55 protein-coding genes (2 of these 55 cut by a window edge) are annotated in these 57,671 nt (G+C 35.0%); 28 read left to right on the forward strand and 27 right to left on the reverse strand.

Features of this window, described 5'->3' with window-relative positions; all coding sequences use genetic code 11:
* A protein-coding gene (locus tag KORDIASMS9_RS20695; protein ID WP_114904685.1) for a tRNA-(ms[2]io[6]A)-hydroxylase crosses the window boundary here: on the forward strand, positions 1–220 show its 3' portion. It extends 362 nt beyond the left edge of the window; only the last 220 of its 582 coding nucleotides appear in the window; the start codon falls outside the window, past its left edge; it ends in the stop codon at positions 218–220.
* Positions 221–1,615: 1,395 nt separating this feature from the next.
* Complete coding sequence (locus tag KORDIASMS9_RS20700) at positions 1,616–2,326, forward strand: T9SS type A sorting domain-containing protein (RefSeq protein ID WP_114904686.1); 711 nt, start codon at positions 1,616–1,618, stop codon at positions 2,324–2,326.
* Between the two features lie 375 nt (positions 2,327–2,701).
* On the opposite strand, the gene KORDIASMS9_RS20705 is transcribed toward KORDIASMS9_RS20700, so the two are convergent.
* The 12 genes from KORDIASMS9_RS20705 to pyrR all read right to left on the reverse strand — a co-directional run bounded on the left by KORDIASMS9_RS20705 (position 2,702) and on the right by pyrR (position 13,011).
* Positions 2,702–3,298: a porin family protein gene (locus tag KORDIASMS9_RS20705; RefSeq protein WP_114904687.1), complete on the reverse strand. Its 597-nt coding sequence runs from the start codon at positions 3,296–3,298 to the stop codon at positions 2,702–2,704.
* Positions 3,299–3,386: 88 nt separating this feature from the next.
* Positions 3,387–4,313: a Ppx/GppA phosphatase family protein gene (locus KORDIASMS9_RS20710; protein WP_114904688.1), complete on the reverse strand. Its 927-nt coding sequence runs from the start codon at positions 4,311–4,313 to the stop codon at positions 3,387–3,389.
* Positions 4,314–4,328: 15 nt separating this feature from the next.
* Positions 4,329–6,431, reverse strand: coding sequence for a polyphosphate kinase 1 (ppk1, locus tag KORDIASMS9_RS20715; protein ID WP_114905310.1), 2,103 nt, complete (start codon positions 6,429–6,431; stop codon positions 4,329–4,331).
* A complete protein-coding gene (locus tag KORDIASMS9_RS20720) occupies positions 6,431–6,916 on the reverse strand; it encodes a histidine phosphatase family protein (RefSeq protein ID WP_114904689.1) in 486 nt (161 codons plus the stop codon). The genes ppk1 and KORDIASMS9_RS20720 overlap by 1 nt, the downstream gene beginning before the upstream one ends.
* 16 nt (positions 6,917–6,932) lie before the next feature.
* The gene (pdxH, locus tag KORDIASMS9_RS20725; protein WP_114904690.1) at positions 6,933–7,580 is read right to left on the reverse strand and encodes a pyridoxamine 5'-phosphate oxidase; all 648 of its coding nucleotides are present in this window, start codon (positions 7,578–7,580) and stop codon (positions 6,933–6,935) included.
* A gap of 183 nt (positions 7,581–7,763) precedes the next feature.
* A complete protein-coding gene (locus tag KORDIASMS9_RS20730) occupies positions 7,764–7,976 on the reverse strand; it encodes a hypothetical protein (protein ID WP_114904691.1) in 213 nt (70 codons plus the stop codon).
* A 147-nt stretch (positions 7,977–8,123) separates the two neighbouring features.
* Positions 8,124–8,297 (reverse strand): hypothetical protein, encoded by a 174-nt coding sequence (locus KORDIASMS9_RS23500; protein ID WP_162820087.1) that lies wholly within the window; start codon positions 8,295–8,297, stop codon positions 8,124–8,126.
* A 122-nt stretch (positions 8,298–8,419) separates the two neighbouring features.
* Positions 8,420–10,120, reverse strand: a complete 1,701-nt coding sequence (locus KORDIASMS9_RS20735) for a helix-turn-helix domain-containing protein (RefSeq protein ID WP_114904692.1) — start codon at positions 10,118–10,120, stop codon at positions 8,420–8,422.
* Between the two features lie 3 nt (positions 10,121–10,123).
* The gene (locus KORDIASMS9_RS20740; RefSeq protein ID WP_114904693.1) at positions 10,124–11,032 is read right to left on the reverse strand and encodes a ribonuclease Z; all 909 of its coding nucleotides are present in this window, start codon (positions 11,030–11,032) and stop codon (positions 10,124–10,126) included.
* Between the two features lie 28 nt (positions 11,033–11,060).
* Positions 11,061–11,393: a ribonuclease Z gene (locus KORDIASMS9_RS20745; RefSeq protein WP_114904694.1), complete on the reverse strand. Its 333-nt coding sequence runs from the start codon at positions 11,391–11,393 to the stop codon at positions 11,061–11,063.
* Between the two features lie 134 nt (positions 11,394–11,527).
* Positions 11,528–12,457, reverse strand: a complete 930-nt coding sequence (locus tag KORDIASMS9_RS20750) for an aspartate carbamoyltransferase catalytic subunit (RefSeq protein WP_114904695.1) — start codon at positions 12,455–12,457, stop codon at positions 11,528–11,530.
* A 2-nt stretch (positions 12,458–12,459) separates the two neighbouring features.
* Positions 12,460–13,011 (reverse strand): bifunctional pyr operon transcriptional regulator/uracil phosphoribosyltransferase PyrR, encoded by a 552-nt coding sequence (pyrR, locus tag KORDIASMS9_RS20755; RefSeq protein WP_114904696.1) that lies wholly within the window; start codon positions 13,009–13,011, stop codon positions 12,460–12,462.
* 154 nt (positions 13,012–13,165) lie between these two features.
* On the opposite strand from pyrR, the gene KORDIASMS9_RS20760 reads away from it, so the two are divergent.
* Together KORDIASMS9_RS20760 and KORDIASMS9_RS20765 are read left to right on the forward strand one after the other, a co-directional pair.
* On the forward strand, positions 13,166–13,714 hold the full coding sequence (locus KORDIASMS9_RS20760) for an RNA polymerase sigma factor (protein ID WP_114904697.1): 549 nt from the start codon (positions 13,166–13,168) through the stop codon (positions 13,712–13,714).
* Positions 13,711–16,416: a hypothetical protein gene (locus tag KORDIASMS9_RS20765; protein WP_114904698.1), complete on the forward strand. Its 2,706-nt coding sequence runs from the start codon at positions 13,711–13,713 to the stop codon at positions 16,414–16,416. Before KORDIASMS9_RS20760 ends, KORDIASMS9_RS20765 begins: the two co-directional genes overlap by 4 nt.
* 86 nt (positions 16,417–16,502) lie before the next feature.
* On the opposite strand, the gene rpsA is transcribed toward KORDIASMS9_RS20765, so the two are convergent.
* Complete coding sequence (rpsA, locus tag KORDIASMS9_RS20770; RefSeq protein WP_114905311.1) at positions 16,503–18,290, reverse strand: 30S ribosomal protein S1; 1,788 nt, start codon at positions 18,288–18,290, stop codon at positions 16,503–16,505.
* A 301-nt stretch (positions 18,291–18,591) separates the two neighbouring features.
* On the opposite strand from rpsA, the gene KORDIASMS9_RS20775 reads away from it, so the two are divergent.
* Positions 18,592–18,975 (forward strand): LysM peptidoglycan-binding domain-containing protein, encoded by a 384-nt coding sequence (locus KORDIASMS9_RS20775; RefSeq protein WP_114904699.1) that lies wholly within the window; start codon positions 18,592–18,594, stop codon positions 18,973–18,975.
* Between the two features lie 58 nt (positions 18,976–19,033).
* Here KORDIASMS9_RS20775 and KORDIASMS9_RS20780 read toward each other — a convergent pair whose 3' ends face one another.
* From KORDIASMS9_RS20780 to porQ, 3 genes are all read right to left on the reverse strand, one after another.
* Positions 19,034–20,044 (reverse strand): hypothetical protein, encoded by a 1,011-nt coding sequence (locus KORDIASMS9_RS20780; RefSeq protein WP_114904700.1) that lies wholly within the window; start codon positions 20,042–20,044, stop codon positions 19,034–19,036.
* Positions 20,045–20,145: 101 nt separating this feature from the next.
* On the reverse strand, positions 20,146–20,835 hold the full coding sequence (gene cmk / locus KORDIASMS9_RS20785) for a (d)CMP kinase (RefSeq protein WP_114904701.1): 690 nt from the start codon (positions 20,833–20,835) through the stop codon (positions 20,146–20,148).
* Between the two features lie 31 nt (positions 20,836–20,866).
* Positions 20,867–21,886, reverse strand: coding sequence for a type IX secretion system protein PorQ (gene porQ, locus KORDIASMS9_RS20790; RefSeq protein ID WP_114904702.1), 1,020 nt, complete (start codon positions 21,884–21,886; stop codon positions 20,867–20,869).
* Between the two features lie 312 nt (positions 21,887–22,198).
* On the opposite strand from porQ, the gene KORDIASMS9_RS20795 reads away from it, so the two are divergent.
* The gene (locus KORDIASMS9_RS20795) at positions 22,199–22,447 is read left to right on the forward strand and encodes a hypothetical protein (protein ID WP_114904703.1); all 249 of its coding nucleotides are present in this window, start codon (positions 22,199–22,201) and stop codon (positions 22,445–22,447) included.
* Between the two features lie 121 nt (positions 22,448–22,568).
* Positions 22,569–23,780 (forward strand): radical SAM protein, encoded by a 1,212-nt coding sequence (locus KORDIASMS9_RS20800; protein WP_114904704.1) that lies wholly within the window; start codon positions 22,569–22,571, stop codon positions 23,778–23,780.
* Between the two features lie 279 nt (positions 23,781–24,059).
* Here the strand turns inward: KORDIASMS9_RS20800 and lon are convergent, their stop codons facing one another.
* A complete protein-coding gene (lon, locus tag KORDIASMS9_RS20805) occupies positions 24,060–26,522 on the reverse strand; it encodes an endopeptidase La (protein ID WP_114904705.1) in 2,463 nt (820 codons plus the stop codon).
* A 249-nt stretch (positions 26,523–26,771) separates the two neighbouring features.
* On the opposite strand from lon, the gene KORDIASMS9_RS20810 reads away from it, so the two are divergent.
* The 4 genes from KORDIASMS9_RS20810 to KORDIASMS9_RS20825 are packed head-to-tail and all read left to right on the forward strand — an operon-like array spanning position 26,772 to position 29,740.
* Positions 26,772–27,326, forward strand: coding sequence for an RNA polymerase sigma factor (locus KORDIASMS9_RS20810; RefSeq protein WP_205318014.1), 555 nt, complete (start codon positions 26,772–26,774; stop codon positions 27,324–27,326).
* Entirely contained in the window at positions 27,323–27,892 is a 570-nt protein-coding gene (locus KORDIASMS9_RS20815; RefSeq protein ID WP_114904706.1) for a hypothetical protein, read from the forward strand. Before KORDIASMS9_RS20810 ends, KORDIASMS9_RS20815 begins: the two co-directional genes overlap by 4 nt.
* The gene (locus KORDIASMS9_RS20820) at positions 27,873–28,964 is read left to right on the forward strand and encodes a hypothetical protein (RefSeq protein ID WP_114905313.1); all 1,092 of its coding nucleotides are present in this window, start codon (positions 27,873–27,875) and stop codon (positions 28,962–28,964) included. The genes KORDIASMS9_RS20815 and KORDIASMS9_RS20820 overlap by 20 nt, the downstream gene beginning before the upstream one ends.
* A gap of 47 nt (positions 28,965–29,011) precedes the next feature.
* Complete coding sequence (locus KORDIASMS9_RS20825) at positions 29,012–29,740, forward strand: head GIN domain-containing protein (protein WP_114904707.1); 729 nt, start codon at positions 29,012–29,014, stop codon at positions 29,738–29,740.
* A gap of 81 nt (positions 29,741–29,821) precedes the next feature.
* Here the strand turns inward: KORDIASMS9_RS20825 and KORDIASMS9_RS20830 are convergent, their stop codons facing one another.
* The 4 genes from KORDIASMS9_RS20830 to KORDIASMS9_RS20845 all read right to left on the reverse strand — a co-directional run bounded on the left by KORDIASMS9_RS20830 (position 29,822) and on the right by KORDIASMS9_RS20845 (position 33,477).
* A complete protein-coding gene (locus KORDIASMS9_RS20830; RefSeq protein WP_114904708.1) occupies positions 29,822–30,421 on the reverse strand; it encodes a hypothetical protein in 600 nt (199 codons plus the stop codon).
* An 80-nt stretch (positions 30,422–30,501) separates the two neighbouring features.
* Positions 30,502–31,206 (reverse strand): hypothetical protein, encoded by a 705-nt coding sequence (locus KORDIASMS9_RS20835; RefSeq protein ID WP_114904709.1) that lies wholly within the window; start codon positions 31,204–31,206, stop codon positions 30,502–30,504.
* Positions 31,207–31,239: 33 nt separating this feature from the next.
* On the reverse strand, positions 31,240–32,574 hold the full coding sequence (locus KORDIASMS9_RS20840; protein WP_114904710.1) for an MFS transporter: 1,335 nt from the start codon (positions 32,572–32,574) through the stop codon (positions 31,240–31,242).
* Positions 32,575–32,655: 81 nt separating this feature from the next.
* Complete coding sequence (locus tag KORDIASMS9_RS20845) at positions 32,656–33,477, reverse strand: M48 family metallopeptidase (RefSeq protein WP_114904711.1); 822 nt, start codon at positions 33,475–33,477, stop codon at positions 32,656–32,658.
* 154 nt (positions 33,478–33,631) lie between these two features.
* Here KORDIASMS9_RS20845 and KORDIASMS9_RS20850 point away from each other — a divergent pair, with 154 nt between their 5' ends.
* Positions 33,632–34,498 (forward strand): alpha/beta fold hydrolase, encoded by an 867-nt coding sequence (locus KORDIASMS9_RS20850; protein WP_114904712.1) that lies wholly within the window; start codon positions 33,632–33,634, stop codon positions 34,496–34,498.
* A gap of 90 nt (positions 34,499–34,588) precedes the next feature.
* Here the strand turns inward: KORDIASMS9_RS20850 and KORDIASMS9_RS20855 are convergent, their stop codons facing one another.
* Both KORDIASMS9_RS20855 and KORDIASMS9_RS20860 read right to left on the reverse strand, forming a co-directional pair.
* Entirely contained in the window at positions 34,589–35,404 is an 816-nt protein-coding gene (locus KORDIASMS9_RS20855; protein ID WP_114904713.1) for a BatD family protein, read from the reverse strand.
* 264 nt (positions 35,405–35,668) lie between these two features.
* Complete coding sequence (locus KORDIASMS9_RS20860) at positions 35,669–38,071, reverse strand: glycoside hydrolase family 31 protein (RefSeq protein WP_114904714.1); 2,403 nt, start codon at positions 38,069–38,071, stop codon at positions 35,669–35,671.
* 259 nt (positions 38,072–38,330) lie between these two features.
* Between KORDIASMS9_RS20860 and KORDIASMS9_RS23505 the strand changes: the two genes are divergently transcribed.
* The 3 genes from KORDIASMS9_RS23505 (at position 38,331) to KORDIASMS9_RS23515 (ending at position 38,951) form a co-directional block, all read left to right on the forward strand.
* Entirely contained in the window at positions 38,331–38,489 is a 159-nt protein-coding gene (locus KORDIASMS9_RS23505) for a hypothetical protein (RefSeq protein ID WP_162820088.1), read from the forward strand.
* A 19-nt stretch (positions 38,490–38,508) separates the two neighbouring features.
* Entirely contained in the window at positions 38,509–38,682 is a 174-nt protein-coding gene (locus KORDIASMS9_RS23510; RefSeq protein ID WP_162820089.1) for a hypothetical protein, read from the forward strand.
* Between the two features lie 110 nt (positions 38,683–38,792).
* Positions 38,793–38,951, forward strand: a complete 159-nt coding sequence (locus tag KORDIASMS9_RS23515) for a hypothetical protein (RefSeq protein WP_162820090.1) — start codon at positions 38,793–38,795, stop codon at positions 38,949–38,951.
* Positions 38,952–39,331: 380 nt separating this feature from the next.
* On the opposite strand, the gene glgB is transcribed toward KORDIASMS9_RS23515, so the two are convergent.
* From glgB to KORDIASMS9_RS20875, 3 genes are read right to left on the reverse strand one after another with little or no spacing between them, the layout of a single operon-like run.
* Complete coding sequence (gene glgB / locus KORDIASMS9_RS20865) at positions 39,332–41,245, reverse strand: 1,4-alpha-glucan branching protein GlgB (protein ID WP_114904715.1); 1,914 nt, start codon at positions 41,243–41,245, stop codon at positions 39,332–39,334.
* A gap of 3 nt (positions 41,246–41,248) precedes the next feature.
* A complete protein-coding gene (locus tag KORDIASMS9_RS20870) occupies positions 41,249–42,871 on the reverse strand; it encodes a trehalose synthase (protein ID WP_114904716.1) in 1,623 nt (540 codons plus the stop codon).
* 14 nt (positions 42,872–42,885) lie between these two features.
* The gene (locus tag KORDIASMS9_RS20875) at positions 42,886–44,823 is read right to left on the reverse strand and encodes an alpha-1,4-glucan--maltose-1-phosphate maltosyltransferase (RefSeq protein WP_114904717.1); all 1,938 of its coding nucleotides are present in this window, start codon (positions 44,821–44,823) and stop codon (positions 42,886–42,888) included.
* A 225-nt stretch (positions 44,824–45,048) separates the two neighbouring features.
* Here KORDIASMS9_RS20875 and KORDIASMS9_RS20880 point away from each other — a divergent pair, with 225 nt between their 5' ends.
* The 13 genes from KORDIASMS9_RS20880 to KORDIASMS9_RS20935 all read left to right on the forward strand — a co-directional run bounded on the left by KORDIASMS9_RS20880 (position 45,049) and on the right by KORDIASMS9_RS20935 (position 57,488).
* Complete coding sequence (locus KORDIASMS9_RS20880; protein WP_162820091.1) at positions 45,049–45,984, forward strand: hypothetical protein; 936 nt, start codon at positions 45,049–45,051, stop codon at positions 45,982–45,984.
* Between the two features lie 6 nt (positions 45,985–45,990).
* A complete protein-coding gene (locus KORDIASMS9_RS20885) occupies positions 45,991–46,887 on the forward strand; it encodes a hypothetical protein (protein ID WP_114904719.1) in 897 nt (298 codons plus the stop codon).
* Positions 46,888–47,263: 376 nt separating this feature from the next.
* Positions 47,264–47,824, forward strand: a complete 561-nt coding sequence (locus KORDIASMS9_RS20890; protein WP_114904720.1) for a hypothetical protein — start codon at positions 47,264–47,266, stop codon at positions 47,822–47,824.
* Positions 47,825–47,924: 100 nt separating this feature from the next.
* Positions 47,925–48,809 (forward strand): mechanosensitive ion channel family protein, encoded by an 885-nt coding sequence (locus KORDIASMS9_RS20895; RefSeq protein ID WP_114904721.1) that lies wholly within the window; start codon positions 47,925–47,927, stop codon positions 48,807–48,809.
* Between the two features lie 141 nt (positions 48,810–48,950).
* Positions 48,951–49,706, forward strand: a complete 756-nt coding sequence (locus KORDIASMS9_RS20900; protein WP_114904722.1) for an isocitrate lyase/phosphoenolpyruvate mutase family protein — start codon at positions 48,951–48,953, stop codon at positions 49,704–49,706.
* Between the two features lies 1 nt (position 49,707).
* Complete coding sequence (locus tag KORDIASMS9_RS20905) at positions 49,708–50,769, forward strand: bifunctional transcriptional activator/DNA repair enzyme AdaA (RefSeq protein ID WP_114904723.1); 1,062 nt, start codon at positions 49,708–49,710, stop codon at positions 50,767–50,769.
* A gap of 153 nt (positions 50,770–50,922) precedes the next feature.
* Complete coding sequence (locus KORDIASMS9_RS23520) at positions 50,923–51,120, forward strand: hypothetical protein (protein WP_162820092.1); 198 nt, start codon at positions 50,923–50,925, stop codon at positions 51,118–51,120.
* Between the two features lie 385 nt (positions 51,121–51,505).
* A complete protein-coding gene (locus KORDIASMS9_RS20910; RefSeq protein WP_114904724.1) occupies positions 51,506–53,032 on the forward strand; it encodes a P-loop ATPase, Sll1717 family in 1,527 nt (508 codons plus the stop codon).
* Between the two features lie 363 nt (positions 53,033–53,395).
* Complete coding sequence (locus KORDIASMS9_RS20915) at positions 53,396–54,007, forward strand: hypothetical protein (protein ID WP_114904725.1); 612 nt, start codon at positions 53,396–53,398, stop codon at positions 54,005–54,007.
* Between the two features lie 311 nt (positions 54,008–54,318).
* The gene (locus KORDIASMS9_RS20920) at positions 54,319–55,512 is read left to right on the forward strand and encodes a PQQ-binding-like beta-propeller repeat protein (protein WP_114904726.1); all 1,194 of its coding nucleotides are present in this window, start codon (positions 54,319–54,321) and stop codon (positions 55,510–55,512) included.
* A 95-nt stretch (positions 55,513–55,607) separates the two neighbouring features.
* The gene (locus KORDIASMS9_RS20925; RefSeq protein ID WP_114904727.1) at positions 55,608–56,420 is read left to right on the forward strand and encodes a metallophosphoesterase; all 813 of its coding nucleotides are present in this window, start codon (positions 55,608–55,610) and stop codon (positions 56,418–56,420) included.
* A gap of 40 nt (positions 56,421–56,460) precedes the next feature.
* On the forward strand, positions 56,461–56,925 hold the full coding sequence (locus tag KORDIASMS9_RS20930) for a hypothetical protein (protein WP_114904728.1): 465 nt from the start codon (positions 56,461–56,463) through the stop codon (positions 56,923–56,925).
* An 86-nt stretch (positions 56,926–57,011) separates the two neighbouring features.
* Positions 57,012–57,488 (forward strand): hypothetical protein, encoded by a 477-nt coding sequence (locus KORDIASMS9_RS20935; protein WP_114904729.1) that lies wholly within the window; start codon positions 57,012–57,014, stop codon positions 57,486–57,488.
* An 80-nt stretch (positions 57,489–57,568) separates the two neighbouring features.
* Here the strand turns inward: KORDIASMS9_RS20935 and KORDIASMS9_RS23955 are convergent, their stop codons facing one another.
* Positions 57,569–57,671, reverse strand: partial view of a hypothetical protein gene (locus tag KORDIASMS9_RS23955; RefSeq protein WP_256387002.1) — the 3' portion only. 29 nt of this gene lie beyond the right edge of the window; only the last 103 of its 132 coding nucleotides appear in the window; its start codon lies beyond the right edge, outside the window; it ends in the stop codon at positions 57,569–57,571.

Consider the following 57,671-nt stretch of genomic DNA (forward strand, 5'->3'; position numbering starts at 1 on the left):
CGAACGTTTTAAGTTATTGTCTGAACATATCAACGATCCTGAATTGGCAACTTTTTATAAGAACTTAATGGTTAGTGAAGCCAATCATTATACGATGTTTTTAGGTTTTGCTAGAGAATATGGTGATCGTACAGAAGTGGATACAAAATGGCAAGCGTTGCTTGATTTTGAAGCAGAAATTATGCGCGATTTGGGAACGAAAGAAACAATGCATGGCTGATTAGACTCGCTTTGCTATTAGATTTTTAGATCGCTATCGCTATTAGATTTTAAGACCGCTATCGCTATTAGATATTAGACCGCTCCGCTGATAGATATTAGATTCTTTCATACAATGTTCGCGTTTTCTTTGAAACTTCATTTTCAAATTAAAGAATTTTCAAATTGACACATTGAATAAGACTCGCTTCGCCTGTTAGATTGTTAGACTCTTTCATACAATCTTTGAGTTTTCTTTGAAACTTCATTTTCAAATTGAAGAATTTTCAAATTGACACATTGAATAAGACTCGCTTCACCTGTTAGATAATAGATTCTTTCATACAATGTTCGCGTTTTCTTTGAAACTTTATTTTCAAATTAAAGAATTTTCAAATGGACACATTGAATAAGACTCGCTTCGCTGATAGATGTTAGACTCTTTCATACAATGTTCGCGTTTTCTTTGAAACTTCATTTTCAAATTAAAGAATTTTCAAATTGACACATTGAATAAGACTCGCTCCGCTGATAGATATTAGATTCTTTCATACAATGTTCGCGTTTTCTTTGAAACTTCATTTTCAAATTGAAGAATTTTCAAATGGACACATTGAATAAGACTCGCTCCGCTAATAGATATTAGATTCTTTCATACAATGTTCGCGTTTTCTTTGAAACTTTATTTTCAAATTAAAGAATTTTCAAATGGACACATTGAATAAAACTCGCTTCGCTGATAGATGTTAGACTCTTTCATACAATGTTCGCGTTTTCTTTGAAACTTCATTTTCAAATTGAAGAATTTTCAAATGGACACATTGAATAAGACTCGCTTCGCTGATAGATGTTAGACTCTTTCTTACAATCTTTGGATTTTCTTTGAAACTTCATTTTCAAATTGAAGAATTTTCAAATGGACACATTGAATAAGACTCGCTCCGCTGATAGATATTAGATTCTTTCATACAATGTTCGCGTTTTCTTTGAAACTTCATTTTCAAATTAAAGAATTTTCAAATGGACACATTGAATAAGACTCGTTTCGCTGATAGATATTAGACTCTTTCATACAATGTTTGAGTTTTCTTTGAAACTTTATTTTCAAATTAAAGAATTTTCAAATTGACACATTGAATAAGACTCGCTTCACCTGTTAGATAATAGATTCTTTCATACAATGTTCGCGTTTTCTTTGAAACTTTATTTTCAAATTAAAGAATTTTCAAATGGACACATTGGGTTAGATTCGCTTTGCGTTTTACATTTCTACCAAAAATGCTATATATTGATTGTATGTAGCGTGTTTTTTGTTCGTGATTTATAAATTCTGACTAGTAATTTGGGAATAATAGGTTAGAATTTTTCATGGATAATAACCTTTGTTGTAGTTTTATCGTAATTAAAACTACTTACTATGAAAAAACTTTACATTTTACTTTTAGCCGTATTTGCTAGTCATACTACACAAGCACAAGACGATCCAAACCTTTTAGGACAATGGTTTTTACATTATATAGAATCTAATGGAACTATTATGTATCCACCTAGTGATGGTGCAAATCCTTCTATTATTTTTTCTAACCTTACTCCAAACCCGTTTGATTTTAATGGTGATGGTAGTGGAGTCTGCAACTCTTTCTTTTTGCATTATGAATTACCTAATAGTACAACAATAACCATAAGTGAATTTTCGTCTACACTCGTTTTTTGTAATACTAATGCTCAAGATGCATATGAATTTATGTATTTCAGCATTTTGAATAATAACCCTACAAGTACATTTGACTACACTATTGATCTTCCAAATGAAACCTTGACCATGATCGATTTACTAGGAGAAAAACTAGTATATGGAAGACAAATTTTATCCACTAAAGACAATGAAGTATTTTCAAATAATATAAAAGTGTATCCGAATCCTGCGCAAAAAGAGATATTCATGACAGGAATTGCTGCGAATTCTAAAACGAGTTATTCAATTTATAACCTTGTTGGAAATGTCGCTGTTTCTGAACGTTCTATGACGCAAGCATCTTTGGATGTTTCGCAATTAAAAGCCGGCGTATATTTTATAAAGATTCAACAGCAAGGAAAAACAGCAGTGAAGAAGTTTGTGAAGATTTAGATTTTTAGAAACGGCTTTGCCTTTAGATTCTTAGACTTGTTCCTGCGAGGCAGGAATCTCTTAGATCGCTGATGTTCTTAGTATGTTGGTATTATACCAATACACATACGTCAATTCGAGTGATTTTCTGAATAGAATGAAGAAAATTGTATCGAGAATAGTTTGAATCGCTTCACTTCGGCAAGCACAGTGTAAGCGCTCTTAGAAAATAAAAAAGGTCAAATTGAGCAATTCAGTTTAACCTTTTGTATGTTGTATGATGTGAAACTGAATCAAGTTTAACTTGATGTATTTTTAAATTATAATTCTAATAGTCTATAAGCGAAGCGTGTCTAAAAATCTAACAGCAATAACGATCTAGCAGCGTTAGCGAGTCTAGAGTCTATACGTTAACCCAATTTGAATGACTGCATTTTTCCCTTCAAAGTTTGGCGCTCGATCTTCGTCAAACATGTCTGCCAAACCTAAATTATAACGTGCTTCAATAGCTACATTTTCTAAAATAGTAACTCCGATTCCACCATTGACTCCAAAGTCAAAGTTTTTAAAACTATCTTCAAATTCGTGAATTTTCACTCCAATTTGAGGTCCAACTTGAATGTTTAAGAAATTTGTTAATTCATATTTTAGCATTAATGGCACTTGCAAATAATCGGCGCGTAATGCTTCTTCTTTTGCTCCTTGCGAAGAATACAACAATTCTGGCTGAAAGCGTAATTTTCCAGCAACGTGCATATCTAAAAAGAATCCGGCAACAAATCCAATTCTTGAATCGTTCAAACCTTCTTGAATGTCTTCTAAATTGGTTCCACTATAGTTAGAAAGATTGATTCCCGCTTTGAATCCATAACGTGTTTCGGTATCGCCACTTACGTATGTTGATTCGTCCATTTCTTCTTCAACTTTTTCTGTTTCTTGTGAAAAAGCCATAAATGAACCTAGTAAGAACGAAAGAAGTATGATTTTTTTCATTAGTGCGTATTTTATTTAGTTGTATAGATTCTTTTTTGGCAAGAATCTGTTGGTTTTGAGTTATTTGCTAAATGTAGGTATCACTTTTTCAAAAACTCAAAATATTCGTTCCGTTTTTCTGTTTTTTCGATGTTTCGAAGAATAATGTCTTTATAATACCATCTGCAAGTCCAATTTTAGGCACATATATTTTTTGTGCGCCACTCCATTTGCAAGCAGAGAGATAAATTTGAGTCGCAGGAATAATGACATCGGCTCTATCCGGATTCAATCCTAATTCAGAAATACGTTGCTCATACGTAAGACTTTGCAAGAATTGATATTGCGCATTCAAATAGATATACGACAACGGTTCACCAATTGGCGTTCCTGACATTTTGTAGAGCTTGTTGATATTTCCCCCTGAACCAATGAGTGACAAGCGTTTTAACCCTTTTGTATTGCGCTTGATCCATTTTTCAACAGCATTCCAATTGTCATCTGTAATCATTTCGTTCAACAAACGTACGGTTCCGATTTTGAAAGAACGCGAGGTTTTTATTTTTCCATTTGAGAAAATCGTCAACTCAGTACTTCCGCCACCAACATCTACATAGAGATAGTCTTTTTCTTTGGCAATAACATCGTGAAGATCGGTGGACGCGATGATTTCCGCTTCGCGTTTTCCATCAATAATCTCAATATTAATATTCGCTTTTTTCTTGATTTTTTCTACAACTGCTGCACCATTTTTAGCATCACGCATTGCGGAAGTCGCACATGCCATATACATTTCCACGCCATGAACATCCATCAACAAACGATAGGATTTCATCGCATTGGTCATACGATCTATGTTCGTTTTTGATATTTCTCCGTTCGTAAATACGTCTTGTCCCAAACGAATTGGCACACGCACCAACGAACTTTTTTTGAATTTCGGTTCTTTATTTTCCTCTTCAATCACATTTGCAACTAACAACCGTATAGCATTCGATCCAATATCAATGGCAGCAAATTTTCTAATTCTCAAAATGGATTCTTTTTTGTATTAATTTGACATTTTTTCTAAATAGTAATCATACGTAGCAAATTGTGAACGTACTTTGATCAATTGATTGGTACGATAGGCATTGTCTTGTTTTTCAGAGAATACACGTGCTTTTACATTATCGCTCCAGCCAATATTGAACGTATCTAGCAATTCTTTTTTGATATCTTCATCGTATATCGGGCAGGTTACTTCTACCCTTTTGTCTATATTTCGCGTCATCCAATCGGCAGAAGAAATATAAATTTTCGGATCACCATTATTCCCAAAGATAAACATTCTTGGGTGTTCTAAAAACTTGTCTACAATACTTATGCCTTCAATATTTTCACTCATCCCAGCAACTCCAGGAATTAAACAGCAAATTCCACGCACAATGAGCTGAATTTTTACACCTGCTCTACTGGCATCATACAATTTGTCTATCATCTTGTAATCTGACAAACTGTTGACTTTTATTTTGATGTACGCTTCTTTTCCTTCTTTCGCATTTTTTATTTCTGTATTGATCAGTTTGTTGAATGCATTTCTGGTGTAATGTGGCGATACGATTAAGTGTCTATATTTGGCTACTTTGTAATTTGTTTCAAAGAAATCGAATACTTTAGAAACTTCTTTCAATACATTTTGATCGGATGTAAAGAGTGTGTAATCTGTGTAAATTTTCGCAGTGGATTCGTTTACATTTCCAGTACTAACAAAACCATACCGAACGATTTTATTCTGTTCTCTTCGCTCAATAACACAGGTTTTGCTATGCACTTTTAAACCTTGCACACCAAAGATTAAATGAACGCCTTCACTCTGCATTTGTTCTGCATATTTAATATTGGCAGCTTCATCAAAACGTGCTTGCAATTCAATTTGGACCGTCACTTTTTTACCATTTTTTACGGCGTTTACTAACGAACTCGCTACATGTGAAATTTTTGCCAAACGGTATACGGTAATTTTTATATTTTCTACTTTCGGATCTAACGCAGCTTCCCGCAAAAACCGCACAACATACGCAAACGTATGATATGGTGCGTATTGTAGGTAATCTTTTTCAGCAATTTTCTCAAAGAGACTTCCTTCCATACTCAAGCCTTTTACAGGCAATGGCGGATAGGGTTTGTAGAGTAAATCTTGGCGTCCTAAACTTGGAAACGACATGTAATCTTTACGATTGTGATAGCGTCCACCAGGAATTAAACTGTCTATATCGTCAATGCCCATTTTTTCAATGAGATACTCAAACGTGTCTTTTTCAATCGTTTTATCGTACACAAATCGCACAGGCGTTCCACTTTTTCTGCCTTTTACACTGGTAGATATTTTTTGGATGAAACTTTTTGTCAAATCGTTGTCAATGTCCAATTCTGCATCACGTGTAATTTTAATCATATGTGCAGATAAACTTTCGTATTCAAAAATCGTAAAAATATTACTCAACGAATGTCGAATAAGATCGTCTAAAATGATGATGAATTTTTTTTCACCTTCACTTGGCAATACGATAAAACGATCAATCATTTTCGGAATTTCAATCAGTGCATATTTGATCTTATTTACTTTCGGCTTGAAAAAACGCGTTACTTTTTTGGTGTTTTTGGTTTGTTCTTTCATCACCATGCGAATTGCCAAATACGCTGCTTTGTCTTTCAACGCTGGCATTTCATCAATATCGTCTAAAATGATCGTTACTAATGCAGGACTTACTTTTTCAATGAAATATTTTTCAATGTACGCACTTTGACTTGGCGACACTTTTTGTTCGTTGATGATGAATATGTTTTCTTTTTCCAAGGCTTTTTGCACTTCGTTTAGAATGCGCAAACTTTCCGTCTGCTGCTTGATCACGATTTTGGTGATTTGCTCCAACAAATCTTTCGCCTTGGTTCCACCTAATACACTTCTTCCTCCTTTTCCAGCTTGCGCGATCCGTTTTACCGTTGCATAGCGCACTTTGAAAAATTCATCCAAGTTATTAGAGAAGATTCCGATGAAACGCAAACGTTCAATTAATGGAACCGTTTTATCAGCAGCTTCCTGCAACACACGTCCGTTGAACTGAAGCCAACTTATTTCTCTATTGATGTATTTGTTTTTAGTACGCTGCATCATTTTAAGTCTTTAGGAAATACGTTTAATATCGTTTTACCTTCATTGATATCATGCCAAGAATCCGTATCAAATTGAATTACTACGGCGCCACTTGTCGGTACATTGTCAAAATATTGGCTTCCATAGGTGTTTACAACTGCTGTAATTGCGTGATTGTGCCCAAAAACCATCAATGTATCTACTTCATCATCACAAGATTTTATGGTTGCCAACAATCCTGAGCCGCCAAAATCATACATATTTTCTTTGATGCTAATTTTGTTAAACGGATATTCCAAACAGCGTGTAAATATGGCACAAGTATGCAACGCACGATTGGCGATACTAGAAAATATAATATCAGGAGTGTCAATTTTGTCTGAAATATAATTTGCCACCAAATGTGCATCTTTGATGCCGCGTAATTTGAGCGGACGATCTTTATCATCTACAGGATATTCCCAAGATGATTTTGCGTGTCGGACGATGAGTAACGTTTTCAATGTGTTTGTTTTTTGATTAAGGCGCCAAACGATCCAGTTTCCAAGAATAGTCGGTTTGCAATTGGTAGCGCATTCGATCATGCAAACGGTTGGCTCTTCCTTGCCAAAATTCTATTTCTTGAGGTTTTACCATATATCCGCCCCAATGTGATGGACGTTCAATTTCTTTGCCTTCGTAGGCGTTTTCTAAATCTTTTAATTTTTGTTCTAAATACGCACGTGATGGAATTACAGTACTTTGATCAGATACCAAAGCTCCTAATTGACTTCCGCGTGGGCGCGATTCAAAGTAGCCATCCGAGAGATTTTCTGCAATTTTTTCTACGTTTCCTTTGATGATAATTTGTCGCTCCATCGCAGGCCAAAAAAACGAAAGACATACATTTGGATTTGCTGCCATTGCCAACCCTTTTTCACTTTCGTAATTGGAATAAAATATAAATCCTTCAAAGGTGTATTGTTTTAGTAAAACCACTCTACTTTTTGGAAAGCCGTCCTTGCCAATGGTGCTTAATGTCACCGCATTGACTTCTGCGACTGTTTCCGATCGTTCTACTTCTAAAAACCAATTGCGAAACATCTCTATCGGATTTTCCACGCAGTTTTCTTCTAACAGTTCACTTTTTTCGTAGGATTTTCTGTAATCACTTAAATCTTGTTTCATGCGTTTGCGTTCACTTCTTTTTCTTCAATTCTTTATACTGCAATTTACAGCTTTTCATCCGTTTGGAGAAGTAAAAAGTAAATGCTTTTGTATTAAGTTTTCATCAATTTACTTAACAAGTTTGAAGCATAAAAAAAGGGACAACCGAAGTCATCCCCTTTCTTTTCAACAATACTTGTTGTTTTACTTTTCTTGCTCAAATGTACATCCACCGGCGCCAAATTCGCTTGGCCCATCGTTACAACCTAATATAGTTCCTGGCAATGTAGATGTACAAACTTGCCCAATTGTGTGTGGGCAAGGATACGTTTCACCTCCACCAACAATCTGGTTTAATCTGAAAGAAGAAATATTCTTTTTATTCAATACTAGTCTTACTTTTTGTGCTTTTTTCATGATTTAAAATTTTAAAATGCCTCCATTTTTATAGGTTTTCGGCAATACCTTTTCAATCGATTGAGCAACAAATTTAGAAAGGATGGCATTCAGATTCAACTCATGATTCCCTAAATTAGATAATTTATGCTAGTAAAATATACATCACTATTGTATTGCATAACACACTGTTTGCTCGTCTGGCATTTGAGTCATCTGCATAGGCGGATTGAGCTCTGAAACGGGTTCTGTACCTCCATTTATGGCTTTCTTTTTTAATTCTTGAATATTAGCAATAGAAAATTTTGTAAATCGTAAACTGCGTGGTTTGTGTTTTTTCATACTTGTAAATGTTAATTATTAATTCTTTTTAAAGCTATTGATTCTTATTTGTTTACTGATTTCTACACACCTTAAATCATCTAATTTAAGGCAGTATAAAAAGAAAAAAATGCTTTAAAAATCTAGGTTTGAAGATGCTTTTCTAATTCTTTGATGTAATATGACGGATTGATCCCTGTCGCCTTTTTAAAGTGTTTAGCAAACGACTCTGGACTTTTATAACCAACTTCCAATGCAATGTGTTTGATGGCGTATTTTCGAAATTGACTGTCAGTTTTGAGTCGTGATAAAGCATACTTAATTCGAAGCTCATTGAGATATTGATAGAACGTTTTTCCTTTTTCTTCTTTTAAAATTTTGGTGAGATACGTCGGATTTGTTTTCACTTTTTTTGCCAAATTTGCCAACGAACAATTGACATCCGTGTAATAGGTTTGCGCTTCTACTTTGTCCAAATATTTGAGCACTAACGCTACTTTTTCATCAGTAATCGTGATTTTTTTCGGTGTTGGAAGTTCCTTTTCTTGTTGCGTGATGAGTTTTTCAAAGTTTTCACGATTGGTTTTCGCTTTTCTTCGGTAATACATCACCAAGAAAATACTCGCTACACATACAACGCCCGCAAATATGAGAAATAGTTTATACCGATTGGTTGTTTTGTGAATGTTGGCAATAACTGTATCGCGAATGCGCAATTCATTTTTGAGTAATTTGGTATTGATGCGATTGTTTTCTTTGTCCGTAATTTGCTCCATGTCATTCCGAGCTGTTTCGTAGAAGCGAGATTCTTCTGCATCGCCCAAAGCAATGTAACTTTTCGATAAAAAATCGTATGTATTAATGAGTTGCAACGGTTTGAATTCCGTATTCCCAACTTTTTCAGACTGATTTGCCACCAAAATAACGTCTTTGAAATATGCTATTGCAGTTTCGTAATTTTTCAAACGATATTGACACGCGCCCATATAAAAGAGTGTTTCTGCCAATCTTTTCTGATTTTCTATACTTTCAATATAATTTTTTGCTTTGTTGAGATACGACAACGATTTTTTGTAATTGTCTTTTAAATAATAGGCAATTCCAAAGTCCACATCAAAATAACTCATGCCAACTTTATCGTCAATTTCTCCACTTATTTTATACCCTTTTTGTCCGTAATATAAGGCAGAATCTGGCTGTTGTAAGGTTAAATAGCTGCCACAAATTCCCATTAAACTTCTAGCAATGACGGTTTTTTTTTCATTTAATCTTACTGCTTGTTTGTATAGTAATTTGTAACTTTCTAATGCTTCTTCATGATTTCCTGCATTGCGCTTGATTTTAGCAATATTGATCGTTGCCTTGAGCAAATCCTTTTTTTTATTGTTTAAAAGTGCATCTTCGTACACGCGCGAATAATATGTCAAAGCAACTTCATCTTTTTCGTCTAAAACGTATGCATTTCCGATACGTAATAGGAACAGATTCTTCTCAGGAACTTCTTTGTTTTCTATGAATGTTGCTCCTTTTTTCAAGGTATCAATGGCCGTTTGATAATTTCCTTTTTTAGTGAGAATGATTCCTTTTTGCAAGTACGCTTTTGCAATGGTAAGGCTATCTTTCTGCGCCAAGGCATAGCTAATTAATTGATTGGAATATAGCGTTGCTTTTTCAAAATCTTTGTTAATATTATCTTCAATTATTTTGATCAACACCTTTACAGTAAGTGCTTCTTTCGGTTTTTCTTCTTGGGTACAATTGACAAAAAACACACAGATAAGTGACAGGAATACAATAGCTTTGATTGCTGGAAAATTCGTTTTGGTTTGGTGCATTGTTTTCATGAATTAATCTAACTCAAAAACCTTACCATCATCTGCCAACACCACATTTTCAAACACTGCTTTGGCTTCTTCTTTAAATTCGTCAAAACCATCATATCGTGTGGAAAAATGACCTAATATTAATTGTTTAACTTCAGCAGCTTTGGCAATCATGGCGGCTTGTTTTGCGGTTGTATGCTTGGTTTTTTCGGCTAAATTTTCATGTTTATCTAAAAAAGTAGCTTCGTGGTATAAAACTGTGACGTTTTTGATTTGATGTACGATTTGTGGAAAATACACCGTGTCACTACAAAATGCATATCCTTTTGGTTTTGGCGGATCAAACGTTAGTTTTTCGTTAGGGATAACTTCGCCAGAATCTAACGTAATGTCTCTCCCTTTTTTGATATTTTGATAGTAACATTTGTCAATTTCATAGTTTAAAACCGCATTGATATTGAGCTTGCGCTCTTTTTCTTTTTCCATGAATAGAAAACCGTTCGCGTATACACGATGACTTAATGGAATCGTTGTTACCGTAACTTTGTCGTCTTCAAATAACACTTCAGGTTGGTCGCTTTCCAATTCGTGAAAACACAGTTTGTAACTCGTCCACGATTTTGTCAATTTGAGTTGTAAAAGCGTTAGTTCTTTTAAACCTTTTGGACCGTAAATATGTAAGTCTGCATTTCTGCCCAACAACATGAAGGTTGAAATTAATCCGATCAATCCATAAAAATGATCGCCATGTAAGTGCGAGATAAAAATGTGCTTGACTCGTGCAAATTTCACTTTGCTGCGGCGTAATTGTACTTGTGTTCCTTCGCCACAATCAATCAAAAAGATATGATTTCTGATTTCTAATATTTGTGCTGTTGGATTGGTATTTTTGGTTGGTGTAGCGGCGTAACAGCCGAGTATGGTTAATTTCACACGTATACGTTTTATTTTTTATTGAAAGCTAGAAGCCTAAATCGCGTTCTATTTCTTCCATTTCTATAATATCAAATGCTTCTTGGAGTGTTGGTACCGTCATGATGCCTTCTGGCAGTTCGTCGGTACTTATTTTATTCGTGACAATAACAAATGAATGTTTTGCAGCACGATGTGTTTTGGAAAGTTTTAAAAATTCTCCTAGATTGGTTTTGGTTAAATTTCCAAACGAGAATAGATTGACAATGATGTTATCGTGTTGCACTTCGTCATAACGTGCTTCAATTTTTTGCACAAGTTCAATTATATTGGATGATTCCTGTGTGATGATGAGAATATTCTCTTGTTTATCTAAAATCATAGGTTAAAAGTTTAGAGGGTTTTTAGGCTGAATTCTAAAAGATGTATATACAAGTTACAAAATTTAGTGCAGAATTGTATTTTTAAAATACGTTAAAATTTATTTTAAAAAAGTAAACCAAAATTGAAGTTGGTCTATTGCTTTATTTTTGACGCCAGAAGATAAATGACCGCCATACGCACTGCCACACCGTTTTCCACCTGATTTAAGATGATGGATTGTTTGGAATCGGCAACATCACTGGTAATTTCTACACCACGATTGATCGGTCCTGGGTGCATGATTACAATTTCTTTGTCGAGCGAATCTAGCAACGCTTTGGTAACTCCGTATTGCTGCGCATATTCTCGCGTAGACGGAAAATAACTGATGTCCATACGTTCGTTTTGTACACGTAACATGTTGGCAACATCGCACCATTCGAGTGCTTTTCGTAAGTTGGTTTCTACTTCAACGCCTAAACTTTCAATATACGTTGGCAATAAGGTTTTTGGTCCGCAAACTTTGACATTGGCGCCTTGTAATTTGAGTGCAAATATGTTGGACAGCGCCACTCTACTGTGTAAAATATCGCCGACTATTACCACATTTTTTCCTGCGACATCGCCTAATTTTTCACGAATGGAGTATGAATCTAACAAAGCTTGTGTTGGATGTTCGTGTGCGCCATCGCCAGCATTTATAATACTTGCGCTTACATTTTTAGAGAGAAAAACACCTGCACCTGGATTGGGATGTCGCATAACGACCATATCCACTTTCATGGACAAAATATTGTTTACTGTATCAATCAGCGTTTCTCCTTTTTTTACGGATGATTGTGATGCCGAAAAGTTGATAACATCCGCAGATAGACGCTTTTCCGCCAATTCGAACGAAAGTTTTGTGCGTGTACTATTTTCAAAAAATAAATTTGCAATCGTAATGTCGCGCAAAGAAGGTACTTTTTTTATAGGACGGTTGATCACTTCTTTAAATTGATCTGCCGTTTCAAAAATGAGTTGTATATCTTCTTCGTTGAGATATTTGATTCCTAGCAAGTGGTTGACACTTAATTCACTCATTTCTACTTGTCTTTTTCTTGATTAATTAGATATATCATGTCTTCCCCATCATTTTCTTTCCAATTTACTTTTACTTTTTCTTCATTGATGGCGTCTACTTGGCGTCCGCGATAGTTAGGCTGAATTGGCAAATGTCTGCTAAAACGTCTGTCGATCAACACCAATAATTCAATTTCTTCTGGACGACCAAACGACTGAATTGCCGTCAGTGCTGCACGAATGCTTCTGCCTGTGTACAACACATCGTCAATGAAAACGACTTTTTTGTTTTCTACGACAAAGTTGATATTTGTTTTATTGGCTTCTAGAATTTTCTCGCTGCGGCGGAAATCGTCACGAAAAAAAGTAATGTCCAAATATCCTAGTTGAATGTCGCTTACCTCGTATTCATCACGTAAAATTCGCGCTAAGCGTTCTGCTAGATAAATTCCTCTTGGCTGAATTCCTACCAATACTGTATTTGAAAAATCGAGGTGGTTTTCGATAAGCTGACATGCCAATCGATGCAGAATAATTCCGATCTCTTTTGAGTTCAATAAGATTTTTTGACTCATAGTGTTTGTCCAAATGGTATTTGGAATACAAAAGTACAGATTTATTTTGTATTACGCCTATTTTTAAATTTCATGTATTTCGAAAAAAATTATTTTTTGATAAAGAATGGTTACCTTTTTGCAGTTATACCATTAAGTATATAAAGAATTATTTATGCAAGACCAAAAACTGTTACAATTGCTGACTTCTGATCAAAAAGAGAAAGCTTTTGTGAAAATTTACAGGTATTTTCCAAAGGTATCGCGCTTTATATGCAAACATGGTGGCACCAAAGAAGAAGCACAAGACGTGTTTCAAGAAGCATTGCTTATTTTCTACCGAAAAGTAAAAACACCCGATTTTAAATTAACTGCACGTGTGGAAACCTACGTTTTCAGTATTTGCAAGTATTTATGGAAAGATCAATTACACCGAAAAAATAAACAAACCAATGCTTTTGAACAAGCGTTTTTAAAAGACGACACAATTCCTGTGGAAATTCATCTGCAAGAAGAAGCAACCTATCAATTGGCTGAAAAAGCCTTGCGATCTATTGGAGATAAGTGTCTAAAACTACTCTCGCTATTTTATGTTGATAAGAAGAAAATGCGGGAGATTGCCAAATTGCTCGGTTTTACTTCAGAATCATCAGCCAAAACACAGAAATACAAGTGTTTGGAGCGCGCTAAGAACGAATTACGAACTTTAAAGGCGAACCGATGAGACCAGAATTAGAAACGATTGCCACGATAGAAAAGTACTTCTTAGGCGTACTTTCTGAAGGAGAAATACTAGTATTTGAAATGCGTATGGAAGCTGATCCGAATTTTAAGAATGACGTTGAGTTACAAACACAGTTAGTACAAAGTTTGGAACGTATTTCATTGCAACAAAGTATTCAAAATGCGCAGAAAACGTATCAGTTTTGGAAGTTTATGAAAACGATTGGACTAATTGTAATTCCTGTCATAATCGCACTTTCTGTTTGGTATTTTATAAACGCTTCCGCAGAAAGTACTATTGAAGCTGAGAGAATTCCAACGAAAGTGGAACAAGCAACACCACCAAAATTAAACGTTGTTGCCAAGAAAGAAGTCGTCATTGATCCTGACACCATTCCTAGAATAAAAACAAAGGAAAGTATCCAAAAATCTACGACTTCACTTTTAGCAGAAAGCATCTCAACAAAACCTTTAGAACAGATTCCATCTGAGTTTTTCACGATTTCCGCTGATAAAGATACGATTGTAGAAACGCAAAGCGGCATTGTATTTTTAATTCCTAGAAATGCTTTTGTAGACGCGAATCAAAATTTTATCAATGATCCTATTACGCTAGAAATTACAGAAGCTGTACATGCAGAAACGATTATGACAGCAGGATTATCAACACTTCACAACGGAAAGCCTTTAGAAACTGGCGGCATGTTTTTGATAGAAGCCACCAAAAATGGACAAAAACTAGAGATTCATCCTAAAAAAGAAATTACCGCAGACATTCCAACGCTGCATTATAAAAATGACATGCACTTGTTTGATGGCGAAGTTGCCGCAGATGGAACCATCAATTGGGTGAATCCGAAACCACTGAGCAAAGCATTAATTCCGCAAGATATTTTGAGTTTGAATTTTTATCCGCCAAATTATTTGGAAACATTGGCTAAAAAAGGATATGATGCTACCCACAAACAATTTACGGATAGTTTGTATTACAGTTTTTCAAATGTTCTGGAAACTAAAGACAAAACCCTAAAAGATTGGGGTGTAAATGATGCGTTGAACGTAGGTTTTACTAGTGACAATTTACCATTAGATGTTGTTCGTACTAGAGACACTGTGAAATCAAAAACTAGAGTACAAAAAACGATTTTAGGTTTAAATCCGTTGAAAGTAAATGCCATTTGGGATGAACGTTATCAACAAACATTTATTGCGACCAAAGCTTTTGAAGCGCGCTTGCAAGTGATTCATGAGAATTGCAGGGAAGCGAATTATATGTTAGACGTGTATTTACAAAATTTAGATAAAGATTTGTATGTTTCCGACTCTATTATTGCTTATACTACAGCTGGAGAAGCAATTCACACGAAGTTTTGGGAGTTTTCAAAACAACGATTGACAAACGTGGCAACTATTTCCAAAGAAGTTTCAAAATTGAATGATTTTTATGTTTCACAACAAAAAGTGTATCGTTTGGCGTTGGCAAAAACCCAACAAAAAATAGATTCAATGTTGAGCGCAGAAGAAAAGTATCAAGCGTTTTCAAAACAACAAGTTCAAAATTTGTATTTGAATGAATTGGCACTGACTACTCAAAAAGTAGCGAAAGAATTGAACGTTAAATTGCCGCGAGTCCTAAATCGTCAAAATAGTTTGCAACAAAGCGATACTATTTCCTTTGCAAACATCATTCAAAAAGAGAAAAGAAAACGTCGTTACAGAGCTTCTATACAAACAACTGGCTGGAAAAATATTGATCGAATTATTAATGAAGAAGTTGTAGCTAGTCTTCAAAATAGAGAAAACACAACTATTCAAAATGATACCAAAACGACGGCAATTACGTATTCTGATTATGAGCTTACCATTAAAAACACGGAAGATTTTGATCAATTATTTGTGTATTTGGTTCCGAAAGAATTCAACAGTTTTATACGATTGAAGTCTGAAAATGGTCGTTTTACATACCGATTAAATGACCTACTGAAGTATCAACTATATTGTATTGGGTATGTGAATAAGACGCCTTTTTATTTTGAAAAACCCATTCGAAATGTTGCTAATAAAGTACAATTGCGTCAAATATCAACAAAAAAATTACGTGAAAAGCTAGCTAAACTCAATACTAAGAATAGCATGCTTGAAACTGAGATTTCATATCATTTTTTGAATCAGAAGAACGCAAAAACGGTAAAGAAACATTTCAAAATTGTAAGACTTAAAAAAGAGTTGCAGCCTGTGGTTTTTCCGTGTACGATAGCGAATAAGAATGATACAGTCGATAAAATTTTTACGGATGTATTTACGGTTCAAGTTGGAATTGTAGAAGATTTTACTAAAAAAAATATAATCTCTTTTGATCGTGTAGAAATACTTCCTGTTTTTCCAGGCTGTGAAACATTTGAAATGAAAGAAGAGCGAAAACAGTGCTTTACAGATAAGGTGTTAGCGTTTTTATATAGAGAAATTGATCTGGGAATTATTCATAAAAATCAGCCTGTAAATTCTAAACAAATCATTGATGTTTATTTTGAAATTGACTATTTAGGCGTTGTGAAAAATGTAAAAATTCGCGGAAATCATCCTGTGTCAGAAGCAGAAGTAAAACGGGTGATACCATTGTTACCCAAAATGACACCAGCAATGCAAGGAGGCAAATATGTAAGTGTAAAGTATACAATACCTTTACATTTCAGTACAAAGTAAGATTTTGTAAAGTTAATTTAGATACTAAAAAAGCCGTTTCTAGTTAGTTAGAAACGGCTTTCTCGTATGTGAAAAAATGTTCGGAATTATTTTCCTTCCATTTTGTTCTTTAATTTCTGTAAAGATTCGTTGATGTCTCCCAACGTAGTTGTATTAGCATCTTTAGATTGCTGTGCTTTCTTCGCCGCAGCTTGAACATTCTTTTGCTCTTCTGCTCTGAAGATTGCTGTATGAGAAGCAACGACTCTTTTGAATTCTTTGTTAAATTCAATAACTCTGAATTCAGCAGTTTCGCCTTTCTTCAATTTCTTTCCGTCTTCTTTTTCTAAGTGACGAGAAGGAATGAACGCTACTACATCTTCGTTTAAGGCAACTGTAGCACCTTTGTCATTTGTATCAGTAATCTCAGCAGTGTGCGTAGTTCCTACACCAAACTCACCTTCATACTTGTCCCAAGGATTTTCTGTAGTTTGTTTGTGACCTAAACTTAATTTACGTCCATCTACGTCTAATTCTAATACCAATACTTCTAATTGATCTCCAACCGTAACAAACTCAGATGGATGCTTCACTTTCTTAGTCCAAGATAAATCTGAGATGTAAATTAATCCATCAATACCTTCTTCTAATTCTACGAATACACCAAAGTTAGTGAAGTTACGTACCGTTCCTGTGTGTTTAGAACCTACAGGATATTTTGTTGTAATATCAGTCCATGGATCTGGCGTCATTTGCTTGATACCAAGTGACATTTTACGATCTTCTCTATCTAACGTTAAGATTTTAGCTTCTACTTCATCTCCAACTTTTACGAAATCTTGAGCCGAACGTAAGTGTGTAGACCAAGACATTTCAGAAACGTGAATTAATCCTTCAACACCTTCTGCAACTTCGATAAATGCACCGTAATCAGCAATAACTACCACTTTTCCTTTTACTTGATCTCCGATTTTTAATTCAGAATCTAAAGCTTCCCAAGGATGCGCGCTTAATTGCTTTAATCCTAATTGGATTCTTGATTTGTTATCATCAAAGTCAAGGATTACAACGTTTAATTTCTGATCTAACTCAACAACCTCATTTGGATGGTTGATACGAGACCAAGAAAGATCTGTAATGTGGATCAATCCGTCAACACCTCCAAGATCAATAAATACACCGTAAGAAGTAATGTTTTTCACAACTCCTTCTAATACTTGACCTTTTTCTAATTGACCGATAATTTCTTTCTTCTGCTCTTCGATATCTGCTTCGATAAGCGCTTTATGAGAAACTACCACGTTTTTGAATTCATGGTTAATTTTAACCACTTTGAATTCCATTGTTTTATTTACATACTGATCGTAATCTCTAATTGGCTTCACGTCAATTTGAGATCCTGGCAAGAACGCTTCAATTCCGAATACGTCTACAATCATACCACCTTTAGTTCTGCATTTTACAAAACCGTTTACGATTTCACCTTTGTCATGAGCACTATTTACACGCTCCCATGCTTTGATGGTTCTCGCTTTTCTGTGAGATAATACTAATTGTCCTGTTCTGTCTTCACGAACGTCAATTAATACTTCTACTTTGTCTCCTACTTTTAAGTCTGGATTGTAACGAAATTCGTTTAAAGAAATGACACCTTCAGATTTTGCGTTTATGTCAATAATCGCTTCTCTGTCTGTCATTCTTACTACAGTTCCATCTACGACAGCATCATCATCTGTATCAACGAAATTTTCTGCTACTAATTTTTCGAATTCTTCTAACTTTTCGTCTTCTACTTGGTCAATTCCTTCTTCGTAATTGTGCCAGTTGAAATTTGCTAAGAATTCTTCAGGGTTTTTAACGTCCTGAACGTCTGTGTTTGTGTTTTCTTCAGCCATTTGCTGATGTAAAATTTGTATACTGCTCATTTAGAGAATTTTTGCATGTAAAAGCAGTAGAATGTTATATTTATAAAAATTTCCTTTGTCCCTTTAGAATTCTCTGTCATGCCAAAAGGAGTGCAAAAGTATGATTATTATTTTGATTTACAAACTTATAGTTCTGCAAACACAGTGTATTGAATACATTTTAGCTGCAAAATATGATTTTCATCGAAAAAAAAGATTGTAACACTTACATAACACGAAATTTATTTTTTTGAACTATATTTATGTTATTAATAATTAAAATAACAAAAGAATGAGTGTAAAAGCTAAATATCAAGGTGTTTTGGACCTTGGACAAGAATTAAATATTCAAAATGGAAATGTTGAAGAAGCGGATGGCGTTTTAAAAATAACTGGAACTGCTGGAACACAATACGAAAAGAACCTACTTTGGGATAAAATTAAAGAACTTGGAGGAGAATTGCCACAAGATATTGATGCACATATTGAAGTAGCTGATGATTCAGTTTTTCACCGTCACACCGTAGCAAGCGGAGATACATTAGGAAAAATTGCAAAACAGTATTACGGAAAAGCAAATCAATACCATGCTATTTTTAAAGCAAACGGAGATATTTTGGACAATCCAGATGTGATTCATCCAGGACAAGAATTGGTCATTCCGCATTTATCGTAAGGAAAACAACAAAATATAAAATTAGAAAAGCTTCCAAATTGGGAGCTTTTTTTATTCTTTATAATTTATCAAAAATAACTTTTGTTTCAAAAGACCAAGATTGTCCTTTATTTAAATTCGTATTTTGAAAGTACCTGTAGTACTTCCTGTAACGTTTAGTATCCCAGATATATTGATTAGCATACATATTGTATGTACTGAACTTGCTTTCTATATTTGCAGATAACTTTTTTGTATCGTTCCAAACAAATAATACATCATTATATCCTTCTAGTTTTCTTTTCCCATTTTGATTAAAACGAACAGTATTTTCCTTATTATCGACAGATCCTTGTTTTGCCACATCAATACTAATTGATACAATAGACCCAAAACAAGTATTCATCGGGATCATATCTTTAGCTGTAATTATATTTTTTGTAAAGTATCCACCATCTGAGATTTTTGTTGTTTTTAAATGCGTAGCATCTTCCGTGTGTGCATTATCTTCTCTATACATAATACTTTTTTGTATATATGTAAAACTTTCACATCCTCTCATTTTAAATCCAGTAGTACTATCATTTATTAAATTACCATCTATAAGAAAGCTTATTTCTGTAAATTTTTCTCTCCCATGAAATCCACCTGTAGGTTCAGAAGCTCCTAATCTTTTGTATGTAAATTCAGATTCTCCATAATGTAGCAATGTAGATCCTGTTGAAAGCATTTCTCTTCCGTTAAATATAAATTCTTTACAGTAAATTATTCTATATTGATCTAAATATACATCATCAGATAAATCCTGCTCGCGAACAATGGAAAAACCCCAGTAATATTCAGGCTTTGTGCTACTTTGCGTATATACTTTAAACAAATGATTGCCTTTGTAACCTACAGGATTAAAAGTCACATAACATTTTTTAAATTCTCCAGTTAAACTTGCTTGGTAAGTATTAGTCTCTACGTTGGTTCCTTCTTGTGGAGTGTCTAATTGAGTTTTATTATTTTTATTTTTTGCACATGAAGACACTAGAAATACAATAAAAATATTGATAGATATTAAAAATATCTGTTTGGAAGTTTTCATATTATGTAAGGACTTATGTGATTTCTTTCTAAAAAACTACATAAAAAAAGCATTTCAAAAAATACTAATTATAGTGTGTTTTTATTGGACCTCATTAACTTTCATACGTTTATAGTTCGTTTTACCAAATTCAAAATTCGTTCAAACTGCTCTTTCAGTCCCATGTCGCTATTATCAATAGCAATAGCACCTTCTGCTTGTCGTAAAGGTGAATCTTCTCGGTGCGAATCTATATAATCGCGATTTTGCACATTTCGTAACACATCTTCGTATTTAACATCATCTCCTTTTTCAATCAGTTCTTTGTAACGCCGTATAGCTCTTTTTTCTGGGGAAGCTGTCATAAAGAGTTTTAATTCTGCTTCCGGAAAAACAACAGTTCCAATATCACGTCCGTCCATCACAATGCCTTTATCTTCGCCCATTTTCTGTTGTTGCTTTACCAATTGATACCGAACTTCTGGAACAGCCGCCACTTTGCTCACATGGTCAGAAACTGCTAAGGTTCTAATTTCTTTCTCCACATTTTCATCATTTAAGTACATTTCGGCGAAGCCTAACGCATCATTATATATAAAGTTGAGATGAATGTTGTGTAAATCTGCCACCAAATCGTTTTCAGAAAAATCATCGTCAGTAATATATCCTTTGCGCATTGCATACAAAGTCACCGCACGATACATGGCGCCCGTATCTACATAAATATAAGCGAGTTGTTTAGCCAGTTGTTTAGCAATCGTACTTTTTCCTGTGGATGAGAAACCATCAATGGCAATGATAATTTTTTTCATGATCGCGTCCTTTGTGCCGTTTGGCGAAAGTTTATTGTAAGTTGATCGTTACACCAAACATGCTGGTATTGGCAGCAATGGCATAACGTGCATAGGTGTAATCAAATTTGAGTTTGTTGATTCGAAGTCCAAAACCAGCCGTAATTCCTGAAAAATTACGTTGGTCTATAATTTTCAATTCTTCACCTCTACGGAAGTTATATCCTAAGCGAATATTGAATCCTCTGTCTGGAAACAATTCTACACCCACAATCGTACGGCGAATGATATTTTGGAAAAACGTAACTTCTTCTTCGGTAGTTCCGCCTTCAATAGATTGCTCAGCTCTGTTTGGATTGGCAAAGGCAATATTCCATTCCTGTAAATTTTCAAAAGTAACATGCCAGCGAATTGGAACATGTTCTAATTTTTGCGACAATCCTAAGATCAATTCAAAGGGCAATTGCTCTTGCAATCCTGCATAGGTTGTAAATTGAAAACCTAAATTTCGTGCAACAAGCGCGACATTAAATTCCAATTCTTCATTTATATACATCATTCCCAAATCAACAGCGCCGCCAAAAGAATTGTATTGCTCTAATTTGGAACTAATAAATTTTGTATTGACACCTACATGAATGTCCGTTCTTGGAATATTATATGCATATCCTAACGACAACGCAACTTCATTTCCTGTAAAGCTTCCCGTAGAATTCCCTTGTTCGTCATATCCGTCAAACTGACCGTAAGACACATAGGTAACTCCTGCATGAAAAGTTTGCACTCTTCTGTCCCACGTATAAGCATAAGCAGCAGAACCATAATTGACATCTCCTAAATAATTGACGTAATTTACAGACAGTTGATTGTCCATTCTATAATTAATCGTCGCAGGATTGAACAATGCCTGATTCACATCTTTATCATAATTCGTAATCACTTTTCCTCCCAAAGCGGCTTGTCTTGGCGAAGAAACTAAGTTTAAAAACTGGTACGTGTATCTACCTCCGATTTGTGCGGAAGCTAGCGTAGTCATAAACAAAAAAAAGGAAAAGAGGATCTTTTTCTGCATGTGTACAAATTAACTAAAATCTTTATTCAAAACGTGTACATATCATAAATATTTTACACCTTTTTCAAAAAAATCAGATATTTCTCATAAATGATTTTATTCTGCGGCAAAACTACACTTTTTATTGACAATCCTTTACTAATATGGTGATTTAAGCATATATGTTTTGATGAGATTTTATAAAACCGCACTTAGTTTCCTTGTTTATCAACCAAAAACGGACGTACCTTAAAAAAGAATTAATTCGCCAAATGGAGGATCTCAAAAAGCCATTTTAAACATTAGAGTAGAGTTCACAACAATCAAACTATTATGAAAAAAAAGTTTTTTTTAAACAAAACAGTAGCTGCTTTATCGGAGAAACAGATAGCAGATTTAGACAGTATTTTTGGAGGTGTCGCTGATATTCCAATTGATGATATTATTCATTACCCAACTGGTGGCGGTGGCCCAAGATGTCCAGACGGATATTACTGGCATGAAGGTACTGCTCGTTGCATTAGAGATGGAGAATATCCATATGAAGAAGCAAAACAAACAACTACCAGAGAACATGCTTAATTGCTAAAAACTCACATAAAATCGTGACAGTTGCTCAACAAAATGCCTTATAAACGTGTTTAGTTTAACAAGTTGGGCAACTGTTTTTTAAAGTTTTACCTTAATCTTTATTGTTTTTCCTATGCATTTCAACCGTTTAGTTTTAAAAGTTGCCAGTCGCTGTAATTTGAATTGCTCGTACTGTTTTATGTATAATTTGGGCGATACTTCTTTTCGAAATCAACCAAAATTCATGAAAGAAAGTATGATTCCGCATATTGTGACGCGTGTGGCGAATTATTTGAAAGAATATCCGCAAGAAGTGTTCACCTTTACGTTTCACGGCGGCGAACCTTTGTTGATTGACAAATCTTTTTTTGGGAAATTTATCCGTCAGGCGGAAAGTTTACAAGAATGGTTTCCTGACACTACTTTTGAATACAATGTACAAACCAACGGCGTTTTGATTGATGATGAATGGGCAGCAGTTTTAAAGGAACACAACATATTTCCAGGTGTAAGTTTAGACGGCACAAAAAAAGCGCACGATATGTATCGGAAAGATCACAAAGAAAATGGCAGTTATGATGATGTCATTCGCGGTTTACAATTACTCAAACGCAAACTAGGTTTTGTCTCTGTAATTAGTGTAATGAATATTGACGAATCGGCTGAAACAACGTATACACATTTAACAGACATTTCCTCAGATTACGTAAATTTCTTATTGCCCGACTATACGCATGATAGTTTCCCGTACCCACCAAAAGCGATGGGGAAATGGTTGATTGAACTCTACGATTTATGGATTCAGGATGAAAACCGACCAATTATTCCGTTTTTTAACGGTTTGACGAATGCGATTTTAGGTTCGCAAAAAATTGCGCGTCATGAAGCACATGCATTGGTCATAGAAACCAATGGCGATATTGAAGCTATTGATTCTTTAAAAGGCTGCGGTGAAAACTTTACCAAAACCAATATGAATGTGTTTTCGCATGATTTTAAGGAAATTGTACAATTGCCGTTAGGAAAACTCTATTTTGAAGAAAGTACGGAAAAATTATGTTCCAAATGCTTAGAATGTCCTGTTGTAAGTGTTTGTCGCGGTGGACGTTTGGTGCATCGTCATAAAAAAGAAAATGGGTTCAACAATCCGTCCGTGTATTGTGAAGATATGATTCTAATGATTTCACACATTCAAAATACCATGATGGAACTCGTTCCAAGCATGTACGACGATAGCATTTCAAAAATGGACGCCTTGGAAATTATTGACTATCTAAATACACTCGATGTTGAGAACCTAGAAGATCTGTACAAAAAAGATTTGGAGTTTTTTAGTGTTGTTTGACCTTGAACTTGAAAGTTGAAACGCTAACCGTCTGTTAGAGTGTTTTTATGTAGCGAAGCAAACATAAAAATATATAGAGAACAACTATGTGTTTTTAGATACTTCTCGATACAATTTTTCTACATTTTATTTCGACTAAGCTCAATGTAAAACATTACGAAAAATTACTCAAAGTGACATGATATATATTGAAAGTTGAAACATCAACTAAAACAAAAAAATGAACTCAAACATACGTCCAAGTTCATTTTTCAATTTAAAATTCAATTTCAAATTCCGTTAGTCTACTGACAACGTTTTTGCATTCTTTACAGGCGCATCTGTAATGGCGTGTTTTATCACTTCGCTCATTTCGGTTACGTAATGAAATGTAAGTCCTTTTAAATAGGATTCTTTGATTTCTAAAATATCACGCCTGTTCTGTGCGCACAAAATAATTTCTTTGATACCTGCACGTTTCGCGGCTAAGATTTTTTCTTTAATTCCGCCAACAGGCAACACTTTTCCTCGCAAGGTAATTTCGCCTGTCATGGCAATATCTTTTTTCACTTTTTTCTGTGTGAATAAAGAAACTAAGGAAGTTAACATGGTAATTCCAGCACTTGGTCCATCTTTTGGTGTCGCACCTTCCGGAACGTGAATGTGCACATTGTATTTAGAGAAAATTTCAGGTTTCACACCTAAAAAGTCTGCGTTGGATTTCATGTATTCCATGGCAATTGTTGCAGATTCTTTCATCACTTTCCCTAAGTTTCCTGTAATGGAAAGCGTTCCTTTTCCTTTAGATAAGATAGATTCTATAAATAAAATATCACCGCCAACGCTTGTCCACGCCAATCCTGTCACCACACCCGCTACATCATTATTTTCATATTTGCTGCGTTCCATGCGTGCAGGTCCTAAAACTTCTTCTACAATCGCATTGGTCACTTTTTTCTCGTATTTTTCTTCCATGGCAATGGATTTTGCCGCATAACGCACCATTTTAGCAATTTGCTTTTCCAGTCCACGTACGCCACTTTCACGTGTGTATCCTTCTACAATTTTTTCGAGTTGCTTCTTCCCTATTTTTAAATCTTTCGACGTAAGTCCGTGTTCTTTTAATTGTTTTTCCAACAGATGTTTTCCTCCAATTTCTACTTTTTCTTCCGTAGTATAACCTGTTACGTTGATGATTTCCATACGATCGCGCAACGCTGGCTGAATGGTACTTAAACTGTTTGCCGTGGCTATAAACATTACTTTCGACAAATCGTAGCCCATTTCTAAGAAATTATCGTAAAACTCCGTATTCTGTTCTGGATCCAACACTTCCAACATCGCAGACGACGGATCGCCATTGTGACTGCTAGAAAGCTTGTCAATTTCATCCAATACAAACACAGGATTTGACGTTCCTGCTTTTTTCAAACTTTGAATAATTCGTCCTGGCATGGCGCCAATATAGGTTTTACGATGTCCGCGAATTTCTGCTTCATCACGCAATCCGCCAAGAGAAATACGCACATATTCTCTTCCCAACGCTTCTGCAATAGATTTTCCTAAGGATGTTTTTCCAACACCCGGAGGTCCATACAAACATAAAATGGGCGATTTCATATCGTTGCGCAGTTTGAGTACTGCCAAATATTCTATGATCCGTTTTTTTACATCTTCCAAACCAGCATGATCGCGGTCTAAGATCGTTTGTGCCCTTTTTAGGTCAAATTTATCTTTGCTGAATTCATTCCAAGGTAAATCTAAAAACAACTCCAAATAATTGCGCTGAATGGAATATTCGGCAACTTGTGGATTCATGCGTTGCATTTTTGCCAATTCCTTATCAAAGTGCTTCTTCACCTTTTCGTCCCACTTTTTCTTTTTGGCACGTGTGCGCATGTCTTCTGCTTCTTGTTCATGCGAAACGCCGCCACCCAATTCTTCTTGAATGGTTTTCATTTGCTGATGCAAGAAATATTCTCGCTGTTGCTGATCTAAATCGTGGCGAACTTTGGACTGAATGTCATTTTTCAATTCCAGCTTCTGCATTTCCAAGTTCATACTTTTCAACGTTGCCAAGGCGCGTTGCTTCAAATCTTTCACAGCTAACAATTCTTGCTTTTCTTTCACTGTCAAGTTCATATTTGAAGATATAAAATTGATCAAAAACGAAGAACTTTCAATATTTTGAATCGCAAAAGAAGCTTCTGACGGAATGTTTGGACTTTCCTTTATAATTTGTAATGCAATCTCTTTAATAGAATCTAAAATCGCCGTAAACTCTTCATCATCCTTGTCTGGTCGTGTTTCTGGCACTTCTTTCACCGTTGCTTCCATGTATGGCGTTTCTTGCAATAATGTATCTACTTCAAAACGCTTTTTTCCTTGAATAATGATGGTTGTATTTCCGTCTGGCATTTGTAACACACGTAAAATACGCGCTACTGTCCCTAACGTATTGATATCTTCTAAGGTTGGATTTTCAACTGCTTCATCTTTTTGTGCCACTACTCCAATCACTTTTCCGCCATTATTAGCATCTTTAATTAGTTGAATAGATGTATCGCGTCCAGCAGTAATTGGAATCACAACGCCTGGAAATAATACGGTATTTCGAAGCGGTAGTATTGGTAGTGTTGCTGGCAGTTCTTCCCTATTAATTTCTTCTTCATCTTCGGGCGTCATTAACGGAATCAATTCCGCATCTTCATCAATGGATTGAAATGACAAACTGTCCATATTTAAAAACTTTGTCTCACTCATGTGTATCGGTGTAGGTCATTCTGTCATAAAAACCGAATGCTATCTTTTTATTTATTTACTTTTTATTAGGTGTAACCGCTTATAAATCAACTGAAGCGTTGATTTTACTGGCATAGTTCACATATTAAAAACAATTCTTATGCCAAGTTTTCTTTTGAAAAGTGACAAATTGCAAGAAATATTAAATAATTTTAGGTAAAAGTGTAACAAACTTAATTTTCAACAATCTTTACAATAAACTAAAACTTTTTGAGCCACCAAAAGTTACATACTGAACAACTCATTACGTTGTGCAAAGAAGGAAACCAGTCTGCGCAAATGGAGATTTACAATCGTTATTACAAAGCGATGTACAATACTGCATTTCGAATTTTAAAAGATAGCGCAGAAGCCGAAGATGCCATGCAAGAAGCGTTTTTAAATGCTTTTATAAAATTGGACACTTTTAGCGAAAAAGTTTCTTTTGGCGCATGGTTAAAAAAAATTGTAGTGAACAAAAGTATTTATCTGTATAAAAAGCAGCGACGAAAAGAAGAAGTTCCTATCGACACCATGTTACATAAGGTTGAAGATAACGATGGAATTGCTTCAGACGAGGAGTTTACAAGCTTACAGGCTCAAAAAGTATTGCAAACTTTAAAAACACTGAAAGACAATTACAGAGTTTCTTTGACCTTACATTTAATTGAAGGGTTCGATTATGAAGAAATTTGCTCAATTCTAGATATCAGCTATGCAAATTGCCGAACAACAATTTCGCGCGCAAAAGAAAGTCTAAGACGAAAACTGGAAGTATACGTATGAAAGAGAAAGATAACATTACAAATCTGTTTGACCGATTGCAAGACGATTTCGACATCGAAACGCCGCAACTCGGACACGAACATCGTTTTTTGAAAAAGCTGCAACAACCGCCAGCTCAAGAAATCACTGAAACCAAACAACCGAATGCCCTGTTTACTTGGTGGAAACAAATTGCGGCGGCCTGTGTCGTATTGCTAAGTCTGGGAATTTTAATTGGTTCTAATGTTGATTTTGGCGCTTCCGCAGAAGAAACTCAGATTACCTTTTCGCCAGAAGTGGAAAAATCACAACTGTATTTTGCCTCTTTAATTGAGAAGGAACTTGAAAAAGTAAAAGCAGCAGAAGACGAAGATACCAAAGAGATCATTCAAGATGCTATGAAGCGTTTGGAGCGACTCGAAAATGATTACGAAACCCTAAAAAATCAACTCGTTGAAAACGGAGACGACAAACGAATTTTACACGCCATGATCACCAATTTTCAATTGCGTATAGAGTTACTTGAAAGCGTTTTACAACAAATTGATGAAATTAAATTATTCAAAAATGAACAGACTATTATATAAACTAACACTGATTGCTTTTATACTTCCTGTCGTAGCTTTTGCTTCCAATGGAAACGGAAAATTGAAAGGAAAGCATACCAAAGAGAAAACCATTACCAAAGAGTTTTCTGTAAGTGCAGATGCATTACTCAAAGTAACAAGTAGTTACGGAACCGTACATTTAACTTCTTGGGACAAAAATACTATTGCTATTGAAGTGGTGATTAAAACCAATGGAAATTCTGAAAAGAAAGTTACCGAACGCTTGGATCAAATTGATGTCGATTTTACAAACACTACAAATATGGTGAATGCCAAAACGAAATTCAATAACGGTTCTAAAGCTTGGTGGAAATGGAACAAGCGCAACAATGTAAACGTAAATGTAAATTATACCATTAAGTTTCCAAAAGGCAATGAATTGGACATTTCAAATGATCACGGAAAAATTTTCATTGACAAAGCAGAGAATAAAGTTTCGTTAAGTTCTGATTATGGCGGTATGGAAATTGGCGAATTGATGTCTGATAACAATTCACTCAATTTTGATTACACCAATAATGTAACCATCGCATATATGGGCGGAGGACGCATTAATGCGGATTATTCTTCTTTTAAAATTGACAAAGCCGGAGATATTGACTTGAATGCGGATTATACAAAATCTGTTTTTGGAGAAATTAACGATATTGAGTATACCTGCGACTTTAAAACGCTTCAAATAGAAAAAGCAAACAATGTAGAAGGTGTTGGTGATTATTTATCGCTTCGTTTGGGAAAAATTACTGGAGATGTAGACTTAGAAGCGGACTACGGTTCTATTAAAATTGCAGAAATGACGAGTAATGCTGGCGATATTACTATTGAATCTGAGTATGCAGGCATTAAGATAGGCTATCAACCGAATTACAATTTCACTTTTGAGTTTAACTTGGAAAATGCAAGTTTGAAAGGTGAAGAAAGTTTCACGGTTAATAAAAAAATAGTTGAAGATGGCGAAAAATATTATGAAGGTTATCACGGAAATGGTTCAAGTAGTAACAGCATCATCATCAACTCTGAGTACGGAAGTATTCGTTTTACAAAATTATAATTCATCAAATCATAAAAACAATAATTCAATCTAAAAAATCAATCATTATGAAAAAAGCGACAGTATTTATCATTACGCTATTACTAGCCACAACAGTTTCTCATGCACAATGGGGAAAAAAGAAAATTAAAGGAAACGGAAAGGTAACCACTATTACACGATCTACATCAGATTATGACGCTGTAAAAGTTGCTGGTTTCTTTGATGTAGAATTGGTAGCAGGAACCGAAGGAAACATTACACTTAAAGGAGAATCTAATTTGTTAGAATACGTGATGACCGAAGTAGACGGCGACGTGTTAAAGATTAAAACAAAAAAAGGATACAACTTACGTACTAGCAAAAGACAATCGTTAGTAATTACTGTGCCTTTTCAAGACATTAGTAAAGTTTCTTTATCAGGTTCGGGAGATGTGTATACCAAAGACACTATAAAAGCAGACTCTTTTGGAATGGCATTGGCAGGTTCGGGAGATGTTATTATTGATGTGGAAACAGGAAAGTTAAAAATGGCGGTTTCTGGTTCGGGAGATATGACTGCAACAGGAACTGCGGATAACGCAGAAATAGCATTGTCAGGTTCAGGTGACATTCACGCATATAAATTAACGGCAAAAAGTGCCAAAGTAAGTTTGGCAGGTTCGGGAGATATTAGAGTACACGCTACAGATTACTTAAAAGCACGTGTAGCTGGTTCGGGAGACATTACGTATAAAGGAAAACCCGCAAAACAAGATACCAAAGTAGCAGGTTCTGGAAGCATTTCTATGAACTAGGAGATTCAACAATCAAAATTTGGACATGCAAAAAGCCACTCGTTTCGGAGTGGCTTTTGTATGTTTTTTATATTTTTCTAATTATTCTCTTGTAAATACCGAAGTTGACATGACTGATACTGAAATTTCAATCCCTTCTAAAGATTGTACATCTTGCTGATTTTGCACAAATGTAAGTGTTTGCCCGTCTGCACTAATTGAGTATTCCAATTCTTGCGGTTCTCCAGTGACGCCACTTGTGTCAGCTCCTGGCACACTAAACGTATAAAAAGGTTCATCAAGAATCATGGTAGTCGGTCCTACATTTTCATACGTTCCACTTTCGGTAGTAACGTCTCCACCTTGAGTTGTTGTCATAGGAGATTCTCCATTAAAACTCGTTGTCATAGAAATAACGTAGCTTCCTGTAGCGGTATAAGTATCTTCTGTAAACGTAAGTGTATAATCGAGATCGGTTCCTACAACATCAGAATCCACAGTCGTTGAAAAACCTAAAAGAGTGGTTGCTGTTTGTATGTCTGCATCTAAAGAAACTGCACGCCACGTTCCAATAAGTGAAGCGGAGCTACCACCTGTATTTATGGTTGCACTTTGGTCAATGTCTGCATCGAGTACTTCATTTTCGCAGGTAAATGCACATAATGAAACAAATATTAACAGTAATAGGGAAGCTTTTTTCATGTGATAACGGTTTTAATTTCAATCAAATGTAGTAATTTTTATGTTTTTAGCAATATTTTCTTTTTTTAGATACCTTTTGCTTAATAGTATTCATAAACTCTAGTAACTACTTTTTTTGGATTTTCCGTATCTTTTTCATCATAATCGAGGCGTTTTGTCCAATTATTATGTTCGTCAAATTCAACATGTTTGAAAGTGTATTGATAGTCAACATTGCCATCTTGATCAGTTTGTTTTTGACTGATAATTCGTCCCTTTGAATCATATTCAAAATCTAAGAAAATTTTTGGTCTTTTGTCTGATGGTGTATATGAGTCTAGTAATATAATTTCTTGCCGTATAATTCTATCATTTTCTATAAATGAAATTCCTTTGGAAGTGATGCCATCTTTAACATCTAAATTTTTAAATTTTATTTTAGTGTCAGACCTAAATGTAAGTTCCATTTTCCCCATTAATTCCCCTTCTGGATTGTATCTAAGTTCTTCAATAATCTCACCTTTTTCTCTTACAGGAATCATTTTTTCGGTTAAATTATGATCAGCATCTAAAAATTCTAGTGATTCGTAATTTCCAGTACGCTCAAAAGAGACTTTCATATTACCAAACTCTTCTGACAGTTTGCCTTGCTGCCATTCTCCAAATTTATGCGCAGCTTGGTAATAAAGCTCCGTGTATGTTTTTACATTTCCTTCTAACCCAAATATGGTAGAACGGTCCGTTTTATTGGAACAGGAAATACATATTCCAAAAAGTGTGAAAAGTATATATTTTTTAATGCGCATTTTTATAATTTTTAAAATGTAATGTAAATCTGTTTATTGTACATACCTTGTCTTCTTCACAAAACTCAATACGATGAATGAAATAAAGAAGAAAATTGCTAAAAATAATACCGACCATTGCATAGAACCAGTCATAGAATTTAACAAGCCAAAACCAAACATTCCGATCACAATGGCAATCTTTTCTGTAACATCATAAAAGCTAAAATACGTGGCAGTATCTTGTGTTTCTGGCAATAATTTTGAATAGGTAGAACGTGATAAGGATTGAATTGCACCAAGCACCAAACCAATTAAACCTCCTAAAGCATAAAAATAAAGTTCTATATTTTCTTGGGTTTTATCTAGTGAAAATGCTACAAAACAGACCAATCCCCAAATAACAATGGTAATCTTTAGTGCGGTAATATTTCCGTATTTTACAGATACTTTTGAAAAGATAAAAGCACCAAAAATAGCCACGAATTGTACTAATAAAATGGCGCCAATCAAATTTGTATCGGGCAAGCCTAATTCGGTACTTCCAAAAATCCCCGCCATATAAATAATGGTCTGAACGCCCACACTAAAAAAGAAAAACGATAGCAAAAACATACGCAACGAAGCATAGTTTTTCAGTTCTTTCCAAACTTTCCCTAATTCTTTAAATCCACTTGTTAAATAGCCTTTTTCAGGTTTTCTATGTTGTTCGTTATTTGGTAGCCTTCTATAGGTGATTTGTGCAAATCCTAGCCACCAAAGTCCAACAATAATAAACGAAATACGCGTTGCCTGACCTGTACTTTTAAATCCGAAAAACTCATGATTCATAATCATTGCCAAGCAAATAATAAGCAACAAAATAGAACCAATATATCCCATTATAAATCCTTTGGCACTTGCTTGATCTTGCTGTTCTGGATGTGCTACTTCGGGCAAATAGGCATTGTAAAAAACGATGCTTCCCCAAAAACCAATTCCAGAGGTAATTGTGAGTGCCAGTCCAACCCAAAGTGTCGATTCTCCTTGAAAGAAGAATAAACCAATAATAGACAACGAACCTAAAAGGCAAAAGAATTTTAAAAACTTGAGTTTGTTTCCTGTATAATCTGCTATTCCCGAAAGTATTGGCGATATAATAGCCACAATTGCCATAAAAAATGCTACAGTATAATTGTATAAAGAAGTTGGATTGATTTCAACACCTAAAAATTCGATTGTTTTGCTTGCTTCTACATAACTTTCAAATCCTTTGGTAACACCTGCATAATATATGGGAAATACCGCCGTACTAATGACGAGTGAATATACAGAGTTTGCCCAATCGTAAAATGCCCATGCGCCAATTAGTTTTTTATCGCCTTTTTGCAGTTGTGTCTTTTTTCTCATGTTGTCTAAAAAGTAAAAACCGTTCACAGTAATTTGTGAACGGCTTCTAAAATACAGATTTATTTTTGAAAGTACGTTATATTAAAATTTTCCTATCGCACGATATTCTGCAACACCAAACTTTTTTGCTTCCGATTTTGCTCTGTCGGCTTCTGCCTGTAAGTTTTTAATACGTGTTTCACTTGATGGATGCGTGCTTAAAAATTCTGGCGGTGCTTTTCCAGCACTTTTTGCGCCCATACGTTTCCACAATTCTGGTGCTTCGTCGGGATTGTAGCCTGCGATTGCCATTAAGTAAATTCCAATCTTATCCGCTTCGTTTTCGTGTTTTCTGCTAAAAGGCAACATTCCCAATACGTTTGATCCGACACCGTAATATTGATTGAATGCTTCACGCGATTTGTCATCTTTGATCGCAATGTTTCCGGCTACTGCCAATCCTTGTTGTAAATACGCAGCACTCATACGTTGTTGCCCATGATTTGCCAATGCGTGTGCAACTTCATGTCCCATAATCGCTGCTACGGCAGTTTCGTTTTGAGCCACAGGTAAAATTCCTGTGTAAAATACAATCTTTCCGCCTGGCATACACCACGCGTTTACCGCAGGATCGTCTACCAAGTTATATTCCCATTGGTAATCTTTTAAATAGCCTTGCTGTCCGTTTGCATCTAACCAACGTTCTGCTGCAACGGCAATACGCTCTCCTACACGTTGAATCATTTGTGCTTGCGAAGTTCCCTTGACTACTTTATTTTCGGTTAAAAATTGATCATACTGTGCAAATGCTGTTGGAAATAGTTGCGCATTTGATACAAACGCCATAGTTTTTTTTCCAGTGAATGGATTCGTGGCGCAAGATAGTATAAATATAAAAGCTGATAATGCTATTAATTTCTTCATGATTTTTTATTTTAAGTATTTAATACTGTATGTTGAAATACAATAGGTAACAAAATTAACGATTATTAAATAATTCACATAAAACTATAAAATGTATTTCCGAAGCTCGAAAATTTACCTCACTTTTGAAAAATCTTAGATAGAGTACCAAAAAATGAGTCAAACTGCATCCAACGCAAACCCTGAACCGCCTGTACAAGTCCCGAAACCGATTTTGTATACAGGTCGCTTTTTACAATTTTTTTCTACTACGCTTGCCGCGAAATATGCAAAGCGATTGTTTATTACGCCTATTAAATACAAAATGCCAAAGCGTGAATTTCACATGGACAAAGCGTCTACACAAACAATGATGCATGTTCCTAAGATTGAAAAAGATATTTTGGTATACTCCTATGGCGAAAGTGATAAAAAGATTGTATTGGCTCATGGTTGGAGCGGTCGCGGAACACAATTGGTGAAAATTGCCGATCATTTTGTGAATTTAGGTTACCAAACCATTAGTTTTGATGCGACTTCACATGGAAAGTTAAAAGGCAATCAGTCTTCTTTGTTAGAATTTATTGAATCCATTAAAGAATTGGACAAACAATACGGACCGTTTGAGTTTGCTATTGGCCATAGTTTGGGCGGCATGTCTTTATTGAATGCGATTCACGATGGTATGCAAGTACAAAAACTGGTGACCATTGGTGCTGGAGATCTGATTTCAGATATTATTTCGGACTTTATTGAAGCGTTGACATTGAAACCAATTGTGGCTACCAAAATGAAAGCGAACTTAGATCGTATCTACGGAAGTGATATTAATGCCGTTTCTGCCAGTAATGTTGCAAAAAAAGTAGACATTCCAACGTTGGTTATACATGATGAAAATGATGGAGATGTTCCTGTAAAAGCTGCACATGCAATTTACAAAGCACTTCCAAAAGGCAGCATTCATATAACAGAAGGTTTAGGACATCGCAGAATTTTGGGGAATACTGCGGTTATTGAGAAGATAGAAGCGTTTTTGTTGTAGTCAAAGTTTCCAACTTTGACTAGCCATTTTGAATTCCGCATCAATTATATAAGTGTTGGTAACAATTTCTTACGTCGAATTCACGTTAATCTAGTTTGTTATCTTAAAATTCCAGTGGTTTGTTTTTATTTTTTTATCTTCAGTTTTAATTTCTAAAGGCTTCATAGTTACTTCTCCAGAAGCTAAAGCTTGGCAAATAAAATACCTGTAATGATGTTTAAAGCCATTGTCATAGATTGTCGAAATTCCTGCACTTTTCACTTTAAATTTTTGACTTAAATTTTCTATATCCTCTATAGAAATACTTGTTTTATCAAAATCCATATTACTTTCGATAACAATTTTAAAATGGTCATTGATTTTTACAATATTTTTATCTGTCCAAAGTAATAAACCTCTCTCATTAATGTTCTTTGAAATTCGAGATTCAATCTTACTTTCAAGTCTTTCTTTTTCGGCTACTTTATATTTTTCTATTCTATCAGCTTCTATTTTATCGGCTAATTTTATAGAATCAACTTTGGAAAGTCTGATAGATTCTTGTGGTTTTTTCAGTATTACATACGCGTCAAGAGGGATTTCGTACGATTTATTATTTGACCAGAGTTGTGCTGATGGCAATTTATAAGTTGTATCAATTTTTGCAGTAAAACGATATTCATAATACACCTTTTTTGGGGATACATTTTTACCATTAGCATCTAATTTCTTGTTTTGAACTTTAATAAGTTTTGTGTCAATTGGAAAATAAATAGAATCTATTCCATTGTCAAACCTTACTACTAATGCAAGTGTCTCGTAACTATAAAGTTTTGAAACCAAAATAGATTTTGGTTCATCAGTTTGACTGAAAACGTTAACTGTTAAAAATATAGATAGTATTAATGTTATTCTTAGGTTTTTCATTTCTTGTTGCCAACGTATGTATATTCCAAATTCGGTATATTTTCATTTATAATTTTATACCATTTACAACTTGAAATTACTGGTATTAGTTCTTTTTAAAACTACACTTTTCTTATTCAAAGTCAAAATCATCTAATGAATTTTATTTAATATTTGCTTTTTTCATTGACAATCGAAGTGATAACTTGTAACATAAAAAAAGAGTCAACACTATAAAAGTCCTGACTCTTGTATCTAAATAGCCAAATATCTTGATGCTAAATACTAGCCAATAATATGTATTTCTGAAAAGTTTTTGTCAACTACAAAAGCACCATTTTTGTCTTTTTTCACTTTTGATAATGGAACTGTGACATTATCTAATTGGAATTCTTTGACTTTGAATGGCAATCCGTGAATGTTCAACTTGAAGTTTTCATAGGTAGTAATATATTTTCCTTCTTTGTGTTGCTGAATGATCAATTCTTTTTTCTTTCCTGTAATTTTGAAAGTTCTCAGACTGTATCGCCCTTTGGTATAATCGTACCCATCATGTGCATCGTCAAATAATTGCGAACGCTCTTTTCCTTCTTTGTAGTAGATATCTAAGGTTACTTCTTTGATATCTTTTTCCCCTACATATTGTTGTACAGGATATTTTGGAATCACCGCGCCAGCTTTTACGAAAATTGGCATGCTATCAATTTCAGCATCCACCCATTTTTCTTTTCCTCCTTCTACCATTTCATCTGTCCAGTAATTGTACCATTGTCCACGTGGAATGTACATTCTGCGACCTTTACTATTTGGTTCTTGAATTGGACATACCAATATCTGATCTCCAAAAACAAATTCGTCCGTTCGGTAATGCGTTTGATGATCTTCTTGATCAAACATCACGAGTGATTTTAACAATGGCGTTCCATGATCTACCAAATTCCAAAAAGCAGTGTATAAGTATGGTAATAATTGATAACGCAATTCCACAAACTTACGCACTACATCCGTTACATCTTCATCAAAAGCCCACGGTTCTTGATCGCCATGATCTCCCGAAGAATGCACTCTACAAAACGGATGAAAGATTCCTAATTGAATCCAACGTGTAAATAATTCTCCTTGCGGTTGTTCGGCAAATCCACCAATATCACTTCCCACAAAAGAAAAACCAGACATTGCCATGCGTTGTGCTTGTACATTGGCAATCCATAAGTGTTCCCAAGTTGCCACATTGTCGCCTGTCCAAGATGAGGTATACCGTTGTGTTCCTGAATATGCTGAACGCGTAATGACAAACGGACGTTTTGGATAGTTAAATTTCTTCAATCCTTGATACGTGGCGCGCGCCATTTGCATTCCGTATATATTGTGTGCTTTTCGGTGACTGCATGGATTTCCATCATAATCGTGACGCACATCATCTGGGAACGTTTTGTTGGGCACTTCCATTACCGCAGGTTCGTTCATATCGTTCCAAACACCTTTGATTCCGATATCTTCAATCAATTCTTTAAATAAGCCTGACCACCAATCGCGCACTTCTGGTTTGGTAAAATCGGGAAAGTAACATTCCCCTGGCCATACTTTTCCTTTCATGTACGGACCATCGGCGCGTTTGCAGAAATAATCTTTATCGAGTGCTTCTTTAAAAACACTGTATTCTTTGTCTATTTTAATGCCTGGATCAATAATCGCGACAGTTTTAAAACCATCATCAGCGAGTTCTTTCACCATTCGCTTTGGATCTGGAAAGTGATCTTTATTCCATGTAAAACAACGGAAACCATCCATATAATCAATATCTAAATAAATAGCATCACATGGAATTTTTAAGTCTCTGAATTTCTTCGTGATTTCTTTTACGTTGCTTTCTGGATAGTAACTCCATTTACATTGGTGATATCCCAACGCCCATAATGGCGGCAATTGATGCGGTTTTCCTGTTAAGTCGGTATAACTTTCTACGACATCTTGCATTTGCGGTCCGTAAATGAAGTAATAGTTCATTTCGCCACCTTGTGCCCAAAAACTTGTCACGTTTCTACGTTCGTGTGCAAAATCAAAATAACTTCTGAACGTATTGTCAAAAAAGATTCCGTACGCTTTGTTGTGATGCAATCCTGTATAAAACGGAATGGCTTTGTAAATAGGATCTGTATTTTTACCATACGCATACGAGTCTGTCACCCAGTTTTGGAAACGTTTGCCTTTCAGGTTCAAATGTTCTGGCTTGTCTCCGAGTCCGAAGTAACTTTCGCGTTCATTGACAGTTTTGCTCATTTTTACGATGTTTCCGCCGTATTCGTAGCTTTCTTCCCAGTGAAATCCTAGTTCATCTTCATTGATCAACGTATTGTCTTTAACATCGTACAACTGTACACGCATGTTTGCTTTCGCGATGTGACATATCAGTTTTGACGTCGTAATGATGTATTTTTCGTCATCTTCTTCAATTTCTAAATGATTGTATCCCGTGCTCGCATATTTAGTGATCGCGTAGGAGAAATCATTTTCAAAAGTTCCTGTCGTGGTATATCTAAAACGCAAGACACTGTCGCGCACAATTCGCATTTGCATCACGACATCATTATCGGATGTAAAATATAACGTGTCAACATCTTTGCTGAAGTTTATAATTTTGGAAGGAAATAAATTCCCTTTGTTCTCTAATTCAGTATTTACAATCATTTTGCAATTTTTCGAATAATACGTAAAAAAACGGAAAAGTTTAGAGAATTAAAAGCTTTAAAACCTTGACTTATTAACGATAACGTTATAGTTGATCGTATTTTGTGATTTTAGAAGTCCAAGTTAGAAATTTTAGGATGAATCCGAGTTGGAAACTCCAACTAACAAAAGTTTTTGACTTGTTTTTTGGCACTTATAAAGGAATGAAAATTCTTTATTTTATGTGATTAATTTTATAAACCTATTAAATTATTGAATCATGAAAAAAAGAACGATCAAATCATTAGAACTGAATAAGAAAACAATTTCAAAAATGGAATCCTCTAAAGTACAAGGAGGATACACTACTTGGACGGCATATACATATACTATTATTGTATTGGGAGAGGCTATCGCTAATTATACAGAACAAGACTAATTGAAACAACACTAAAATCATGAAAAAAAGAACGATTAAATCATTAGAACTGAATAAAAAAACAATTTCAACTATTGAAACTGATAAAGTACATGGAGGATCATATTCTGTTTGGACAGCATATTTGGCAACTGTTGGATATGCGACTGCAGCTGCAGCTGATGCATTGATTGACTATTTGGATAATGAATAACTTTAGTTGAATTGAAATATGTCATTACATACACGTAAACTTGTAAAGCATTCCTAATATTTCTCTAAAACAAAGAAATTATATACAAACTAACAACCAAAATATTAATTATGAAAAAAAGAACGATCAAATCATTAGAACTGAATAAAAAAACAATCTCTACATTGGATGCTGCTGAATTAAAAGGAGGAACTACAGTTTCTATTACATGTACAGCAGGTGAAATTTGTATTGAAATCATTCTTTGGACGCTCACATACAAAAACTAAGACCAATTTGATTATAATAAGCAACTTTACAGACGAAGTTGCTTTGGGATCATAGAACGTCGCGAATGCTGTGCATAGCCGTAGCTACAGAACGTATTCGCAAGGAACTAGGATGCCAAATGAACAAGTCTATATGTTGCATTTTATAGTGAAACTGGTATAATTATTCATAACTACAGTTTCACTGTGTAGCAAAAAAAGGTTGCCTAAAAAGTAAATATTTCGTCAAACCGAACCTTTCAATGGTCGCTCAAGACAGGCTTGATTGGTTTCTCATAACAGTTAAAAATCAGTGTGATGAGATTCTGAGTCAAGCTCAGAATGACGCTTTTAATGACTTTTTAGACAGCTTTTTTTATATTTATGTCAATATTAAAATGTTATGCTTTGTATTTTAAGACTACCATTCCTAATGGCGGAATTGTCACTTTGGCAGAATGATTTCTAAATTGCCATTCTTTTTCTTCCGTTGTTATTGTTCCTGAATTTACAAAATCACTTGTTCCTGCATATTTCTTTACATCACTGTTGAAGATTTCTTGCAATGTTCCTTCGTTTGGCAAACCAATGCGATAGGCTTCACGTGGAATTGGCGTCATGTTGCAGGCAATGATCAGATCGTTTGCTGGTTTTTTTCCTTTTCGGATGTAGACTAACACAGAGTTTTCCGAATCGTTGTAATCAATCCACTCAAAACCTTCTGCGGAAAATTGCAGTTCGTGTAAGGCTGGCTCTGATTTGTATAATCCATTTAGGTCTTTTAATAAGCTTTGTACACCTTTATGTACATCGTAGTCTAGCAAATGCCAATCGAGACTTTGTTGAAAGTTCCATTCGCCACTTTGTCCAAATTCAGCTCCTTGAAAGAGTAAATTTGCTCCTGGATGCGTAAACATGTAACTGTACAACAAACGTACGTTGGCAAAACGTTGCCACTCGTCGCCTGGCATTCTTCCTAAAATGGAATGTTTTCCATACACGACCTCATCATGCGACAACGGCAACATAAAGTTTTCCGTAAATGCATAGGTCATGCTAAAGGTTAAATCGTTTTGATGGTGTTTTCTATAAATGGGTTCTTTCGCAAAATATTGCAGCGTATCATGCATCCAACCCATCATCCATTTCATCCCAAAACCGAGTCCGCCAATACTTGCAGGACGCGATACCATTGGAAAGGACGTTGATTCTTCGGCAATGGTTTGTACGTCCGGAAACATGCTGTACACCGCTTCGTTCATTTCTTTCATAAACGCGATGGCATCCAAGTTTTCTCGTCCGCCAAACTGATTCGGTTCCCACTCGCCATCTTCACGAGAGTAATCTAAAAATAACATGGAAGCAACCGCATCTACGCGCAAACCGTCCGCATGATATTGATCGAGCCAAAAAATAGCATTACTAATTAAGAACGATTTCACCTCGTTTCGACCGTAATTAAAGATCAAACTTTTCCAGTCGGGATGATAGCCTTTTCGTTTGTCTGGATGTTCATACAAACAGGTTCCATCAAAGAAACCGAGTCCGTGTGCATCTTCTGGAAAGTGCGATGGCACCCAATCTAAAATGATTCCGATATCGTTTTGGTGGAGTTTATCTACCAATAATTTGAATTCTTCTGGAACTCCAAATCGCGAAGTTGGCGCAAAATATCCTGTCAACTGATAGCCCCAACTTGGATCGTACGGATATTCCATCACAGGCATCAATTCGACATGAGTAAAGTTCATGTCTTTTACATACGCCACCAATTCGTCTGCCAATTCGGTATAGCTTAAAAATTTATTGTCTTCTATTTTTCGTTTCCACGAACCCAAATGCACTTCGTATACAGAATATGGCGCATCCAAGGCATTGTGCTTTTTACGTTTGGTCATCCAATCGCTATCTTTCCAATTGTGATCCGCATTCCAAACCACAGAAGCCGTTTTTGGTGGATGCTCGCAACGACGCGCATACGGATCTGCTTTTTCCGTTTTGATGTCGTTGTGATGACTTTGTATTTTATACTTATAAATACTTCCTTGACCAACATTTGGAATGAAACCTTCCCAGATACCACTGGAATCCCAACGTACATTCAGTTGGTGTTCGCCTTCTATCCAAAAGTTAAAATCACCAATCACAGAAACGGTTTTTGCACTTGGTGCCCAAACTGCAAAATAAGTTCCTGCTACACCATCGACAGTGATGGTATGCGAACCAAATTTTTCGTACAATTTGTAATGTTTTCCGGCTTTGAATAGATTGATATCGAATTCAGAGAATAAACTATGTGGAATTACTTTTGCCATAAATTAGTTGTGATTGATAATGTTTGTGATTCCTTTTAATGGAATAACTGCCCAAAGCGGTCGCGAATTGAGTTCATACCCAAGTTCGTAAATCGCTTTTTCAAGCAATGAATATTTTAGTAAAAAGATGCGTTCTTGACTGTATCCAATGTTCAAATTGGCATCTTGAATGGTACTGATGTATGTTTTTAAGAATACACCAATAAAATATGTGTATAACAATTCGCCTGCGTCAAAAAGATCTTCTTGCGCACCTTTGTATTTGTCTTTATGATTGAAAATGGTTGCGTAAATCGCGTAGTGAAAACTTCTAAATAAACCTGCCACATCTTTCAACGGTGGTTGTTTTACTTTTCGATCGCGAATGGTGCTTTCAGGTTCACCTTCAAAATCGAGAATGTAAAAATCGTCGTCTTTCACTAAAATTTGTCCCAAATGATAATCGCCATGTACTCTGATGCGTTCCCCTTTCAACTTTGTCCAATCGAAATTGACCAATCGTTTACGGATGTCGTTTTTGTTGTCTAAAAATTCTTGCGCTAAGGTTAACGACAATCCTTCTAGTTTGTGCAAATTGTTTTCCACCGTGTTCAATCGGTTTTGAAATTGATAGAGCAATCTGTTTTTTAGCCAAACCGTATAATCACCGTTAAAATGTGTCGGTGTAAAAGCCGTTTCTTCAAATTCGCTTCCTAAAGCAATGTGCATTCCCGCAGTACGTTCCGCTAGTTTTTGAATTTTTAAGAATAAATTCAATCCTACCCAATCAATGATTTGCGGCGGCACATCGTTAATGCTTAACCGATCAAATAATTCCGTTTCGGGCAGGCCTTTTATATTGATGTTTTTCGTTTCTATATTTAGAAATACTTTGTGAAGTTCTTTCAACATATAATCCCATGCATCGCCTTCATTGGGCACCATTTCTTGCATGAGTCCGATCGTAATATTTTCCTTATCGGAATCAACAATACTCAAACTTCCCAAATAGGCTGGCGTATTTTTGTATTGTTTTTTTTCAGATAAAAATCGACTCATTTCGTAGTCTGGATTTTTATTCGCATAAATTCTTCGGAAGAATTTCAACACATAACTTTCATTGTATACTATAGACGTATTGCTTTGCTCCAAGCCCATGAAGCGTGACGATTTGTATGCATCGTTGAACAACAGACTTTTGTGATATTGCACACGTGTTTGATCGTTGGGAACTGCCGTGAGAATGCGTTCAAATACTAGTTTTCGAAATGCTTCCAAGTTGATCGCATCAATGATAAAACCTTCTTGATTTTTAATGCTGATTGGCAGAATACGTTCTTCTTTGGCAAAACTTTCATCTGACACAAACGCAATCGGTAAGAAATAATGTTGATAGAAGGCTTCTACAAAATTGACTTCTAAGATTAATCCATAATAAACTTCGCCATGTTGTTGAATGCGGAAATATTCCGACAGTTCAATGTATTTTAGTTTGCTTGCTTTTCCTCCATACCAACGCTGTTTGATGATATAATCTTCCAACACTTCCGAAAGAAATGCATTGACAAAATCTTGGTTTTCGAGCAATTCTTCCCAAGCATCGTTAAAATTATAGTGCGTGTTGGTTTTGGTGGTTTTTTTAGCCATGGTTAATGGTTTTTCTACTTATTGATTTTAAAGATATGAAACGGCAACGTAGGATGCAATTCTACATAATTCCATTCGTCATACCAATTGTAGCTGTTTCCAGTGATTAAATCGTGTACTTCTACTTTGTGTCCGTGTTGAATGCCCAAATCGTGCAACGGCAATTGTACATTTCCTTGTTGCGGATAGTATGGATCTAAGCTGATGATCACCAAAATTTCACTCGTTTTGTCTTGATTCCACTTGTAGAAAGCCATGAGGTTGTCATTTTCTATATGGCAGAATTTGATGTTGTTCGTTTGTTGCAACGCTTCGTGTTCGTGACGAATGTGATTGATGCGAGAAATCAGCGTTGTCAATTTATTTTCTTTGAACCAATCGTAGTGACAGAGTTGAAACTTCTCCGACATGTAGTATTCTTCCTTTCCAGGAATGGCTTCGTCAATCATTTGCTCAAAAACAGGTCCGTATATCCCAATGTTAGAACTCAAGGTTGCTGCTAAGGCATAACGCTGAATGTACTTTGATTCGTTCGCACCTTGCAAATGATACGGATTGATGTCTGGCGTATTTGGCCAAAAATTCGGTCGCATGTATTCTTTTTGCTCCGTTTTGGTCAATTCTTCTACATATTCAATGAGTTCGTGTTTGCTGTTTCGCCAAGTGAAATACGTGTACGATTGTGTGTAGCCTTGTTTTGCCAATTGCTGCATCACTTTTGGTTTGGTAAACGCTTCCGCGAGAAAAAGTACGTCTGGGAATTCCTTTTTTACTTCGGCAATAATCCAATTCCAGAAGTAATATGGTTTCGTGTGCGGATTGTCTACACGAAATACGCGTACACCACAATCAATCCAAACTTTGAGAATGTCTAAACATTCGTTCCACAGGTTTTGAAAGTCTTCACTTTCCCAGTAAATCGGCAAAATGTCTTGGTATTTTTTTGGTGGATTTTCGGCATATTGCACCGTTCCATCTGGTCGCCATTTAAACCAATCTGGATGCGACGTTACCCACGGATGATCGGGCGCCGCTTGCAACGCATAATCCATTGCGATTTCGATGTTGTGTTCTTTGGCTTTGGAAACTAAGGCTTTAAAATCGTCCATGGTTCCCAATTCTGGGTGAATATCTTTGTGTCCTCCGTATTGAGAACCGATTCCCCATGCAGAACCGACATCGCCTTTTTTAGCTTCCGTTGTATTGTTTTTTCCTTTACGGTTGACTTCTCCAATTGGATGAATTGGTGGAAAGTACAACGTATCAAATCCCATATTGGCAACGCGCGGCAATAAGCGTTCGCAATCTTTGAACGTTCCGTGTTGTCCTTCCGTTTCCGAAGCAGAACGCGGAAAGAATTCGTACCAAGTACTGAATTGTGCTTTTTTACGATCGACATAAATTTGCAATTCGTGCGATTCGTTCGCTAGATGCTTCGCTGGATATTTTAAAAAGATGTCGTGTAAGCGTGAACTTTTGGCTTCCATGATTGCGCTGTCATATTGAGAAGCATCTTGAAAGGCTTCTATGCATTCGCCTAAATAGTCTTTTTCGGCTTTCGTTGCTTTTTTGCGTAGTGGTTTTAGCAATTCGGCACCTTCTAGTAATTCCGAAATTATGTGTTGATTGTCGTCAATTTTACGTTCAGCACCATGTTGCCAATTCAATCCATAATCTACCCAACCTTGCACTTTATACGTGTAGAAACCTTGTTTTTCTACGACAAAAGACGCTTGCCATTCGTCGTTTCCTAGCTCGTGCATGCGTGCTTCTTTCCATGTTTTTGCTTTTTCATGTTTGTACAATACAGAAGCTGCAATGACATCATGTCCGTCTACTAAGACATGTGCTTGTACAGTAACGATTTCATTGACAATTCGTTTGATAAAAAATTCGCCACCATTCAATTGCGGTGAAATATGATCGATAACGACACGTTTTTGGTTTTGCATTTTTCGGAATAATTAGCGTTTTAAAGTTCGAAATTACTAAAATTAGCGGCAATTTTCATAGTGTTTTCATGATTATCTTATTGATTTTAAAACTACAACGATTGCGTGTTGATTATTAAATCGTTAAATAGTATAAAATTGGTTTTTCGAGCTAAAATTCGCGGATTTTTTTGAGTTTACTCAAATATGCTACCTTTAAAGAAAAATAGACAACGATCGCCACGAATGAAAGTAAAAAGTATCATCCTGTTAATGAACGCTATTTTTTTGATTTTGAGCGCTTGCTCAGAAAAAAAGAAACAAGAAAAAGTCAATACGCACAAAAAAGCTTCTTATGAGCAAATTGTAACTCCCACATATGAGTTAGAAAAACCTCAAGGAACTGCCAGCGCCGTATTGGTTTTGTTTGGTGGATATCCAGAAGTCGCTTCAGATATAAAAAGAGAATTCAACATCTTAAAAGCTGCGCAACAACATAACATCGCTGTATTGTATAGCAATTATAATAGAAAGCTTTGGTTTGAAAACAACGAATTGGAGACACTCGCACAGCAATTGAATCAAATATTTACCACACATCATTTAGCAACCGATAATGTGTTTTTTGGCGGATTTTCCAGTGGCGGCAATGTAGCTTTATTATTGGGAAATCATCTTACAGCTTCACAAAACAAGCTGAAACCCAAAGGTATTTTTATAGTAGATTCTCCCATAGATTTAGCGGTTTTGTATCAAAGTGCTGAAAAGAATGTGAACCGCAATTTTTCAGACGTTTCCGTACAAGAAGGTCGCTTTCTGCTTCAACTGTTAGGCGATCGCTTTGGCAATCCCGCGGAAGCGATGGAAACCTATGAAAAGTACGCCGTATTTACTTCTGAAACGAATCATACCGATAATCTTTCCAGTTTAAAAAATACCAAACTTAGATTCTATACAGAACCTGATACACTTTGGTGGCAAAAAGAACGCATGGCAAGTTATGAACAAATGAATGCGTATTATATACAACAGCTCGCCCAAAAATTAACCGCAGAAAACTTTACGCATGTTGAGTATATTCCCACCGAAAATAAAGGATATAGAGCCAATGGAGAGCGACATCCACACAGTTGGTCTATTGTGGATGTAGCGGAACTCATTAAGTTTATGCTAATCGAATAATATCGTATGAAATTATCACATAAAAAATATCTAAAAGCACGTGATTTTATATTGACAAACGCACGTATGATTGAACGCCGCTTGTTTGATTTTTATTTTGAAAATGGTACTTTAGAAGGTGTTTTTTACGCAGTTTATGCCTACAGAAATACCGATGGAGGCTTTGGTCACGGCATGGAACCCGATACGGCATCGCCAGAAAGTCAACCACTTTTCAGCATCATGGCGCTGGAAACTTTGGATGAAGTTGGGTATTTGACTAAAGAAATCATCTTAAAAGATTTTATGCCGTATTTTGAAAGTATCACTACTGAAAAAGGCGGCATTCCTTGGATGTTTCAACCAAAAAGTGAGTATCCATGCGAAGGACATTTTAAAACCGTTAAAGAATGGGCGGCATTGAGTACCACAGCACCTTTGTTGGGAATCTTGGAAAAATATAAAATTTCAATTCCTTGGATGCAAGATGCAGAGGAATTTGTTTGGAATGAGATAGCACGCATCCAAGAAAAACATGTATTTTGTCACCTGTGCATTCCGAGAAGGTTGCAATTTTTACAATACACGCAACAAAAAAACAAAGCAGAAAAAGCACTGAACGATCTGAAGCATTGGATTTTAGCAGATGGCATCCTTTGTAAAGACACCACGGATGCAGGTTGGGGATTGTATGGAAAACCACACAGTTTGATGTACGCACCTACGCCTGATAGTTTGTTGGCTTCTATATTTAGTAAGGAAACAATTGAGGCTGATCTTACAGCACTGATCCACAAACAAAAAGAAGATGGACGATGGGACACGTGGTACGGCATTAGCGAAGGTACAAAATTGGAATGGGCAGGCATGCAAACCTTATGGACCTTGAACGTTTTGAAAGCGTACAATCGTATTGAACTGTAAACTAATATAGTGCTCGTACTGAGCTTACCGAAGTACCCAAAAAAAACAAATTGAATATCTATAATTATTATTTTACATGTATAGAGAATAACGAGAAGTTAAAAAATTCGTTCTTATACCAATTTGAGTAACAAAAAAGAACGTGAAGATCCTTTTAAAGACTCTTTATGTTCAAAAGAGCATTCGAAAGGAATTTTTAATAATTTTTGGGAGATGGTCTCATTCGTAAAATAAATTAGCACATCATAGTGTTCAATACTACAAAACCACAATTTCCTTTCATCAATTCGCTACACTCCTATCTTAGATTTTCTATTCAGTTTACATTTACTAACTTAGTTGTCTAAAAAAATATCATCACAACCGTATGGGTACTATGAAAAGTAAGACGAGCGATTTATTGATACAGATTATTTCCGTGACGATCGGGGTTTTTCTTGGCTTTGCGATTTCAAATTGGTCAGAAAGTCGAAAAGAATCCCAAAAATACAATGCGCTTATTCAAAATATCGCTTCCGAAATTCAATCGAATCAACAAAAAATAAACAACGTACTTGAGTATCATAAAATGGTTCGTGATAGCACGCGTTATTACCTCAATCAGAAAGAAAACCTACAAGGAAAATCTACTTTTTTTAAAGGTATTAATACCTTATCGTTTTCAAATAGTGCATATCAAACAGGCATTCAAACAGGATTGTTCAATACGATGGAATTAGAGAAGATTCAAGCAATTAATGATATTTATACCAAACAGCGATCTTACGAAGATTTTTCAAATATTATGCTGTCTGGATTGATTTCGATGGATTTTGACGAAAGCGATGCATCGGCGCGAAAAATAGCGATGTTTCTAACTATTTCTATGTCGGACATCGTGATTAAAGAACAACAGTTACTAAACAGTATCCAAAAAGCTTTATCTTTAATTAAATAATAAATGGTTCGTTTTTGAATCGATAAGCATACACTACTAATAGCAATTTACACATAAAATGATGTTTATAAACTCGTTCATTTGCAAAAAAATATAAAACATGGAAGAACAGTTACAATCCTCTTGGTCAAAACTTTTAGATAAACTTTCGGGCTGGGTAGATTCGGTCGTGTTAAATCTCCCAAATTTATTGATCGCCTTGCTGATCTTTATTTTTGCTTCTTGGATTTCGAGAAATTTACAGAGTTTAACCAATAGATATCTGAGAAAGCTTATCAAACAACCGTCTATCCGTGGATTGGTATCGAATGTTTTTTCGATTGTGATTATTGTTTTGGGACTTATTTTAGCACTTTCTGTATTAAATCTGGACGGAACGTTGAAATCTTTACTCGCAGGTGCAGGAGTTGCCGGTTTGGCAGTCAGTTTGGCACTACAAGGAACACTGTCTAATACCTTTTCGGGACTTTTCATTGCGATTAAGGATGAAATGAATATTGGCGATTGGGTAGAAACGAATGGATTTTCGGGGAAAGTTGTGGAAATAGATTTGCGAAACACCAAAATTAAGGAAGCCGATAATAACATTGTAGTCGTTCCAAACCGAATGATTATGGAGAATCCGTTTAAAAATTATGGTTTAACGAAGCGCATCCGCACCACCATTACCTGTGGTGTTGGCTACGAATCCGATTTGCGAAAGGTAAAAAAAGTATCCATAGAAGCCATTGAAAAGCTATATCCGCCCAATCGTGGTGAAAATATAGAGTTTTATTATACCGATTTTGGCAACAGTTCTATAGATTTCCTCCTGCGTTTTTGGGTAGATGCGCAAGAAAACTTGACTGCTTTGGAAGTGAAAAGTGAAGCGGTCATGACGATCAAAGAAACTTTTGACAAACATGGTATTAACATTCCGTTTCCGATTCGTACGGTTATTCAGCAAAATACGAATCAAGGTTCAAAAGAGGATTCCGAACAGTAGGGATCAGTAATGCAGGAACGTTTTGAAAGCTTACCATTGAATTGGAATGCGAATTGGTTTTTTACACGAAAAAAATACCTGTCCAGTTTTCGGTTGCAGGCAAAATTTCATCGTCGTTATTTTACTTCAAAATATTAAAAGATGAATTTTAAAGATTTACACCATCAAGAACAACCTGTATTAATTGGAAATGTTTGGGATGTTCCCAGTACTAAAATCGCTGAAAAACTCAACTTTCAAGCCATTGGCACTTCGAGTGCTGCCATTGCCAAGCTTTTGGGTTATAACGATGGTGAAGAAATGAAATTTTCCGAAATGGAGTATATGGTACAGCAAATTTCGCTTCACACAAAGATACCCTTGTCTGTCGATTTGGAAGCGGGCTACAGCCGAAATGCTTCAGAAATCGTCCATCATATTAAAAGACTTGCAGCACTCGGCGTTGTTGGAATCAATATAGAAGATAGTATTGTGAATGATAAGCGAGTGTTACTCGATGCGGAGCAATTTGCTAACACAATTTCTGAAATAAAGAAACAGCTTCAAGAAGAACAGATTGCTATTTTTGTCAATGTTCGAACAGATACTTTTATCCTACAAACAGCAAACATGCTTACAGAAACCAAAAGAAGGATTCAGTTGTATGAACATGCAGGTGCAGACGGAATTTTTGTTCCTTGCATTGAGAATGCACAAGACATTAAAGAAATTGTAACTTGCACACGGCTTCCGCTGAATGTGATGTGCATGCCCAAGCTTCCTAATTTTGATAACTTGGCTGCACTTGGCGTGAAACGAATTAGTATGGGGAATTTTCTGTTTGACAACATGTATCAACAACTGGAGAACACTACTGAAACCATTTTGAAACAACACTCTTTTACATCCATTTTTTAAGATGCGCATTACCGATCATAAAAAAATAGACACGTATTACAACGCTTTACTGGAGCGGAATTCGAATTTTGTGGGCATCTTTTTTGTGGGTGTAAAAACGACTTCTATTTTTTGCATTGCTACTTGCAGAGCGCGAAAACCTAAGAAAGAAAATGTAACGTTTTACACGACTTTTAAGGAAGCCTTAGACAATGGCTTTCGACCGTGCAAAGTGTGTAAACCTACCGAAAATACGAATGAAGCACCCGAACCTGTTGAAAAAGCAATGGCTTTGATAAAACAACATCCAAAAGCGAAAATAACAGATTTTCAATTGCGCCAACAAAACATCCGTCCCGAAGTCGTACGAAGATGGTTTAAAAAACATTATGGAATGACGTTTCAGGCGTATCAAAGAATGTATCGAATCAATACTGCTTTTCAAGAATTGAAACAAGGAAAAAAGACCACACATACTGCTTTTGACATGGGTTATGAATCGCTCAGTGGTTTTGGCTATACGTTTAAAAAACTCGTTGGACAATCGCCTCAAAAGAGCAAAGACCAAAACATCATTTTGATCAATCGGCTCACAACACCATTAGGACCGATGTTTATTTGTGCTACTGATAACGGCATTTGTTTGTTGGAGTTTGTGGATCGGCGTATGTTAGAAACCGAATTTCAAGATTTGCAACGACGCCTGAACGCCACCATCATTTTTGGAGAAAATACACATATACAACAAGGCAAAGAAGAAGTGAAAGCCTATTTTGAAGGTACGAGAAAAACATTTGACGTCGCCTTGGAAACACCTGGAACTGATTTTCAACGTCATGTGTGGAAGGCGCTACAACAAATTGATTATGGCACTACAACCACTTATCAACAGCAAGCCAAAAACATCGGGAATCCGAAAGCTGTTAGGGCTGTTGCTGCTGCCAATGGTTACAATCGGATTGCCATTATCATTCCTTGTCACCGCGTCATTGGAAAAGACGGAAAAATGACAGGCTATGGCGGTGGTATTGAACGAAAAATGTGGTTGATACGGCAAGAACAAACATATTTGGATGTTACGTGAGCTTTTGAATTGAAATAGCTGTATTTAGTATATTGAATTAAGACTCGAATTGTTTTTGGATGAAATTACTTGGAACAACCATCTCTTTCTTTGTTGCGATTCAATTTTTGAGGTAAAAACTCCCTAGTTACCGTATTGCAAACTGCTTTCGTAGTGAAACAAAAGCGTGTTGCATTGCTGCGAGAAGCTTTTGTGTCTCAAAGTTTCCTTCCTGCAGCGCTGCGAGAACCTTTCCAACGTGTCGGAAACCTTCCTGCAGTGCTGCGAGAGCCTTTCCAACGTGTCGGAAACCTTCCTGCACGATTGCGAGAGCCTTTCCAACGCTTCGGAAAGCCTTTTACATTACTGTAAAACACTTTCCGATGGCTTTTTATTAAGAATAATACAATGAAAAGCTAAAAAATGATGTTTTTGTTGCGAATTTCGCAAAATAGGTTTTTTTTGTCATTCCGATAAGAATGATTGATAAAGTAATCTGTGATTCCTTTGTCACAATTGTCATACCTGTGTAGACAGGAATCCATTCACCTTTCGAGTTTGTATGTTTTGCTCACGTATTTTTGTTGTTTTTTTAGAAGGAGTACGGAAAACCACATTGTGTATGTGTGCGTTTTGTTTTACATTTATGGAAAATAATGGGAGGTTGTATGAAAGTAGTTCCTGTTATTTATTGTATTTAATGTGATGACAGGAATTCTTGTTATACATACGTTGTGCAATAATTTAAAAAATAACAATGAGCATATTTAATAATTTAGGATTTAAAGAAAATCCATTCGCTTATACTGATGCTGACAAAGAACAATTAATAACTAAATATTTTGTTCCACCACCATATTTTGAAGCCATTCAAGGAGATTATAAAAGTCCTTCATCATCTGTTGTGCTTGCACCAAGAGGAAGTGGTAAAACTGCTCAAAGAAAAATGATAGAAGAATGGTCAAAAGACAAACCTGTTTTGTCTGTTACTGTTGACCGTTTTGAATTTGGAAATAATCAAACCATTGATGATGTTAGCCTTCCATATCATCTAAAAAATATTATTACAAACACTTTACTTAGTTTAATATTTTGGTCAAGTGAATATCCTGATACATTAAAAAACTTAGATAAAGATGATAAAAGAAATTTCTCGATTCTAGCACATAATTATTTGGGAGACTTTAGTGGTGGTCAAGCTAAAGAAGTACTATCGAGTTTAAAATCCGTTCCTCAAAAAATAAAAAAATATTGGAATGAAAATATTGGATTTCTAGACACGGTTGTAAATTTTCTATTGAAAACCTACGACTTACCAGAAATTGATTTACCTAGTCTAAAACAAGAGGAAAAAAAATTAAATGAATCTTATAAATATCAATTAGAGCTTTTATATAATCTGTCTAAAAAATTTGGTTTTAAATCTATATATGTTCTGCTTGATAAAATTGATGAAACCGAAAAAACTGGAAATGACGAATTAGCTTCTTATAAATTAATTGAGCCTTTAATTAAAGATTTAGACACACATTCTCTAAAAGGTTATGCATTTAAGTACTTTCTATGGGACAAAATTTATCCATTTTATTTAAAAGGCGGTAGACCAGATAGGATAACTCAACATAATTTAATTTGGTCAAGAAAAGCATTAATTTCATTGTTAAGTAAAAGACTATCCGTTTTCTCAGATGGCAAAATAAATAGTTTTCAAGATTTATTCGATTATAAATTTTCACCTAGTGCAGATGATATTATTGTAACTTTAAGTGGTTATTCACCTAGAAATATTATAAGATTATGTGATGAAATAATTTCTGAACAAACATTAATCGATTCAGATGTTTCCAAGTTAGACAAAAGAGTTCTAGATAGAGCATCCTTAAAATATTCAGAAAAAATTTGTAACGAAATCTACGGAGAAAAAGCGCTAAAAGACATAAAAAAAATCAACCGAGAGATTTTTACTATTTCTTATCTAGCTTCAAATGTTTATAAAACGCATAATAATTCTGTCCGACCAAAAGTGTCCTCTTGGGAAAAATTAGGATTTTGCCATAAAATTGGAAATGACAAAGGTGGTGCCTCAAAGAAACCAACACAAGTGTATTTAATTTCCGACCCTAGAGCAAACAGATTAATTAATAGTAAAATCCCTGTTGAAGATTGGATAAAAGCTAATTGGACTTCTTGCATACATTGTGATGCCGATATACTTTTAGATATTAATAAAGTAGGTAATGATTACGAGTTACAATGCTGGAGATGTGATAGGGACTTTATATAAAAACTATTGCCAACACCAGCAACCATTGCACAACCCAATAATTTCAAAAAATAAGACATTCTTAGCGCTTTTAAGAGTGGCTTTCTTTTGAAAGTAACCAAATCAAGCAACCTTATTCCTCTTTTTGCCGTTTTTGTAATAAATTTTAAATACTTCTTCAAGTTATAAGCAATAAGTGCATACAAATTAGCTACATCGAACTCAGAAGATAAACGACAATAAAAGTTCTCTTTGGGAATACACGATCACTTCACTGAAATGTATTGAATGATTTTTCTTGATAGATTTTTTTGCCTTGTATTATTAAAGAGAAAGAATTTATCAATATCTTAGACTTGTGCAACTGGAACACTGTGCATAATTATGAAAACAGTATTAAAATCAATCTTTCTAATAATAAGTTTTTCGTGTTTTAGCCAAAACAGCGAAAAGAAAAAGTTGAATCTTACGTTCATAAATCAATGTACTGACGAAAAGATAAATCCGGAATTTGATACGCTACTGCCTGAATTATCTACTAAATTGAATTATGAGTACATAACTGTTTATAGAAAAATTGACGATTGGATTGCTCAACATACAACTGTAGTAAAAACAAAAATTGACACTATTTACATTCCCAAAATACTTTTTGCTGGTGGTAATGAATTGCACTCTCAAAGATGGGCTTATCTTAATTGTAAAAAAGTTTGTAACGGAATAGAAACTGATTTTTACTCAAACGGAAATAAAAGACTTGAAGGCAAATTTGCTCACGGAAAACCAACATATATGCAACACTTTAGAAAAAATGGAATTTTAGAACGTGAGGAATTTTATAAGACTGGAGAATTTAAACCTTACAGAGAAAATGACTTTGACGAAAACGGAGATTTATTGGAATATAGGATAAGAGAAAAATTTAGAAAGAAAATTGTAATCAAGACTTTTGACAAAGAAGATAATTTGCTCAATACAGAAACACAAAAGTTTTGAAAAATAATGATGTACAACAATTCTAACCATTGCACTACCCTATACTTTTAAAAATAACCAGCGCAAGCAATCTTGCTCCACTTTCACCATTTTTGCAATGAATTTTAAGTACTTCTTCAAGTTATAAGCAATAAGTGCATACAAATTAGCTACATCAAACTCAGAAGATAACCAACAATAAAAGTTCTTTTTGAGAATACGATCACTTCACTGAAATGTATTGAATAGTTTTTCTTGATAGATTTTTTTGCCTTGTATTATTCAAGAGAAGGAATTTATCAATATCTTACACTTGTGCAACAGCTACAATTATGAGAGACACCTTGAACATATTAATTTTGCTTCTAACTTTTAGTGTTCAAGGTCAAATTTCTGAATCTTGGAATCTGAATATTGATACTTACACTCATAATTCATCGAATTACACTTCTAAGAATCCACCAATCGAAATTGCGGAATTTTCAAATAATGATAAAGTAGTTTTATCTCAAAACGGAACTTTAATAAGATTTGACAATAGTGGAACAATAGTTTGGCGAAAAGAAATTGAACCTTGCGCACAACAAAGAATATTTGTTGATTCGAATGACGACATTGTTTTTAGTTGTGGCACTGAAATAACCAAATTTGACTTAAAAGGAGAAATCATTTGGAAAAAAGATTATAAAGATACTTTCAGTAAAAAACACCTAACATTTGACGCAATCACAGCAGACAGAAAAAAAATTTATGTCGTAGGCCATTTTTTTCATTCAAAGTTTATTTGTCAACTGGCTATTCACGAAAATGGTAACGTACTATGGAAAACAAAATTTAAACAAAATGTTGACCATGAATTTTCATTTTTACCACCAAAACAAATAACCATAAACAATGATAGAATTTATATTCTAGCGCATCATTATTCGAAATCTAATTCATTTTTATATTCTTCTAATCTCAAAGGGAAGAAAAGACAAGAGAAACAAGTAGATTATAAAATAAAAAAAATAAAATCATTTGAAAAATCTCTATTTGCTTTAGGACATTTAACTAATTTGAAGGACAAATTGATATTTGGGAAAATCGAAGACAATTTAGAATTATCAAATATTTCGGAATTTGAATTACCTCGAAATTTGGAATATGACGAAAATTCAACAGGTTGGGCAAGTAAACCACCAACTAAAGAGGAGTTTGAAAAAGAATTTATAACAGCATATAATGTCAACGATTTTATGTTTTTAAATAAAAACAATATTTTAGTAATTGGAAATTCGAGTGGAAAACCTTGGATTTCAAATTTGGATTTAAAAAATGGAATAGATTGGAATTGGGCCGTTGCAGATGACAGATATTTTAAGTTTCACAATACGCACACAAGGCATTCTTATGTTCTGAATTCTATAAATCAAGTCGGAGATAAGTATTTAGTTTCTGGAATTAGCGAAGAACAAGACGACCAAGAAAATAGGTTTGTGAAATACATAAATTTATTTGTTCGTCAAATAGAATTGAAAAAATAACAGGACGTTTATATAGAATTAGTTCCTGTTATTCTTAAAAATTGGTATGATATACGGAATTTGGCATATACATACCTTGACAGTAATTTAAGAAAATGAAGAACTTAACCAGAAGAAAATTTATTAAAAGAGGAATTTTAGCCTCAATTGGGTTCGTTCTTTTGGATTCACTTTGGTTTGAAAAATATGTAATTGACTGGAATTACTTTGACATCTCAAAATCGGAAAAAGACAAAATAAAAATCATTCAGATTTCAGATTTGCATTTTGACCAATTAAGATACTTTCACAAATCTATTGCGAAAAAAATAAACGCTATACAACCAGATTTACTATTTATAACAGGAGATTCTGTTGACAAAACAGAAAAAATAAAGCCTCTGAATGAATTCCTTGAATTAATTGATAATTCCATTAAAAAGTATGCGATAACTGGAAATTGGGAATATTGGGGAAATGTAAATCTGACAGCACTTAAAAATATTTATTCTAAAAATAATTGTGAATTACTGATAAACGAGAATAGAACAATTTCAATTAAAAATCGAGAAATCTCAATAATCGGAATTGACGATTTTGTTGGTGGAAACGCTGATTTTGGAAAAGCTGTTGAAAATTTAAAAGAAACTGAAACCAATATTGTTTTATCACATTATCCTGAACACAGAGATATAATCACAAAACAAAAAGGAAATTTAGATATTGATTTAGTACTTTCTGGACATACGCACGGAGGACAAATTACATTTTTAGGTATTGTTCCTTTTAAACCTAAAGGAAGTGGAAAGTATCTAAAAGGTTGGTATAAAGAATCCGAACCGAAAATGTATATATCAAAAGGAATAGGAACAAGTATTTTACCAATCCGATTTGGAGCAAGAGCGGAGATGGTAGAAATGGAAATATAAAACTAAGTATAACTAGGTTGTAGCACATGTGACAAAATCAATGAACAAACTATTAATCATCATATTTTTTGCCTTTAATTTTTCTTTCGAACAATCAATTCAACACGAACCGAGAAAATTATTTGTAGCGACTTTAAACGTTCCTCAAAACACAAGGAATAGCAATGACGCATTTACAAAGTTTGCAGTAGAGAACAATCTAAAACAACTTCTTTGCTTTAGAGATGGACAAGTTTCATCCGACATCAACTTTGACAAAAATGGAAATATAATCATTAACTATTCTGGCGATTTTAAAGTATCTGAACACAAATACAACATGGCAAACCGATTAACCGCATCTGACTTTTATTCAATGAAAAACGGGCATTGGAAAAATGAAACTTACGAATATAAGAATGATACTATTTTAATCAATAACGACGGATTTTTAGAAAGCGTAATTAAAATTGACGGAACTGAAAAACAAATATTTGAGTATCAATACCAACTGAACGAAAAATAAAAACGTACTACAACAACAGTAACCGTTGCACAACTCTATAATTTTGATAATAACCAACGCATTAAGCACCAAACACTTCAACAACTATGTTACCAACTACATCACAAGGAAGTATAGCTAAGGGAATTTGGCTCGTACACAACGACGGAGTCAATACAATTCGTTTTTTTGGATCGAATACGGGAAAAGAAAAAGTGTTCCTAAATGAAGAGTTGGTTTCCGAGCGAAGAAATTTAAAGCTACAGAGTGTTCATGAATTTCAAGACGATCGCGGTAATAACTATGAAATTAGGTTTACAACCACAAGTATTTTTAAGGGATCAATGCTGTGTTCAATCTATAAGAATACAGAACTTATAAAAAACTTCACAACTAGTTTCCGAAGAGGAAAAAATTTCACCTTACTACGCTTCCTAATACTCATCCTTGTATCCATAGCGTATACTATTATTAGTGTAAAATTGAAACTTCCAGAATATGTGTTTTTTATTTTTTTATTCGTGCTCTTTACGATTCATTTTTCTACCAGAAAACCTACAGAAATAATTATTGAAGAAGATTAAAATATGTAACAACAATAAAAATCCCGCTTAATTAACGGGATTGTTGCAATAATTTTATAACATTTTTCTAAAACATAGATCTAGAAATAATTGTTAATTTGATGCCACTGCGTCGAATAATCAATATGAGCGCCACCCTTTACTTCTAATTCTTTGTTTTCTTTGATTTCATTTTGTTTGAAA

Origin of the sequence: Kordia sp. SMS9 (assembly GCF_003352465.1) — a bacterium.
Lineage (GTDB): Bacteria > Bacteroidota > Bacteroidia > Flavobacteriales > Flavobacteriaceae > Kordia.

What these genes read in the sequence shown, in the direction of transcription:
- pyrR (WP_114904696.1), bottom strand. Translation starts at nt 13,011, where the DNA reads ATGAGTCAAAAAATCTTATTGAACTCAAAAGAGATCGGAATTATTCTG.
- KORDIASMS9_RS20795 (WP_114904703.1), top strand. Translation starts at nt 22,199, where the DNA reads ATGAAAAAAAAGTTTTTTTTAAACAAAACAGTAGCTGCTTTATCGGAG.
- KORDIASMS9_RS20765 (WP_114904698.1), top strand. Translation starts at nt 13,711, where the DNA reads ATGAGACCAGAATTAGAAACGATTGCCACGATAGAAAAGTACTTCTTA.
- porQ (WP_114904702.1), bottom strand. Translation starts at nt 21,886, where the DNA reads ATGCAGAAAAAGATCCTCTTTTCCTTTTTTTTGTTTATGACTACGCTA.
- KORDIASMS9_RS20910 (WP_114904724.1), top strand. Translation starts at nt 51,506, where the DNA reads ATGAGCATATTTAATAATTTAGGATTTAAAGAAAATCCATTCGCTTAT.
- KORDIASMS9_RS20930 (WP_114904728.1), top strand. Translation starts at nt 56,461, where the DNA reads ATGAACAAACTATTAATCATCATATTTTTTGCCTTTAATTTTTCTTTC.
- KORDIASMS9_RS20900 (WP_114904722.1), top strand. Translation starts at nt 48,951, where the DNA reads ATGAATTTTAAAGATTTACACCATCAAGAACAACCTGTATTAATTGGA.
- pdxH (WP_114904690.1), bottom strand. Translation starts at nt 7,580, where the DNA reads ATGAAACAAGATTTAAGTGATTACAGAAAATCCTACGAAAAAAGTGAA.
- KORDIASMS9_RS20705 (WP_114904687.1), bottom strand. Translation starts at nt 3,298, where the DNA reads ATGAAAAAAATCATACTTCTTTCGTTCTTACTAGGTTCATTTATGGCT.
- KORDIASMS9_RS20825 (WP_114904707.1), top strand. Translation starts at nt 29,012, where the DNA reads ATGAAAAAAGCGACAGTATTTATCATTACGCTATTACTAGCCACAACA.
- KORDIASMS9_RS20935 (WP_114904729.1), top strand. Translation starts at nt 57,012, where the DNA reads ATGTTACCAACTACATCACAAGGAAGTATAGCTAAGGGAATTTGGCTC.
- KORDIASMS9_RS20855 (WP_114904713.1), bottom strand. Translation starts at nt 35,404, where the DNA reads ATGAAAAACCTAAGAATAACATTAATACTATCTATATTTTTAACAGTT.
- KORDIASMS9_RS20860 (WP_114904714.1), bottom strand. Translation starts at nt 38,071, where the DNA reads ATGATTGTAAATACTGAATTAGAGAACAAAGGGAATTTATTTCCTTCC.
- KORDIASMS9_RS20875 (WP_114904717.1), bottom strand. Translation starts at nt 44,823, where the DNA reads ATGCAAAACCAAAAACGTGTCGTTATCGATCATATTTCACCGCAATTG.
- KORDIASMS9_RS20895 (WP_114904721.1), top strand. Translation starts at nt 47,925, where the DNA reads ATGGAAGAACAGTTACAATCCTCTTGGTCAAAACTTTTAGATAAACTT.
- KORDIASMS9_RS20730 (WP_114904691.1), bottom strand. Translation starts at nt 7,976, where the DNA reads ATGAAAAAAGCACAAAAAGTAAGACTAGTATTGAATAAAAAGAATATT.
- KORDIASMS9_RS20885 (WP_114904719.1), top strand. Translation starts at nt 45,991, where the DNA reads ATGAAATTATCACATAAAAAATATCTAAAAGCACGTGATTTTATATTG.
- KORDIASMS9_RS20920 (WP_114904726.1), top strand. Translation starts at nt 54,319, where the DNA reads ATGAGAGACACCTTGAACATATTAATTTTGCTTCTAACTTTTAGTGTT.
- KORDIASMS9_RS20735 (WP_114904692.1), bottom strand. Translation starts at nt 10,120, where the DNA reads ATGAAAACAATGCACCAAACCAAAACGAATTTTCCAGCAATCAAAGCT.
- KORDIASMS9_RS23510 (WP_162820089.1), top strand. Translation starts at nt 38,509, where the DNA reads ATGAAAAAAAGAACGATTAAATCATTAGAACTGAATAAAAAAACAATT.
- KORDIASMS9_RS20915 (WP_114904725.1), top strand. Translation starts at nt 53,396, where the DNA reads ATGAAAACAGTATTAAAATCAATCTTTCTAATAATAAGTTTTTCGTGT.
- KORDIASMS9_RS20925 (WP_114904727.1), top strand. Translation starts at nt 55,608, where the DNA reads ATGAAGAACTTAACCAGAAGAAAATTTATTAAAAGAGGAATTTTAGCC.
- rpsA (WP_114905311.1), bottom strand. Translation starts at nt 18,290, where the DNA reads ATGGCTGAAGAAAACACAAACACAGACGTTCAGGACGTTAAAAACCCT.
- KORDIASMS9_RS20840 (WP_114904710.1), bottom strand. Translation starts at nt 32,574, where the DNA reads ATGAGAAAAAAGACACAACTGCAAAAAGGCGATAAAAAACTAATTGGC.
- KORDIASMS9_RS23500 (WP_162820087.1), bottom strand. Translation starts at nt 8,297, where the DNA reads ATGAAAAAACACAAACCACGCAGTTTACGATTTACAAAATTTTCTATT.
- KORDIASMS9_RS20835 (WP_114904709.1), bottom strand. Translation starts at nt 31,206, where the DNA reads ATGCGCATTAAAAAATATATACTTTTCACACTTTTTGGAATATGTATT.
- KORDIASMS9_RS20880 (WP_162820091.1), top strand. Translation starts at nt 45,049, where the DNA reads ATGAAAGTAAAAAGTATCATCCTGTTAATGAACGCTATTTTTTTGATT.
- lon (WP_114904705.1), bottom strand. Translation starts at nt 26,522, where the DNA reads ATGAGTGAGACAAAGTTTTTAAATATGGACAGTTTGTCATTTCAATCC.
- KORDIASMS9_RS20820 (WP_114905313.1), top strand. Translation starts at nt 27,873, where the DNA reads ATGAACAGACTATTATATAAACTAACACTGATTGCTTTTATACTTCCT.
- KORDIASMS9_RS23515 (WP_162820090.1), top strand. Translation starts at nt 38,793, where the DNA reads ATGAAAAAAAGAACGATCAAATCATTAGAACTGAATAAAAAAACAATC.
- KORDIASMS9_RS20905 (WP_114904723.1), top strand. Translation starts at nt 49,708, where the DNA reads ATGCGCATTACCGATCATAAAAAAATAGACACGTATTACAACGCTTTA.
- KORDIASMS9_RS20700 (WP_114904686.1), top strand. Translation starts at nt 1,616, where the DNA reads ATGAAAAAACTTTACATTTTACTTTTAGCCGTATTTGCTAGTCATACT.
- glgB (WP_114904715.1), bottom strand. Translation starts at nt 41,245, where the DNA reads ATGGCAAAAGTAATTCCACATAGTTTATTCTCTGAATTCGATATCAAT.
- KORDIASMS9_RS20800 (WP_114904704.1), top strand. Translation starts at nt 22,569, where the DNA reads ATGCATTTCAACCGTTTAGTTTTAAAAGTTGCCAGTCGCTGTAATTTG.
- KORDIASMS9_RS20760 (WP_114904697.1), top strand. Translation starts at nt 13,166, where the DNA reads ATGCAAGACCAAAAACTGTTACAATTGCTGACTTCTGATCAAAAAGAG.
- KORDIASMS9_RS20830 (WP_114904708.1), bottom strand. Translation starts at nt 30,421, where the DNA reads ATGAAAAAAGCTTCCCTATTACTGTTAATATTTGTTTCATTATGTGCA.
- cmk (WP_114904701.1), bottom strand. Translation starts at nt 20,835, where the DNA reads ATGAAAAAAATTATCATTGCCATTGATGGTTTCTCATCCACAGGAAAA.
- KORDIASMS9_RS20745 (WP_114904694.1), bottom strand. Translation starts at nt 11,393, where the DNA reads ATGATTTTAGATAAACAAGAGAATATTCTCATCATCACACAGGAATCA.
- KORDIASMS9_RS20850 (WP_114904712.1), top strand. Translation starts at nt 33,632, where the DNA reads ATGAGTCAAACTGCATCCAACGCAAACCCTGAACCGCCTGTACAAGTC.
- KORDIASMS9_RS20750 (WP_114904695.1), bottom strand. Translation starts at nt 12,457, where the DNA reads ATGAGTGAATTAAGTGTCAACCACTTGCTAGGAATCAAATATCTCAAC.
- KORDIASMS9_RS20775 (WP_114904699.1), top strand. Translation starts at nt 18,592, where the DNA reads ATGAGTGTAAAAGCTAAATATCAAGGTGTTTTGGACCTTGGACAAGAA.
- KORDIASMS9_RS20870 (WP_114904716.1), bottom strand. Translation starts at nt 42,871, where the DNA reads ATGGCTAAAAAAACCACCAAAACCAACACGCACTATAATTTTAACGAT.
- KORDIASMS9_RS20815 (WP_114904706.1), top strand. Translation starts at nt 27,323, where the DNA reads ATGAAAGAGAAAGATAACATTACAAATCTGTTTGACCGATTGCAAGAC.
- KORDIASMS9_RS20890 (WP_114904720.1), top strand. Translation starts at nt 47,264, where the DNA reads ATGAAAAGTAAGACGAGCGATTTATTGATACAGATTATTTCCGTGACG.
- ppk1 (WP_114905310.1), bottom strand. Translation starts at nt 6,431, where the DNA reads ATGCAGCGTACTAAAAACAAATACATCAATAGAGAAATAAGTTGGCTT.
- KORDIASMS9_RS20780 (WP_114904700.1), bottom strand. Translation starts at nt 20,044, where the DNA reads ATGAAAACTTCCAAACAGATATTTTTAATATCTATCAATATTTTTATT.
- KORDIASMS9_RS23505 (WP_162820088.1), top strand. Translation starts at nt 38,331, where the DNA reads ATGAAAAAAAGAACGATCAAATCATTAGAACTGAATAAGAAAACAATT.
- KORDIASMS9_RS20845 (WP_114904711.1), bottom strand. Translation starts at nt 33,477, where the DNA reads ATGAAGAAATTAATAGCATTATCAGCTTTTATATTTATACTATCTTGC.